Annotated in this window: 54 protein-coding genes, 1 pseudogene and 1 riboswitch (1 of these 56 only partly in view); of the genes and pseudogenes, 30 read left to right on the forward strand and 25 right to left on the reverse strand. The window is 57.3% G+C overall.

Translation table 11 applies throughout. The features are described from left to right. A pseudogene (locus CLV74_RS16895) lies at positions 1-82 on the forward strand (IS5/IS1182 family transposase); the annotation flags it as partial. 81 nt (positions 83-163) lie between these two features. Continuing rightward, entirely contained in the window at positions 164-559 is a 396-nt protein-coding gene (locus CLV74_RS16900; protein ID WP_106267113.1) for a hypothetical protein, read from the forward strand. Positions 560-734: 175 nt separating this feature from the next. Here CLV74_RS16900 and CLV74_RS16905 read toward each other — a convergent pair whose 3' ends face one another. The 5 genes from CLV74_RS16905 to CLV74_RS16925 all read right to left on the reverse strand — a co-directional run bounded on the left by CLV74_RS16905 (position 735) and on the right by CLV74_RS16925 (position 6,050). After that, positions 735-1,559 (reverse strand): helix-turn-helix domain-containing protein, encoded by an 825-nt coding sequence (locus CLV74_RS16905; RefSeq protein WP_106267115.1) that lies wholly within the window; start codon positions 1,557-1,559, stop codon positions 735-737. A 10-nt stretch (positions 1,560-1,569) separates the two neighbouring features. Continuing rightward, the gene (locus CLV74_RS16910; RefSeq protein WP_106267117.1) at positions 1,570-1,833 is read right to left on the reverse strand and encodes a hypothetical protein; all 264 of its coding nucleotides are present in this window, start codon (positions 1,831-1,833) and stop codon (positions 1,570-1,572) included. Further along, positions 1,830-2,132, reverse strand: a complete 303-nt coding sequence (locus CLV74_RS16915; protein ID WP_106267119.1) for a helix-turn-helix transcriptional regulator — start codon at positions 2,130-2,132, stop codon at positions 1,830-1,832. The genes CLV74_RS16910 and CLV74_RS16915 overlap by 4 nt, the downstream gene beginning before the upstream one ends. A gap of 281 nt (positions 2,133-2,413) precedes the next feature. Next, positions 2,414-3,643 (reverse strand): tyrosine-type recombinase/integrase, encoded by a 1,230-nt coding sequence (locus tag CLV74_RS16920; RefSeq protein WP_106267121.1) that lies wholly within the window; start codon positions 3,641-3,643, stop codon positions 2,414-2,416. A gap of 406 nt (positions 3,644-4,049) precedes the next feature. Then, a complete protein-coding gene (locus CLV74_RS16925; protein ID WP_170108088.1) occupies positions 4,050-6,050 on the reverse strand; it encodes a multicopper oxidase family protein in 2,001 nt (666 codons plus the stop codon). A 1,069-nt stretch (positions 6,051-7,119) separates the two neighbouring features. On the opposite strand from CLV74_RS16925, the gene CLV74_RS16930 reads away from it, so the two are divergent. The 13 genes from CLV74_RS16930 to CLV74_RS16990 all read left to right on the forward strand — a co-directional run bounded on the left by CLV74_RS16930 (position 7,120) and on the right by CLV74_RS16990 (position 21,517). Beyond that, positions 7,120-8,064 carry a sugar-binding transcriptional regulator gene (locus CLV74_RS16930; RefSeq protein ID WP_106267125.1) on the forward strand — a complete coding sequence of 315 codons (945 nt, stop codon included), beginning with the start codon at positions 7,120-7,122 and terminating at the stop codon, positions 8,062-8,064. A 140-nt stretch (positions 8,065-8,204) separates the two neighbouring features. Next, on the forward strand, positions 8,205-9,509 hold the full coding sequence (locus CLV74_RS16935) for an ABC transporter substrate-binding protein (RefSeq protein ID WP_106267127.1): 1,305 nt from the start codon (positions 8,205-8,207) through the stop codon (positions 9,507-9,509). Between the two features lie 116 nt (positions 9,510-9,625). Next, the gene (locus CLV74_RS16940; RefSeq protein WP_106267129.1) at positions 9,626-10,492 is read left to right on the forward strand and encodes a carbohydrate ABC transporter permease; all 867 of its coding nucleotides are present in this window, start codon (positions 9,626-9,628) and stop codon (positions 10,490-10,492) included. A 9-nt stretch (positions 10,493-10,501) separates the two neighbouring features. Further along, entirely contained in the window at positions 10,502-11,332 is an 831-nt protein-coding gene (locus tag CLV74_RS16945; protein WP_106267131.1) for a carbohydrate ABC transporter permease, read from the forward strand. 12 nt (positions 11,333-11,344) lie between these two features. After that, the gene (locus CLV74_RS16950; RefSeq protein ID WP_106267133.1) at positions 11,345-12,346 is read left to right on the forward strand and encodes an ABC transporter ATP-binding protein; all 1,002 of its coding nucleotides are present in this window, start codon (positions 11,345-11,347) and stop codon (positions 12,344-12,346) included. Then, positions 12,346-13,119, forward strand: a complete 774-nt coding sequence (locus tag CLV74_RS16955; protein WP_106267136.1) for an L-iditol 2-dehydrogenase — start codon at positions 12,346-12,348, stop codon at positions 13,117-13,119. Before CLV74_RS16950 ends, CLV74_RS16955 begins: the two co-directional genes overlap by 1 nt. 9 nt (positions 13,120-13,128) lie before the next feature. Next, positions 13,129-14,610: a mannitol dehydrogenase family protein gene (locus tag CLV74_RS16960; RefSeq protein WP_106267138.1), complete on the forward strand. Its 1,482-nt coding sequence runs from the start codon at positions 13,129-13,131 to the stop codon at positions 14,608-14,610. Beyond that, the gene (locus tag CLV74_RS16965; protein WP_245888582.1) at positions 14,607-15,287 is read left to right on the forward strand and encodes an HAD family hydrolase; all 681 of its coding nucleotides are present in this window, start codon (positions 14,607-14,609) and stop codon (positions 15,285-15,287) included. Before CLV74_RS16960 ends, CLV74_RS16965 begins: the two co-directional genes overlap by 4 nt. 18 nt (positions 15,288-15,305) lie before the next feature. Further along, a complete protein-coding gene (locus CLV74_RS16970; RefSeq protein ID WP_106267140.1) occupies positions 15,306-16,880 on the forward strand; it encodes an FGGY-family carbohydrate kinase in 1,575 nt (524 codons plus the stop codon). Between the two features lie 5 nt (positions 16,881-16,885). After that, a complete protein-coding gene (xylB, locus tag CLV74_RS16975; RefSeq protein WP_106267142.1) occupies positions 16,886-18,328 on the forward strand; it encodes a xylulokinase in 1,443 nt (480 codons plus the stop codon). 222 nt (positions 18,329-18,550) lie between these two features. Continuing rightward, a complete protein-coding gene (locus CLV74_RS16980; protein ID WP_106267144.1) occupies positions 18,551-19,045 on the forward strand; it encodes an antitoxin Xre/MbcA/ParS toxin-binding domain-containing protein in 495 nt (164 codons plus the stop codon). A 70-nt stretch (positions 19,046-19,115) separates the two neighbouring features. Then, a complete protein-coding gene (locus tag CLV74_RS16985; protein WP_106267146.1) occupies positions 19,116-20,174 on the forward strand; it encodes a glycosyltransferase family 2 protein in 1,059 nt (352 codons plus the stop codon). Between the two features lie 137 nt (positions 20,175-20,311). Further along, on the forward strand, positions 20,312-21,517 hold the full coding sequence (locus tag CLV74_RS16990; RefSeq protein ID WP_106267148.1) for a glycerate kinase type-2 family protein: 1,206 nt from the start codon (positions 20,312-20,314) through the stop codon (positions 21,515-21,517). Here CLV74_RS16990 and CLV74_RS16995 read toward each other — a convergent pair. From CLV74_RS16995 to CLV74_RS17080, 18 genes are all read right to left on the reverse strand, one after another. Then, a complete protein-coding gene (locus tag CLV74_RS16995; protein ID WP_106267150.1) occupies positions 21,514-22,689 on the reverse strand; it encodes an ammonium transporter in 1,176 nt (391 codons plus the stop codon). The two genes, CLV74_RS16990 and CLV74_RS16995, sit on opposite strands and share 4 nt — an antisense overlap. Positions 22,690-22,908: 219 nt before the next feature. Further along, positions 22,909-24,171 (reverse strand): cytochrome-c peroxidase, encoded by a 1,263-nt coding sequence (locus tag CLV74_RS17000; protein ID WP_106267299.1) that lies wholly within the window; start codon positions 24,169-24,171, stop codon positions 22,909-22,911. Positions 24,172-24,703: 532 nt separating this feature from the next. After that, positions 24,704-25,216, reverse strand: a complete 513-nt coding sequence (locus CLV74_RS17005) for a flavin reductase family protein (RefSeq protein ID WP_106267152.1) — start codon at positions 25,214-25,216, stop codon at positions 24,704-24,706. Continuing rightward, positions 25,216-26,109: an aldo/keto reductase gene (locus CLV74_RS17010; protein WP_106267154.1), complete on the reverse strand. Its 894-nt coding sequence runs from the start codon at positions 26,107-26,109 to the stop codon at positions 25,216-25,218. The genes CLV74_RS17005 and CLV74_RS17010 overlap by 1 nt, the downstream gene beginning before the upstream one ends. A 411-nt stretch (positions 26,110-26,520) precedes the next feature. Then, on the reverse strand, positions 26,521-27,714 hold the full coding sequence (locus CLV74_RS17015; RefSeq protein WP_106267156.1) for an amidohydrolase family protein: 1,194 nt from the start codon (positions 27,712-27,714) through the stop codon (positions 26,521-26,523). 80 nt (positions 27,715-27,794) lie between these two features. Then, positions 27,795-28,475: a DUF1045 domain-containing protein gene (locus CLV74_RS17020; RefSeq protein ID WP_106267158.1), complete on the reverse strand. Its 681-nt coding sequence runs from the start codon at positions 28,473-28,475 to the stop codon at positions 27,795-27,797. Positions 28,476-28,525: 50 nt separating this feature from the next. Next, on the reverse strand, positions 28,526-29,920 hold the full coding sequence (locus CLV74_RS17025; RefSeq protein WP_342753498.1) for a 3'-5' exonuclease: 1,395 nt from the start codon (positions 29,918-29,920) through the stop codon (positions 28,526-28,528). A gap of 29 nt (positions 29,921-29,949) precedes the next feature. Continuing rightward, entirely contained in the window at positions 29,950-30,480 is a 531-nt protein-coding gene (locus tag CLV74_RS17030; RefSeq protein ID WP_106267160.1) for a hypothetical protein, read from the reverse strand. 24 nt (positions 30,481-30,504) lie between these two features. Next, a complete protein-coding gene (locus tag CLV74_RS17035; protein WP_106267162.1) occupies positions 30,505-32,328 on the reverse strand; it encodes a DUF294 nucleotidyltransferase-like domain-containing protein in 1,824 nt (607 codons plus the stop codon). Between the two features lie 103 nt (positions 32,329-32,431). After that, positions 32,432-34,159, reverse strand: a complete 1,728-nt coding sequence (locus CLV74_RS17040; RefSeq protein WP_106267164.1) for a sodium:solute symporter family protein — start codon at positions 34,157-34,159, stop codon at positions 32,432-32,434. A gap of 19 nt (positions 34,160-34,178) precedes the next feature. Then, positions 34,179-34,439, reverse strand: a complete 261-nt coding sequence (locus tag CLV74_RS17045; RefSeq protein ID WP_106267166.1) for a DUF4212 domain-containing protein — start codon at positions 34,437-34,439, stop codon at positions 34,179-34,181. 87 nt (positions 34,440-34,526) lie between these two features. After that, on the reverse strand, positions 34,527-35,213 hold the full coding sequence (locus CLV74_RS17050; RefSeq protein ID WP_106267168.1) for an adenylate kinase: 687 nt from the start codon (positions 35,211-35,213) through the stop codon (positions 34,527-34,529). Between the two features lie 5 nt (positions 35,214-35,218). Then, the gene (acs, locus tag CLV74_RS17055; RefSeq protein ID WP_106267171.1) at positions 35,219-37,189 is read right to left on the reverse strand and encodes an acetate--CoA ligase; all 1,971 of its coding nucleotides are present in this window, start codon (positions 37,187-37,189) and stop codon (positions 35,219-35,221) included. Positions 37,190-37,564: 375 nt separating this feature from the next. After that, positions 37,565-37,846 (reverse strand): hypothetical protein, encoded by a 282-nt coding sequence (locus CLV74_RS17060; RefSeq protein ID WP_106267173.1) that lies wholly within the window; start codon positions 37,844-37,846, stop codon positions 37,565-37,567. 83 nt (positions 37,847-37,929) lie between these two features. Continuing rightward, positions 37,930-38,126, reverse strand: a riboswitch (cobalamin riboswitch). A 14-nt stretch (positions 38,127-38,140) separates the two neighbouring features. Then, on the reverse strand, positions 38,141-38,821 hold the full coding sequence (locus CLV74_RS17065) for a hypothetical protein (RefSeq protein WP_106267175.1): 681 nt from the start codon (positions 38,819-38,821) through the stop codon (positions 38,141-38,143). Continuing rightward, the gene (locus CLV74_RS17070) at positions 38,805-39,185 is read right to left on the reverse strand and encodes a glycine zipper family protein (RefSeq protein WP_106267177.1); all 381 of its coding nucleotides are present in this window, start codon (positions 39,183-39,185) and stop codon (positions 38,805-38,807) included. Before CLV74_RS17070 ends, CLV74_RS17065 begins: the two co-directional genes overlap by 17 nt. Before the next feature lie 284 nt (positions 39,186-39,469). After that, positions 39,470-40,384, reverse strand: a complete 915-nt coding sequence (locus CLV74_RS17075; protein ID WP_106267179.1) for an isopenicillin N synthase family dioxygenase — start codon at positions 40,382-40,384, stop codon at positions 39,470-39,472. Positions 40,385-40,420: 36 nt separating this feature from the next. After that, a complete protein-coding gene (locus CLV74_RS17080; protein ID WP_170108089.1) occupies positions 40,421-41,182 on the reverse strand; it encodes a helix-turn-helix domain-containing protein in 762 nt (253 codons plus the stop codon). Between the two features lie 143 nt (positions 41,183-41,325). On the opposite strand from CLV74_RS17080, the gene CLV74_RS17085 reads away from it, so the two are divergent. Next, positions 41,326-42,153 (forward strand): SMP-30/gluconolactonase/LRE family protein, encoded by an 828-nt coding sequence (locus CLV74_RS17085; RefSeq protein WP_106267183.1) that lies wholly within the window; start codon positions 41,326-41,328, stop codon positions 42,151-42,153. A 50-nt stretch (positions 42,154-42,203) separates the two neighbouring features. On the opposite strand, the gene aptA is transcribed toward CLV74_RS17085, so the two are convergent. Next, complete coding sequence (gene aptA / locus CLV74_RS17090) at positions 42,204-43,523, reverse strand: omega-aminotransferase AptA (RefSeq protein WP_106267185.1); 1,320 nt, start codon at positions 43,521-43,523, stop codon at positions 42,204-42,206. Positions 43,524-43,660: 137 nt separating this feature from the next. On the opposite strand from aptA, the gene CLV74_RS17095 reads away from it, so the two are divergent. The 14 genes from CLV74_RS17095 (at position 43,661) to CLV74_RS17160 (ending at position 56,696) form a co-directional block, all read left to right on the forward strand. Then, positions 43,661-44,230: a cupin domain-containing protein gene (locus tag CLV74_RS17095; RefSeq protein ID WP_106267187.1), complete on the forward strand. Its 570-nt coding sequence runs from the start codon at positions 43,661-43,663 to the stop codon at positions 44,228-44,230. 118 nt (positions 44,231-44,348) lie between these two features. Continuing rightward, the gene (locus tag CLV74_RS17100; protein ID WP_106267189.1) at positions 44,349-44,630 is read left to right on the forward strand and encodes an STAS domain-containing protein; all 282 of its coding nucleotides are present in this window, start codon (positions 44,349-44,351) and stop codon (positions 44,628-44,630) included. After that, on the forward strand, positions 44,627-45,007 hold the full coding sequence (locus CLV74_RS17105) for a response regulator (RefSeq protein WP_106267191.1): 381 nt from the start codon (positions 44,627-44,629) through the stop codon (positions 45,005-45,007). Before CLV74_RS17100 ends, CLV74_RS17105 begins: the two co-directional genes overlap by 4 nt. Then, positions 45,004-47,034 carry a chemotaxis protein CheA gene (locus tag CLV74_RS17110; protein WP_106267194.1) on the forward strand — a complete coding sequence of 677 codons (2,031 nt, stop codon included), beginning with the start codon at positions 45,004-45,006 and terminating at the stop codon, positions 47,032-47,034. The genes CLV74_RS17105 and CLV74_RS17110 overlap by 4 nt, the downstream gene beginning before the upstream one ends. Further along, the gene (locus CLV74_RS17115) at positions 47,031-47,498 is read left to right on the forward strand and encodes a chemotaxis protein CheW (RefSeq protein WP_106267196.1); all 468 of its coding nucleotides are present in this window, start codon (positions 47,031-47,033) and stop codon (positions 47,496-47,498) included. The genes CLV74_RS17110 and CLV74_RS17115 overlap by 4 nt, the downstream gene beginning before the upstream one ends. 5 nt (positions 47,499-47,503) lie before the next feature. After that, positions 47,504-48,331 (forward strand): CheR family methyltransferase, encoded by an 828-nt coding sequence (locus CLV74_RS17120; protein ID WP_170108090.1) that lies wholly within the window; start codon positions 47,504-47,506, stop codon positions 48,329-48,331. A 14-nt stretch (positions 48,332-48,345) separates the two neighbouring features. Next, positions 48,346-48,732 carry a response regulator gene (locus CLV74_RS17125; protein ID WP_106267202.1) on the forward strand — a complete coding sequence of 129 codons (387 nt, stop codon included), beginning with the start codon at positions 48,346-48,348 and terminating at the stop codon, positions 48,730-48,732. Position 48,733: 1 nt separating this feature from the next. Further along, on the forward strand, positions 48,734-49,039 hold the full coding sequence (locus CLV74_RS17130; protein WP_106267205.1) for a hypothetical protein: 306 nt from the start codon (positions 48,734-48,736) through the stop codon (positions 49,037-49,039). A gap of 57 nt (positions 49,040-49,096) precedes the next feature. Next, a complete protein-coding gene (locus CLV74_RS17135; protein ID WP_106267207.1) occupies positions 49,097-51,424 on the forward strand; it encodes a methyl-accepting chemotaxis protein in 2,328 nt (775 codons plus the stop codon). Between the two features lie 33 nt (positions 51,425-51,457). Continuing rightward, a complete protein-coding gene (locus tag CLV74_RS17140; RefSeq protein ID WP_106267209.1) occupies positions 51,458-52,438 on the forward strand; it encodes a CheB methylesterase domain-containing protein in 981 nt (326 codons plus the stop codon). Next, the gene (locus CLV74_RS17145; protein WP_146134975.1) at positions 52,435-52,956 is read left to right on the forward strand and encodes a chemotaxis protein CheD; all 522 of its coding nucleotides are present in this window, start codon (positions 52,435-52,437) and stop codon (positions 52,954-52,956) included. The genes CLV74_RS17140 and CLV74_RS17145 overlap by 4 nt, the downstream gene beginning before the upstream one ends. A 213-nt stretch (positions 52,957-53,169) precedes the next feature. Further along, positions 53,170-55,368 carry an NADP-dependent isocitrate dehydrogenase gene (locus CLV74_RS17150; protein ID WP_106267213.1) on the forward strand — a complete coding sequence of 733 codons (2,199 nt, stop codon included), beginning with the start codon at positions 53,170-53,172 and terminating at the stop codon, positions 55,366-55,368. Between the two features lie 432 nt (positions 55,369-55,800). Then, positions 55,801-56,451: a hypothetical protein gene (locus CLV74_RS17155; RefSeq protein ID WP_106267215.1), complete on the forward strand. Its 651-nt coding sequence runs from the start codon at positions 55,801-55,803 to the stop codon at positions 56,449-56,451. An 8-nt stretch (positions 56,452-56,459) separates the two neighbouring features. Further along, the gene (locus CLV74_RS17160) at positions 56,460-56,696 is read left to right on the forward strand and encodes a hypothetical protein (protein WP_146134976.1); all 237 of its coding nucleotides are present in this window, start codon (positions 56,460-56,462) and stop codon (positions 56,694-56,696) included. A gap of 75 nt (positions 56,697-56,771) precedes the next feature. Here CLV74_RS17160 and CLV74_RS17165 read toward each other — a convergent pair whose 3' ends face one another. After that, positions 56,772-57,039 carry the 3' portion of a hypothetical protein gene (locus CLV74_RS17165; protein WP_106267220.1) on the reverse strand. It continues 71 nt past the right edge of the window, so only the last 268 of its 339 coding nucleotides appear in the window; its start codon lies off the right edge, out of view; its stop codon occupies positions 56,772-56,774.

Here is a 57,039-nt window from a genome sequence, read left to right on the forward strand (position 1 = left end):
CGTGGCAACCCGCTATGACCGCTGTCCAAAGGTCTTTCTCTCAGCCATCGCGCTCGCAGCAACCGTCATCTACTGGTTATGAATCCTGACCCTAGAACGAGAGAGTTCATTCAATGACCGGATAGGAGCTGAAGGGAGGGCAAAGTTTGAGCGGCAAGCAATATTGATCCAAGCGTACTCAGTTGAGTTCTCTATTGTTTTAAAGCAGTTCGAGAGTATTTCGAAATTGAAGGTGTCGAATGATGAATTTTTGCCAACCTTGAAGGTGGATTTTACAATTCTGCCAAACGATTTGTTGGTGGAGGTCGGAATACTGCCAGAGAAAATTTCTACTGCAGTTCTCGAGGGGCTTGGTGCAATACGTCTATTCGAGCGCACTTTACTGAGCCTACCTTTGCGCCGCCAGAATGCTTCAGTGATTGTCTCTGGAGAATATGAAATGGTTGTACGTAAAGCGGCGGAATTAAATGCAAAATCGTTGAGCGACCAGTTATCTGTATTGAGGGAATGGCAATCTTCAGCCATTGCTGCCGACGAGGTAGCTGATGGTGGGAAGTAGTTTCGAGTCAGTTCCACATTCTCAGAATTTCTAAGGTTCGAGTTAGGGCATTCAGAGATTGCTGGACGATGGTTGAGGGCGCTGTGTTCTTCATTCTTCATGATTGGTCCCAATGGTCCCGTTTTGTTCTGGGGGAGGTGTCGCGGTGCGGGGTTATGCGTTCGCGCTGTGCCATTCAGGGCGAGGCTTTGCGAGAAGTCAGCGGCGCTGATTGACCTCGAGAAAAGGCGTAAAATTCCTCGTCCTGTTTTTTCTGTCTTTGCATTGATCTCAGCGCGTAAGCCAAAGTAGGGTCGAACTTTTCCGCTTTTTTCGCTGGCTTTGGATTGTCGTAGTTGCCTTCCATCAGCTTTGCGAAATTGGCCTTGGTCATGATCCAGTCAAAATTTGCTGGGGTAGTTCCGGTCTTCTTGCCAGAGAGGAAGTTGGACTTTTCAGCCTTCGTGATCTGAGCTTTCCAGCCCTGTAGCCCGCCAGCTTCCTTCATTCTCAGAAGCAAGGCCGCCTTTCTGGGGTTGGTCAGTTCTCTGGGGACAGGCCATTCGATCCGCGCAGCGACTGCTTTGAAGAACTCGAACGCTTCTTGGACTTCCCCCTTCTCATTTCCCTGTTTTGAGAAAGAAGGTTCTTTTCCAAGGTTATTTCTTACAAGGTTATTGATGCGCAGATTTTGCGTATCCCCATGCGCAGATTTTGCGGGAGGGATGCGCAGATTTTGCGCATGGGGGTCTTGTAGCGAGAGGGTGTAGGAATTTGAGGTTTTGCCGCCGCCATCTCTACGCATTTCCCGCCGTGAAATGAGGCCGCGGCTCTCAAGTTCGCTGAGGTGATTTTCGACTGAGCGCCTAGACATCTCGCACAACTCGGCAAGCCTATTGATGCTGGGGAAGCAACGGCCGTCGGTTTCGTTGTGGTGGTCGGCCAGCCAGTAGAGGACGATCTTCGTTGCGGGTTTCAATCCCGGCTGCATAATCGCAAGCGCTGTCATGTAATGGCTCATTGTGAAACCCTTAGTCGCTGATTTCGCTGACAGCGCGATCTAGCGCTTGTCTGAAGGCACTGAGTTTGTGTGTCAGTGCGTGGGCCAGAAGTTCCCCCATTTCTTCCATGGGGCGGCCATCTATGAGGATGTCTGCCACGCCAAGAAAACGGAGGTCCGCTGCAAGTGCAGTCGCTCCGCCTTCGCGAAACGCCCGTTCAAGCGCGTGTTCGATTAGCCGCAAGCGGGTATCGATCCGGCGCAACGTGTCTTGCTGGTCGTGGCTGAGTTTCATGCGCTGGCGCTCCGCGACTTGCGGCGCTGCTCGTTGATCCAAGCCCTGACTTCGACCTCGAACCAATAGCGATTCTTTGAAATGTGGACAGGAACCGGAAACCCAAGCTCTGGGTCTTGGAGCCACCGCCAAATGGACATGTCACTGACGCCGCCACACAGTTCGCGCACTGTTTCGGGCTTGATCAGTTTATCAGGATCGATGTTCCCAACGGATGATCCGCAATTGGAAGTCTCCAACTTGGGGGAAATCAATTCGTTTGGGCAGTTGAAAACTTTATCGGTTTCGATCTGCGGCATTGCCACCTCCTTTTTAGTTGCAGGGGGTGGCAAATAAAAAAGACGCCACCGGTTTTATTCGGTAGGCGTCCCTTTTCGGGCGTGGGCTTTGTTGCCCGCTAGCCAGTTCGGAGACGTTGCCACAAAGTCTATCATCTGGCAACATTTTTTTATTTAAATCAGATGGATATCGCAGATAGCGAATTTTTCACATTAATCTTGATGTGAGCTTTTTGTTACCGTCTTTTGATTTTCGTAAACATCTACAAGGTATTGCGTGCCGTTCTTGTTGGAGCTTTAAGTTATTTCGCATGTGTCTCGAATTGAACAACGTTTTTCATTGTTTCAGCATTTCGAAGACGAATGACGCGCTTCGACCATGCTTCAAGCGCCCGCCGCTTCTCTTGTTCGAAATCATGGTGGTTATAGCGGCGGTCCATCACGGGAATATCACTGAGGTGGTTTGTTGCTCTTGAGCGGATTTCAAGGCTTACCCCAAGGGCGGCCAAGCCAGTCTTCACCGTATGCCTGAGGTCGTGAGGACGCCAATGCGGGATAGTGATCGTTTCGCCTACTTCCTCTGTCGCGATCTCTTCCATTCGCGCTGCAAGTCGTGCGGTGGGCTTTGAAAGGGAAAGCGCCGGTGCTGTTCCATTGGTGGTGAAGACGTAGGGGCCCTTTACCGGCATGGCTTCGATTAACTCTCGTGCCTCTGGGGGCAAGGGCACGTCATGGCGTTCGCCGTTCTTGGTCGATGAAAGGCGCCAGACACCGGCGCTGTCGATATCGTCCCACTGCATCCGCGCCACTTCTCCGCGCCTCTGGCCGGTCAACAGAAGCATTTTGAAGAATGCCCCCCAAGGCTTTGGTTCATCGTCACATGCCCGCCAAAGCCAGCGGATTTCATCATCTGATAGGGGTCGGTCCCGTGCCTTCTCCCTTGCGGGCATTTTCAGGCCGATTGCCGGTGACTGTTCGATAACGCCGCGATCCTCGCACCAGCTGAGGAACTTGGAGAGGTAAGCCTTGACGCGGTTCGCCGTAGTCGCCCGTCCATCGTCTATGATCTCATCCAGTAGGTGAACGATATCGCGCCGCGTGATGTCCGATACTTCGCGATCCCCCCAGACCGGAAGGACGTTGAACCGAAGCGACTGCATGACCGCTTCGCCCGTCTTGATGGTGCTCAGGTGTCTTCTGTGGAAATTGTCCAGCTGCACTGACACCGTGTTCTTGCCAGAAATCCTTGCGGCCTTTTTGATCCGCTTTTCTGCCGCTGGATCGTGGCCTTGTTCTATGCCTTCCAGAGCCTGAGAGGCGGCGGCCCGTGCCGCTGCAACGCCCATGATAGGCCATTTGCCCAGCGTCAGTTTCTTAGGCTTGCCTGCTTGCCGGTATCGAATAGCCCAGCTTTTGGCACCAGAAGGCTGAACGATCAGGTAGAGGCCGGTAAGGCCCGGATCGGGTATTTCCCGCCGCTGATCTGAGGGTTTCGCGGCCTCGACGGCCTTTGTGGTGAGCGCCCTTGCCATAATCAGTTCTCCCTCCGGGGTAACACTGGGGTAACAGATTTGAGTGATAGATACTGTTACCCGTCGTTTTAAAACGAACTGAAACTATGTCAAACTTTCCTTTTAAAACAGGTGTTTTTGATCGATTTGGAGGATTGATTTTTCAAGGGGTTAGAACCCCCTAAAACTGATTTGTAATCAGTAGGTCCGCGGTTCGAGTCCGTGTGGGGGCACCACTTATTCCTCTAAATTACTGACGTGACTTTGTTTTCGACGGAAAGTCGCTGTCCGCTACTGTGCGGTACGCACACGCTTTTGATACGGCGTGTGCCTTGTGTTTGTCCCGACGGGAACAACGGTTACGTAGCAGGAAGGGGCGACGCGAAACGCCGCCCCTCTGAGGTAAGTCGATGCGCGAGCGGCTGGCTTAGACCAGCATGTCCTCGACCACGAACGAGCGCATCATGTCGTTGTCCTCGTGGCTCAGGATGTGGCAATGCCAGACGTACTCGCCCGGTTTGTCGTAGTAGGCCGCCACCCGCACCATTTCTTTAGGACCAACGGTCGTGGTGTCCTGCCAGCCTTCATCCTCGGCGCGGAAGGGGAGCTTTTCTTTGTCAAAGATCATGACGTCGTTGTTCACCCCAAGAACATCGCCTTTGCGCTGTGATCCATAGGTGATTTGACCGTCACCGTTGATGTCGTCGGGAATGCCGTCCCCATCATCATCCAGATAGTCGATCGCGTATTTCGCAACGTTCTGGAACTGGATCAAGTGGATATGGACCGGGTGTGCATCTTCGCTGAAGTTGAAGATGTCCCAATATTCATAGCTGTTCAGCTGCACTTTCTCGGTGATCGGCGCCATATAGCTCAGCGGACCAAAGGCACCGTCCGGCGTCATTTCGTTGCTGTGGAGAGCACCTTCTTCGGCGGTTCCAAGCAGAGGCTTGATCCGTCCCCATTCATCCGCACCTTCGAAAAGGCCCAGTTTACGAGTGTGATCAATGTCGCTGCCTTTGATCTTGTCGAAATCACGATTCAGCTTTTTGCCGTCTCTCAAACGCAGGTGCTCAGCCCGCAATGACCCATCCACATCGAACTGCATGATCGCGCCCACCGGGTCGTCAATGGTGGCCGCGGTGGCCACGTTCAATTCGCCGGTTTCGTAGTTCACGCCTTTGTAGGGCTCATAGGCGGGGCCTGTGTTTAGGAGCGTGACCTTGTCGTTGTCCTTCAGCTTGGAAAAGTCGAAGACGATGTCCAGACGTTCCGCGGGGGCCAGAATGATGAACTCATCCGCTTCCTGAATACCATCTCCGTCAAAGACCTCACGGGCGCGGGGCATTAGGCCGCCTTCCGAGCCGACGATGGTGGCCGAGACATAGGCGTTATCCAGCTCAAGCTTGTAGAACCGCGAATCCGAGCCGTTCAGCAAGGTGAACTGCACATCGCCACGGGCGACATCATGGGTCGGCCACGCCATCCCGTTTGCCAGGATTACGTCGCCAAAGTACTCGGGTAGGGCAGAGGCCGCATCCATTCCGTTGTGGTCAAAGAAATCATTGCCGACTTCGTCGAGCACTGTGCTGTCCGGATCGCCCGGCAGGACATCGCCCGAATGCCCCGGATAGTAGAGATTGCCGTCCTCATCGAAGGAATAGTCCTGAATGACAATATCCACTACATCGTCAAGATCGGGCAGGTAGTGCTTTTTTGCCAGCTTCTCGCGGGTGCCATCCTGCAAGAGATACATGCCCGCAAGTCCTGCATAGACGTTCAGGCGCGTGATCCCCAATGCATGGTCGTGATACCACAGCGGCGCGGATTCCTGACTGTTGTCATAGGTAAAGCTGGTGCCTACGAAATCGATGCCGGTACTGCCGGGCGCATCCGTGGGTGCGGGCGTCGGTTCTGGTGGCTGGTACTGATCCGGAAAATACTTGAGGATCAGGCTGTACAGACCCTTGGGGTTGTCCGAAAAGTTGTCGACCGCCTTGTCCCAGAGCTTTTCCCAGCGGTTTTCGAAGATTCCGAACCCCCACTTAAAGTGGATTACAGGAAACTCGGGCTCTGCGGGTGCCGAGGTGCCGCCGTTCGGCGTATACCACTGATCGGGGCTGCCGTCGTAGATTGCATCCGTGTGCCCGCCGTGAAGGTGAGTCACGATCGGTATAATGCCCTCATCTATCGTACCTTCGGTCGGCCTTGCCTGATGGATCGTGTCATCCACTGGCAAAAGATGTCCATCTACATCCAGTTCGTTGTTCCAAGTGATGGTCAGCGGTTTGTTTTCATAGGCGATGATGGTCGGCCCGTGAAAGCCGGCCGGAATGCCGGGGCCAGCATAGCCCCAGACCTCTGTTTTCAGCTTGTTCCCTTGCTCGTCATACATGCCCAGGAATTGATCAGTTTCCTGGATCTGCATGGTGAGATTGCTGGTTTTTCGTGTATCAATTCTAGGATTGATAGGTAAATCGTTCGTAAACGCGTGTTTACTGTAAACACGTTTCCCAATATCAGTCATTATAATCCCTCACTCACATAGTGCTGAATGCCGATCAGTGGGATGTTGCAGAATGCTCTGGATCGACATGCAGACAGATTTCAAGGGTAATGCTGAAGTAGAGGCGAGATCGGAAACTTGCTTATAATCAGCAATAAATCGCCATAAACTCGGCGGAATGGTGCCGATAATTCACCTTTAGGCGTAGGTGTCTTGACCGGGAATAATCCGAAAGTTGGGCGAGAATTGTATTGTGGGCTAACAAGGCTCAAATGCGCCAATTTTGCACCTTTGTTTCCGATTTTGTCGGGGATCATTTGGTTGGAGCGGACCACATTTCTGCAGGTCTTGAGGGACGGTCGCGTAAGTGAAAAGAGAAAGCGTTTTTTTGCAACGGGTTATGGGTCTTTTTCTGTGAATATGTTTTTTCGCCTTATGGGTGCATTGCAGAAACGTCGTGTGGCAGGGCTTGGTTTTTCCAACCCAAGATCACCTCGGATTTGATTTGAAGTATTCCGGCTTGGGTTTGGATTGTATTTTGTCCTGTAGTTCAAGGCCGTTTTAAATGTCCTTTTGCGGCAGTGATAAAAGATCAGGCGGTAGGGAATCCGCGATCCGCTTCCTCTGTGCATCTTCCACATGAGTTCGGGCTAGAATCAGTTTTTGAAGCGTTAGGAATTCATCGTTGGCTCCAATAATTCTGGTTGGACGCTGCTCTGGTAGGCAGCGCATCGCTGATCTAACTTGTTGTTAGTTTGGCGGCAGGGCTTAAGTCCAATTGGTTAACTGGTGCAACCGATCCTCATTTCATCTGCAAGTGACAGGATGAAGGCGCGGCATTGGGGAGCGCGACGGCGAAAGACGATTAGCCATTCCGCATCGTTCAGTGGGCTAGGGCGCAGGTACGGGTAGGGTGGCAATCTGCTCTGGTTCTTGATTGTTCGCGGGCGACTGTGCTTTAGCTATTTGCCAAGTGTCTGGAGAATGACCCATGAGCAATGAGAGCAAAGCCCAGAAGCGACAGGACGATATCGCCCGTGCGGCTTGGCTTTATTACATTGCGGGCAAGACGCAGGATGAGGTGGCCTCGGTGCTTGGGGTCTCGCGCCAGTCGGCACAGCGGATGGTCAGTCAGGCGATGGCGCTGGGTCTGGTTAAGGTCCGCATCGATCACCCGATCTCGAACTGTCTGGATCTGAGCAACGCCCTGCGCGACCGTTTCGGGCTAGAGTTCTGCGAGGTGGTGCCGGCGCTGTCGGACGCCAAGGCCTCAAGTCTGGCCACATCGTTTACGACTGGCGATGTGCTGGAAGAATGGCTGAACCGCGTTGAGCCGTTGATCATCGGTCTGGGTACAGGCCGGACATTGCGTGCCGCCGTTGAGCATTTGCCCAAGGTGGACTGTACACAGCACCGGATCGTTTCGTTGACAGGTAACATCGCACCAGATGGCTCGACCGCCTACTACAACGTGCTTTTCAACATCACCAGCAAGGTCTCGGCCACCACATATCCTTTGCCGCTGCCGGTTATCGCCGCCACGCAGGAAGAGCGGGATTTCATGCTGGGGCAAAAGACCATCAGCGCCACGCGGCAACTGGCGGCCCATGCGGATGTGAAATTTGTCGGTGTCGCCCCTGTAGGAGAGAACGCGCCGCTGGCACTGGACGGCTTTGTGACGCGCACCGAGGCTGTGGCCTTGGAAAAAGGCGGTGCAATTGGCGAAATCCTTGGCTGGGTCTTCGATCAGGATGGGGTCTTGATGGACACTGCGACGAATCGTCGGGTCTGCTCTGCGCCGCTTGAAGGGGGGCTAACGATTGCCTCGGCCTCGGGTCTAGAGAAGGCCGCGGCGATTCGGGCGGCGATTAAGGGCGGGCTGATCAACGGGCTCATCACCGACGAGGCAACAGCCGTCCAAATCATGAGGCTGTGACATCCTTTAGTATCACCCACTTACCGAAAAGCGGCGCTGCCAAAACAGCGCCGCTTTTTTATTTTCAGTTGACAGTCGTGATGTGTTTGGATGAGTATTTGCCCACTAACGGGGCTTTTGCCCAATTTGGGAGGAATACCATGAAACGCACTTACGGCGCCCTGCTTGGCGCTTGCGCAACCATTGCATTCGCATCTGTTGCCGCTGCCGAGACGATCACCATCGCCACCGTGAACAACGGCGACATGATCCGTATGCAGGGCCTGACCGATGACTTCACCGCGAAGACCGGCCACGAAGTAGAGTGGGTCACTCTGGAAGAGAACGTGCTGCGCCAGCGCGTCACCACCGACATCTCGACCAAGGGCGGTGCTTTCGATATCATGACCATCGGCATGTACGAAACCCCGATCTGGGGTGCGAACGGCTGGCTGGTTGCACTGGATGATCTGTCGCCCGAGTACGACGCTGCCGACATTCTGCCCGCAATGGCAGGCGGTCTGAGCCACGAAGGCACCCTCTATGCTGCACCGTTCTACGGTGAAAGCTCGATGATCATGTACCGCACCGACCTGATGGAAAAAGCAGGTCTGGAAATGCCCGAAGCTCCGACCTGGACCTTCATCCGCGAAGCAGCGGCAGCCATGACTGATCGCGCAAACGACGTGAACGGCATCTGTCTGCGCGGTAAAGCAGGTTGGGGTGAGGGCGGCGCGTTCATCACCGCTATGTCGAACTCGTTCGGCGCACGCTGGTTTGACATGGACTGGAATGCCCAGTTCGACACCCAGCCTTGGAAGGACACCCTTGAGTTCTTTGTCGGCATGATGAGCGAAAGCGGACCCGCAGGCTACGCGACCAACGGCTTCAACGAAAACCTGTCGCTGTTCCAGCAGGGCAAGTGCGGCATGTGGATCGACGCGACTGTTGCGGCATCTTTCGTGACCAACCCCAACGACTCGACCGTTGCTGACAGCGTCGGCTTTGCTCTGGCACCCGATAACGGTCTGGGCAAGCGTTCGAACTGGCTGTGGGCTTGGGCTCTGGCGATCCCCGCAGGTTCGCAGAAAGAAGCAGCCGCGAAGCAGTTCATCGAATGGGCAACCTCGAAAGACTACATCGAGCTGGTCGCAGCTAACGAAGGTTGGGCGAACGTTCCTCCGGGCGCACGTACCTCGCTGTACGAAAACCCGAACTACATGGAAGTTCCCTTCGCCAAGATGACTCTGGACTCGATCCTGTCGGCTGATCCGAACAACTCGACCGTCGAAGAAAGCCCCTACGTTGGCGTTCAATTCGCCGCGATCCCCGAGTTCGCAGGCATCGCAACCGAAGTCAGCCAGGAATTCTCGGCTGTCTACGCAGGTCAACAAACCGTTGATGAGGCACTGGCAAAAGCTCAGGCGATCACCAACGACGCAATGGAAGCAGCTGGCTACAAGTAAGCCTTCCTTGTGACCTTCGGAGGGCGGCCCAAGGGCTGCCCTCCCTTTTACCACGATCCCGACAGTTTACGTTCATGTGCATCGGCTATTTGCCGTGAACAGAGGAGGTGTGGCCGATGGCTACCCAACATTCAAGATCGGCAGCGCGCCTGATGATGGCACCGGCGGTGATGCTGCTTCTGGGGTGGATGCTCGTCCCCCTGATCATGACGCTCTATTTTTCGTTCAAGAAATATTTGCCCATGCGGGGCGGCGACCTTGGTTGGGTCGGATTTGAGAACTACGCGCGTTTTGTGACATCCAGCGCCTTCTGGCCTTCGGTTTACACCACACTGGTGATTGTGGGCGGTGTGCTGTTGATCACCGTTGTTCTTGGCGTTTTCCTAGCGGTGCTGCTGAACCAGCCCATGTGGGGGCAGGGTGTGGTCCGCATTCTTGTGATCGCACCGTTCTTTGTCATGCCCACCGTGTCGGCGCTGGTCTGGAAGAACATGTTCATGGACCCGAACTACGGGTTGCTGGCACACCTTTGGGAGTTCTTTGGCGCACAGCCGGTTGAATGGCTGAGCAAAGCCTCGATGACATCGATCATCACCATCGTATCTTGGCAGTGGCTGCCCTTTGCCACGCTGATCCTGCTGACCGCGATCCAGTCGCTGGACAGCGAACAGCTGGAAGCGGCGGAAATGGACGGGGCCTCGGCGCCCAAGCGTTTCGCCTATATCACCCTGCCGCATCTGGGCCGTGCGATCACCGTTGTGATCCTGATCCAGACCATCTTCCTGTTGTCGATCTTCGCCGAGATCTTCGTGACCACCGGCGGCGCTTTCGGCACCAAGACACTCAGCTATCTGATCTTCCAGCGTGTTCTGGAAAGCCAGAACGTGGGCCTAGGCTCGGCGGGCGGTGTCTACGCAATCATTCTGGCCAACATCGTTGCGATCTTCCTGATGCGCATCGTCGGCAAGAACCTGGACGCGTGAGGAGGGACCATGGCACGCGCAGTTACAACCCAACGCAAGATCATCAACACCGCCGCCGCTTGGGCTGTGGGTCTGGCGATCTTCTTCCCGATCCTCTGGACCATCCTCACAAGCTTCAAGACCGAGGCGCAAGCGATTGCAGATCCACCACTTTTCCTTGGATTTGACTGGACGCTCGAGAACTACTCGGTCGTGATGGAGCGCTCGGACTACGCCAAGTATCTGTGGAACTCGATCATCATCGCGGGTGGCTCGACCCTTCTGGGGATCATCATCGCGGTTCCCGCCGCATGGTCGATGGCCTTTGTTCCGTCCAAGCGGACCAAGGATATCCTGATGTGGATGCTGTCCACCAAGATGCTTCCGGCGGTTGGCGTTCTCTACCCGATCTACCTGCTGTTCATCAAACTGGGCATCCTTGATAGCAAGATCGGTCTGGTCATCGTGCTAATGCTGATCAACCTGCCGATCATCGTCTGGATGCTGTACACCTACTTCAAGGAAATCCCCGGTGAGATCCTTGAGGCGGCCCGTATGGACGGCGCAACCCTGAAGGAAGAGGTCATCTACATCCTCACCCCCATGGCCATTCCCGGCATCGCCTCGACGATCCTGCTGAATGTGATCCTTGCGTGGAACGAGGCTTTCTGGACCCTCAACCTGACAGCCGCAAAGGCGGCCCCGCTGACAGCGTTTATTGCCAGCTACTCGTCCCCCGAGGGCCTGTTCTACGCAAAGCTCAGCGCGGCATCGACCATGGCGATTGCGCCGATCCTCATCCTTGGCTGGTTCAGCCAGAAGCAACTTGTCAGCGGCCTGACGTTCGGCGCTGTGAAATAAGGAATAACCAGTATGGGACGTATTACGCTTGATAAGGTCACCAAAAGCTTTGGCGACGTGAATGTCATTCCGCCGCTGGACCTGACCATTAATGACGGTGAATTTGTTGTCTTCGTTGGCCCCTCGGGCTGCGGTAAATCCACACTACTGCGTCTGATCGCAGGGCTTGAGGACGTCAGCAGCGGCCAGATCCGGATCGACGGGGAAGACGCCACCAACCTGCCGCCCGCAAAGCGCAAACTGGCAATGGTGTTCCAGAGCTATGCTCTCTACCCCCACATGTCGGTGCGCAAGAACATCGCCTTCCCGATGAAGATGGCCGGTGTTCCCGAGGACGAGCAAAAGCGCCGCATTGAAGGCGCGGCAAAGGCTCTGAACCTGACCGACTATCTGGACCGCCGTCCGGGTCAGCTTTCGGGTGGTCAGCGCCAGCGTGTGGCCATCGGCCGTGCTATTGTGCGCGAACCTTCGGCCTTCCTCTTTGACGAGCCCCTGTCGAACCTTGACGCTGCTCTGCGCGTGAACATGCGTCTGGAAATCAGCGAGCTGCACAACCAGCTGAAAACCACCATGATCTACGTGACCCACGATCAGGTGGAAGCGATGACCATGGCCGATAAAATCGTGGTTCTGCGTGCAGGTCATATCGAACAGGTCGGCAGCCCGCTGGAGTTGTACCGCGAGCCGCGCAACAAATTCGTCGCGGGCTTTATCGGCAGCCCCAAGATGAATTTCATCGAAGGCCCTGTTGCCGCGCAGCAGGGCGCCCATACCATCGGCATCCGCCCCGAGCATATCACCGCCTCGGCGAGCGATGGCATGTGGTCGGGCATCGTTGGAGTGGCCGAGCATCTGGGCTCGGACACCTTCCTGCACATCCATGAAACCGGTCTGGCGGAAACCATGACTGTACGTGTGAACGGCGAGTTCAATCTGCGCCACGGGGACAAGGTTTTCCTGACGCCGGAAATGGACAAGCTGCACAAGTTTGACGCCAAGGGGCTGCGTATCTGATGGGGCGTCTTTCCGGTAAAACAGCAATGATTACAGGGGCCGCCCGTGGAATTGGGCGTGCTTTTGCGGAACGCTACGTGGCCGAAGGGGCACGGGTGGTCATCGCTGATATCAACCTTGCCGCGGCGCAAAAGACCGCCGCCGAGATCGGCGAGAAAGCCATCGCGCTGCCCATCGATGTGACCGATCAGGACAGCATCGACATGTGCGTGCGCCAGTCGGTGAAAGAGCTTGGCGGGATCGATATCCTGATCAACAACGCAGCTCTGTTTACCGCCGCGCCGATCGCCGAGATCGAACGCGCCGATTATGACCGTGTGTTCTCGATCAACGTGGCTGGCACCTTGTTCACCATGCAGGCGGTGGCCCGCCACATGATCGAGCGGGGGCAGGGTGGCAAGATCATCAACATGGCCTCGCAGGCGGGACGTAGGGGCGAAAGCCTTGTGGCGGTCTATTGCGCCAGCAAGGCCGCGGTGATCAGCCTGACCCAATCCGCGGGTCTGAACCTGATCCAGCACGGGATCAACGTGAACGCCATCGCCCCCGGCGTGGTGGATGGTGAACACTGGGACGGCGTCGACGCCTTCTTTGCGAAATATGAAAACAAGGCCCCCGGCCAGAAGAAAAAAGAGGTCGGCGAAGCCGTCCCCTTTGGCCGCATGGGCACCGCCGAAGACCTGACCGGAATGGCGGTCTTTCTGGCAAGCGATGATGCCGAATACGTTGTGGCGCAGACCTACAACGTGGACGGCGGCAACTGGATGAGCTGAGGCCGAGACATGGCGACACCCCTCTCTTTGAACACTCTGGACCAACTGGCCGAGACCATCGGCAAGCCGTCCTACGCCCGCGCTGATCTGAGCGCCGGTATCCTGCATTTCGGTGTAGGCAATTTCCACCGCGCCCATCAGGCGACCTACCTGCATCAGCTGTTCAATCAGGGCAAAGGCCATGATTGGGCGATTGTCGGGGCAGGGGTCATGGAGGGCGACAAGCGCGCCCGTGACGTGCTTGCGGCTCAAGACTGGCTGACCACTCTGGTCGAACAGGAAGCCGACCACAGCGGCGCACAGATCATCGGCTCGATGGTTGATTATGTGGAACCCGCGAATGCGGCGGCGATCATCGACAAGCTGGCCGATCCTGCGATCCGTATCGTGTCCACCACGATTACCGAGGGCGGCTATTTCCTAGATGCGACGGACACCTTCGATCCGGCCCATCCGGCGATTGCCTACGATGGCGCAAACCCCGACGCACCCAAGACCGTGTTCGGCATGATCGTCGCGGGCCTCAAGCGCCGTGTGGCAGAAGGTACCGCGCCTTTCACTGTCATGTGCTGTGATAACATCCCTCACAACGGCAAAGTCACCCGCAATGCCGTGGTCGGCACCGCCAAACTTTCGGACCCCGCGTTTGCCCAGTGGATCTATGAAAACGTGGCCTTCCCGAACAGCATGGTGGACCGGATTACGCCCGCGACCTCGGACCGCGAACGTCAGATCGCAGCTGATGAATATGGCATTCAGGACGGCTGGCCGGTCTTCTGCGAAGGCTTCATCCAGTGGGTGATGGAGGACAACTTCCCCCTTGGCCGCCCCGCATTGGAAGAGGTAGGGGTTGAGTTCGTCAACGACGTCGCCCCGTTTGAGTTGATGAAGCTGCGCATCCTGAACGGCGGTCACGCTGCTATCGCTTATCCCGGCGGTCTGTTGGACATTCACTTCGTCCATGAGGCGATGGAGCATCCGCTGATCCGCGCCTATCTGGCCAAGTTGACCGAGGAAGAGTTCATCCCCGGTGTGCCGCCCGTGCCGAACACTGACGTGAACGACTACGGCAAGCTGATCGAGCGTCGCTTCTCTAACCCGAAGATCGGCGATACGATCCGACGTCTGTGTCTGGATGGCTCGAACCGCCAGCCCAAGTTCATCGTGCCGCAGATCCGCGATGCGATTGCCCGTGGCGGCAGCATCAGGGGTCTGGCTCTGGAAAGCGCCCTGTGGTGCCGCTACTGCTATGGCACCAGTGAAAGCGGTGCCGAGATTGCGCCCAACGATCCCAACTGGGACATGCTGGTCGCGACCTCTCAGGCGGCAAAGGCCAATCCGCAGGCGTGGCTGGATGGACTGTCGAATGTCTACGGCGATCTGGCAGGGAATGAGGATTTCGCGACCGCTTTCTCGGTGGCGCTGAATGCCCTTTGGCAGGATGGCACAGCAGCTGTTCTGACCCGCTACGTGGAGGGCCAGCCCCTGTGACCCAAGCCTCTGGCCTGCCCGGACTGGTGATCTTTGACTGCGACGGCGTGCTTGTCGACAGTGAGCCGATCTCTTTGTCCGTCACGCTAGAGACTCTGGCCCAGATCGGCTGTCCTTTGACGGAACAAGAAGGATACGAGCGCCTGCTGGGGCGCTCGATCGGAACCATCTCCAAAGTGCTGGCGCAGGACTACGGGATTGCCCTGACCGCTGCACATCTGGATCAGCTGCGCACCCGTCTTTTTGACCGGTTCCGTAAGGAATTGCGTCCCATCGACGGGATTGGCGCGGCGGTGAAAGGGTTGGGGTGCCCCGTCTGTGTCGCCTCCTCAAGCGCACCCGACAGGATCGCGTTTTCGCTGACGCAGACGGGGCTATTGGACTTGTTCGGGCCCCATATTTTCTCGGCCACGATGGTCCAGCGCGGCAAACCCGCGCCGGACCTGTTCTTATATGCGGCCAAGCAGATGGGCGTTGCCCCCGAAGACTGCGTCGTGGTCGAGGATAGCCCCGCCGGGATCAAATCCGCGCAGGCGGCGGGCATGCGGGTGATCGCCTTTGTTGGCGGAGGCCACGCAGAGCCTGCGGGCTTGCTGGTGCAAGCAAAAGAGCTAAATCCCGATGGAATAGTTGCAAATATGTGCGAGTTGGACGCAACATTGCGGACGCTTTGCTAAACAGGATTGTCGGCCGGAATGGATGGATTTCTCTGTGCTGTGGATGTCGGCACAACCAGCGCTAGGGCGGCCATATTCTCGCCCTCTGGACAGATGCTGGCCAAACATATTCAGCCTATCGCCCTTTACCTGATGGATGAGGGGCAGGCCGAACATACCTCGGACAATATCTGGCAGTCCGTCTGTGCCGCTGTGCGTGCTGTCCTGACCGACATTGACCCCGATAAGGTCGTGGCTATCGGCTTTGATGCCACCTGTTCTCTGGTACTGCGGGACGGTGAGGACAATCCGTTACCTCTTGGTCCGGACGGGCGCGACACGATCCTGTGGTTTGATCACCGCGCTAAGGCCGAGGCTACGCTGATCTCGGCCACCGGTCATGATCTGCTGCAATATGCGGGCGAAACACTGTCGCCTGAGATGCAGCTGCCCAAGCTATTGTGGCTTAAACGCCAGCGCCCAGATCTGTGGGCGCAACTTGGCGCAGCCTATGATCTGTCCGATTACCTGACCTACCGCGCGACCGGTTCGAACGCGCGTTCCATCTGCACGCTGACGGCCAAGTGGAACTATTTGGCCCATGAAACGCGGTGGAGCCATGATTTCCACACCACCATCGGTCTTTCCGATCTGTATGAACGGGCAAACTTGCCTGAGGCGGCAACGCCTCTGTCCGCGCCAGCGGGCGTTATGACCGAACAAGCGGCGGCAGAGTTGGGTTTGCCTGCGGGCTGTGTGGTGGCTCACGGAATGATTGATGCCTTCGCCGGTTGCCTGGGCGCGATTGGCGCAAATGCTCATGCGGACGAAGGGCATGATCTGGCGCTGATCGCGGGGACATCCACCTGCGTGATGTCGATGACCTCGGCCCAGTGGAAGGCCAAAGGCGTCTGGGGGCCGTACCACAGCGTTCTGCTGCCTGACATGTGGGTGAACGAAGGCGGGCAATCCGCCACTGGAGCGCTTTTGGACTTCATCCTGCGCACCTTCAGTCCAAATCGCAGCGAGAGCCCAGAAAACCACGCAATGGTGGAAAAGCGCCTGAAGGTTCTTTTGGCGGAAAAGGGACCGCAACTGGCGTCCGAGATCAATATTCTGCCCGACGTGAACGGCAACCGCTCGCCTCTTGCCGATCCGGCGGCGCGGGGAGTGTTCTCGGGACTGACGTTGGACACCACCTTTGACGGAATGTGCAAGATTTACTGGCGCACGGCGGTCGCGCTGGCCATGGGCCTGCGCCAGATCGTGGAACATATGCGCGCCAACGGCCCCGCGATCGAGCGGCTGCACGTCACCGGTGGCCATGTGCGCAGCACGCTGTTGATGCAGCTTTACGCGGATGCCACGGGCTGTCCTGTCCATGTGGCCGCCGATGGCGATGCGGTGCTGCTGGGGACTGCCATTGTTGCGGCGACGGTTGGCGGGATGCATGTCGATCTGGCCTCGGCCGCGATGGCGATGCAACGCGACACGGTGATCTATGAACCTGATCCTGCCCGCCGTGCAGCTTACGATATTGATTACAAGGTGTTTCTTGCCATGCAAGAGCATCGCGATGCCCTACGCGCATTGCGCCAAACTTCCGGAGACTAAGCGATATGTATTTGGGGATTGATCTGGGAACCTCGGGCGTCAAGGTTCTGTTGATGGATGACGACCAGCGGGTGGTGGCCAGCGCAACGGCGCCGCTGAGGGTCTCAAATCCCCATGACATGTGGTCCGAGCAAGACCCTGCGGATTGGATCGCCGCCACAGATGCGGCGATGACCCAATTGAAGGCCGATGCCCCAAAGGCCGTGGGGGCAATCCGCGGGATTGGTCTGTCGGGTCAGATGCACGGCGCCACATTGCTGGACGCCGCCGATCAGGTGCTACGCCCTTGCATTCTTTGGAACGATACCCGCAGTCACGCCGAGGCAGCGACCTTGGACGCCGATCCTGCCTTCCGGCAGATTTCGGGTAATATCGTCTTTCCGGGGTTCACTGCGCCAAAGCTGGTTTGGGTGAAAAACAATGAACCTGATACTTTTGAAAAGGTCCATAAGGTGTTGCTGCCAAAGGATTACCTGCGCCTTTGGTTGACGGGCGGTCATGTGTCCGAGATGTCGGACGCGGCGGGTACCTCATGGCTGGATGTGGGTGGGCGTTGTTGGTCTGATCAGTTGTTAGAGGCTAGCGGCATGACGCGGGATCAGATGCCTGATCTTGTCGAAGGCAGCGCACCGTCGGGCGCATTGCGCGCCGAACTGGCCAACCGCTGGGGCCTGCCGTCCGGTGTGATCGTTGCAGGCGGCGCGGGCGACAATGCGGCCTCGGCCGTGGGTCTGGGAACGGTGGCTGCGGGGGACGGCTTTGTCTCGCTTGGGACATCAGGCGTGGTTTTTGCGGCAACCGACAGCTATTTGCCGAAACCTGAAAGCGCGGTTCATGCGTTCTGTCATGCATTGCCGGACACGTGGCACCAGATGGGCGTGATCTTGTCGGCGGCATCAGCCCTGTCTTGGTTCGCAGGGGTGGCTGGTCAAAGCCCTGCGGCGCTGACACAAGCGCTTGGGGACACAGTGAAGCCAGCGGGCGCAGTGACCTTCTTGCCGTATCTGTCGGGCGAGCGGACGCCCCACAACGACGCCAATCTGCGCGGTAGCTTCTTGGGGCTGAGCCATAGCACCGGCACGCCAGAGATGACCCGCGCCCTGTTGGAAGGGGTCACCTATGCTCTGCGCGACAATCTGGCTGCGCTGGAAAGCGCAGGCGGTCATGTTGATGCCCTGTTGGCCGTGGGCGGCGGTGCGCGGTCGCGGTACTGGCTGCAATTGATCGCCACGGTGCTTGGGGTGCCCGTGCAAATCGCCGCTGATGGAGACTACGGTGCAGCCTTCGGCGCGGCGCGTCTGGGGCTTTTGGCGGCCACTGGGGCTGCGCCTGCGGATATCTGCACGCGCCCCACGCTTGAGGCGACGCTGGATCCCGATTTGTCCCAGAAAGACAGCTTTGATGCGGGCTACCAGCGGTTCCGATCTTTGCGAATCGCAATGGGGTGACTTGCATTCTTCGCAGGTCGCAATAGGTGTTCATCCTATTGTTGATTGGTCGGTTTTCGCGTTCTCCTTAGCCATGCAAGCGCGGCGGGCCGTTTTCCGAGATAGCGGAAATGTGTGTATCTTTGGTGTGGTGCCGCAAGGTTAACCCTTGGGCATATACCCATTCGGTATATATCCTAGGGTGATGATCCACTCTCCCAACGGATATGTCCGGAGCGCAAGTTGAACGTAGATTGCTTTTCCAGTGCCGAAGGTCGCGCCCTAGTTTCGCCGTCCGCCTATCGTGTGTTTGTTCAGGATGCGGCGTGGCTGCGTCTGGATGATTTCATGTGCCGCAGTGTTCTGGGCGACATCTCTGCCGAAGAGCTTGCCGGTTGGGATGCCGGTGAGAAGGTGGTTTTTACCCGCGATCAGTTGGACCGCGTTGTTCTGATCCACTCGATCCGCGTGGGGCTTGAGCATCTGTTCGGCTGCGCCAACGGCGCCAGTGAGTGGCTGACGATGGCCCATGCTGCCGAAGATCCGGTGTTTGCAGGGCGCACGCCGTCACAGCATATCGTATGCGAGGGGATGATCGGCCTTTATCAAGTGCTGAAGCGGATCGATGCTCTTGCCAAAGATATCACTTCGGCTCTTGGCGATTTCGATAACGACGATAGCTACAGCAGCCCCTCAAGCGACAGTGCTTGGGCGAACGCACCGCGCCTGTTGCACTAAGGCGCGTAGACCTCTGGTGTAACCGGATTGGGGCCGTTAGGCTCTAACTACGGTGAACCACAGGTTTTTTATGCGGATACTTTGCGTCAGCACCCAGAAGAACGAAGGCCCATTCCTGCTGGAATGGATCGCCCATTTGCTTGGGGCAGGTGTCGATGATCTGCTGATCTACTCGAACGATTGCGAAGACGGCAGCGACCGCATGCTGGACCTTTTGGCCGATGCGGGTGTTCTGACCCATGTGCGCCATAGCGCCGTGGCGGGGGACAGCGTTCAGTGGCAGGCGCTGAAAGCGGCGTGGAAACACCCCTTGCGCAAAAGGGCCGATTGGGCACTGGTCTGTGATGTGGATGAATTTCCCGTCGTGAAGGTGGGCGATCATAGTCTGAGGGCTTTGATGGATGCCATGCCCGTTGGGACGGATGCGATCACCTTACCATGGCGGCTGTTCGGCGCGAACGGCGTTATGCGTCTGCAAGATGCGCCCGTGACCCAGCAATTCAACCATGCCAATCCACCCCAAGCGATCTGGCCGGCGGCGGCGACATTCTTCAAAACCCTGTTTCGGCTGGACGGCCCCTTCAACCAGTTCGGCGTCCATCGCCCTAAGCAAAAGGCCGAGGAAAAGGCGGGGCTGCCAAGTTGGGTCAATGGCTCGGGGCAGGCGCTGCCCGAAGAGTTTGTGCGCAATGGTCAAAGGCTGTCGCTGTTCGGGATGCCCCCTGCGCGGGAACTGGTTGAGATGAACCATTATTCCCTGCGCTCGGCTGAAAGCTTTCTGGTCAAGCAGGATCGGGGACTACCCAACCGCTCGGACAAGGCGCTGGATTTGACCTATTGGGTCGAGCGGAACTTTAACGAGGTTCCCGCGCCAGAGGTTCAGACGATGGCCCCCAGAACCGCGGAGAAACTGGCGATATTGCGAGCAGTGCCTGGTGTGCCAGTGGCCCATGAACACGCGCTGGCATGGCACCGTCAGAGGTTCTCGGACCTGTTATTGACCGAAGATGGACACCGCCTGTTCGGCCAGTTGCTGGTGTCCCGTAGCAGTACGACACCCCCGTCCGAGGCGGCGATGCAGATGGCGCGTTGGTATCAGCGCATCCATCAGCGGGCTGTGGACGAGTAGGCGCCAATAACCGATCCGGCCTTAAAAGTTTTCCGCCAAATTGGGAACGGTCTGTTCGCGCTAAACGTCAAGAGTTGCGCACTGGACCGGACTAACCCAACATGAGTCCCGTAGATAAGATTCTGAAGGCAGGGTGTATGAAACCGAAGTTGCGTGCGATCTGGGATGCGGGGGTGGCCGCCGCCGATCCTGTGGGTGCTGTAGAACGGGCCTTGCCCTCGGTCGATCTGGGAGATCCTTCAAAACTGACTGTGGTCGCGGTTGGCAAAGCCGCGCCCAATATGATCGCGCCGGTTCTGGCGCAACTGACGCCGCGCAAGGCGCTGGTGGTGACCCATCGGGAAAATCAGGTGGGTGACATCAAGGCCGATGTGATGCGCGCCGGTCATCCGGTGCCCGATCCCGAAGGCGAAGCGGCGGCAAATGCCATCTGCGATCTGGCCGAGGCGATGGGACGCGATGAGCACCTGCTGATCCTGATCTCGGGTGGGGCATCGGCCATGCTGCCCGCGCCGCGCAAGGGCATCACGCTACAAGACAAAATCCGCGTGACAGAGGCGCTGCTGGCCAGCGGTGCCCCGATTGAGGTCATGAATATCGTCCGCCAGCAGCTGTCCCGTATCAAGGGCGGTGGTCTAGCGCGATTGGCCTCGCCTGCGAAGGTGACGGCTTTGGTGTTGTCCGACGTGATCGGGGACGACCTGCGGGCCGTGGCCTCGGGTCCAACGCTGCCGCCGCTTGGTACCCCCAAGGACGCGATCGAGGCGCTGCGCAGCTATTTCTGCTGGGGCAAGGTCGGGCAGGACGTACGCAACTTGCTACACGAAAATCAGGATTTGGGACCAGTTCCGAAGACCGATACGCGGATCATCAGTTCGAACTCTAAATCCGTTGAAGTTATGGCCGAGGCCGCGAAGGAAGGTAAAATCCTGAACCCGCCGCTACTTGGGGATGTGACAGACGCGTCCGAACGTCTGGCGGCGCTGCCTTCGGGGCTATGGTTGATCGGCGGCGAATGTACCGTGCAGATCAAGGGCAAAGGCAAGGGCGGTCGCAATCAGGAACTGGCCCTGCGCATGGCATTGATCGCCGAGCGGGAAGGCTGGCCAGCGGGCTGGACCTATCTGCAAGGGGGCAGTGACGGGCGCGACGGTCCCACCGATGCGGCCGGCGCGATTGTGAACAGCCAGACCCTGAAAAAGATGCGCGCCGCAGGGGTCGATCCCGTTGCGGCGCTGAAAGATAACGACAGTTATCATGCTTTGAAGGCTGCCGGCGACTTGCTGGTGACCGAAGCCACCGGAACCAATGTCGCCGACTTGGGCGTGCTCTATAAGCCTTAGTCGTGGTTATAGGCGCGTTCGCCGTGCACTGCGATGTCGAGGCCTTCATACTCGGTCTCGGCATCCACGCGCAGGGGCAGGAACATGCCGACCACTTTCGCGATGATGTAGCTTACGACCAGCGTGTAAACACCAACCACTGCCAGCGCACCAAGCTGCGCGGTCCAGCTGCCTGCACCGAAGACGGCGATCATGATGGTGCCGAAGATGCCGCCAACACCGTGGACAGCGAAGACGTCCAGCGTGTCGTCGATCTTCAGCTTGTTGCGGATCAGGTTCACAGCTTCCTGACACAGGATACCTGCGATCAGACCGATGATCAGGGCTTCAATGGGGCCGATAAAGCCCGATGCGGGGGTGATCGAGGCCAGACCCGCGATGGTGCCGGTGACCGCGCCGATCAGCGACGAGCGACCGAACTTGATGCGTTCCCACAGGGCCCAAGTCAGGGTCGCAGCCGCGGCCGAGATGTGGGTCACAGTGATCGCCATTGCCGCGCCACCGTCAGCTGCCAGCTGCGAGCCGCCGTTAAAGCCGAACCAACCGACCCACAGCATACCTGCGCCAGCGGCAACCATACCGGGGTTGTGCGGGGGCTTGCCTGCGTCCTTGCGGCGACCCAGCATGATCGCCAGCAATAGTGCGGCCAGACCTGCGGTTTCGTGAACCACGATGCCGCCGGCAAAGTCCTTGGTGCCCACTTCGCCCCAGATACCGCCGTCAGCCATCATGCCGCCGCCCCAGATCCAGTGAGTCACAGGTGCATAAACCAGCAGCATCCACAGAGCCGAGAATGCCAGTACAAAGCCAAAGCCAATGCGTTCCACATAGGCACCAACGATCAGCGCGGGGGTAATGACAGCGAAGGTCATCTGGAAGGCAAAGAACAGAACCTCGGGCAGGGTGCCCGACAGGCTGTCAGCGTCAACGCCGTTCAGGAAGGCTTTGCCCAAACCGCCCCAGAAAGAATTGCCCTCACCGAACGCGATCGAGTAGCCGGCAACCAGCCACAGAATGCTCATAAGGGCGGCGATCATGAACACGTGCATGAACACCGACAGAACGTTGCGGGCGCGGACCAGACCACCATAGAACATGGCTAGGCCGGGCAGGGACATAAACAGCACAAGCGCGGTCGCGGTCATGATCCACGCTGTATCGGCTCCATTCATCTTTTGCTCCTCCAGATCGGATAGGGATTTTGGAAGAGCACAAAGCGTTTATAGGATGAATAATAAAGGGTCACGTGGACCTGTGACCGCATATAATATGGTCAAAAATAAAACTGATTAAAAAATAGGCACGATGAACTGCTGCGTGATTATTTTAAGTGCAGTTGTTAAATTTGAATACAGCGCAATCTATGGGCGGATTGCGCTGTATTTGCCTTTTTATTGATCGACCGGAAGGCCGCTTGGGACGCGCTTGGGTACGCCCATGGGGCGGGTGCGGCTGTCTGTCAGGCTTTCCAGAAAGGCCACAATCGCTTCGATTTCATTGTCTTCCAAGGGACGATCAAGGATGTCTACATGGCGGCGCTGGCGGGCGGTTTCGATCTTGTCCTGCAAGGTGACAAAGTCGGCCTTGGCCAGCCAAGGAACCTCGGGCAGGCCAGCTTGTTCAGTGGTCCAAGAGGCAAGAGATTTGTCCGGATCGCAGTGATGGCGGATCATCGCCTCAAGGGTCGGGAAGGCACCGTTATGGCCGTAGGGCCCGGTCACAGCCACGTTGCGCAACGGGGGGGTGCGAAAGCGGTAGGCGTCCTCGATCCGGCGGGTCTGCTCCATCCGGCCGTTGTCCCGAGCCACACGATCATTGGGTAGCGGGCGGCCCGGACCGATGGGCGGGATGGCCAGCGCGTGAAACTCGTCATCGGTGAAAAGCTGGCCCGTGTGGCAGTCATTGCAGCGGGCTTTGCCGTAAAATAGCTGCATGCCTTTCTGGGCCTCGGTGCTCATGGCGGCTGCATCACCGGCCAGATAGCGGTCAAAGTCACTGGTTCCGCTGCGCCATTCCGCGTTCATAAAGGCGCTAAGGGCCTCGGCAACATGCACAATGGTGATGTCTTCGGGGGCATCCACATCGCTGAAGGCGGCGCTGAACATCTGCGCGTAGGTCTCATTCTGGGCGACGCGGGCGGTCAAGATGGGCCAGCCTTTATCGATGCGGTCATGGACGGCGGCGGCGACCTCGTTCTCATCGGGGGTGCCGGCCATTTCCGCGTCCGAAGTCATCGGGAACAAGGCCTGCGCGGCAAGAACGCTGCTCAGGCCTTGGGGGAGGTGTTTCTTAGCTGGCGATTTGTATCCGTTTCCGTAAACGGGATTGTTAGAGATGCGTCCGTCGTGGAACAGCACGCGCACAGATTTATGGCCCAGATTCCACAGGCCGGGGGCGTTGCGGGGGACGCGCTGTTTAATCCGATCATCGCCTGTTCCTGCGGTGCGATCCGGGCCAACGCCTTTGCCGCCTTCGCCAATGCCAAGGCTAAGCCCGTCGGCGCTGCCAAATCGGTGATGGTGGCAGGTGCCACAGCTGATGTTGCGGTTGCCCGACAGGATTTTGTCGTAGAACAGCAGCTGTCCCAGTTCGGCCTGCGCGGGATCTGCCGCATGGTATTGCGAGGGCTTCAGCGGGTCTGGCAATGCGCGCATCCCTGCCTCGGCGGCGCAGGGGAATGCGGCCGCCAGAACAGCAAGGGGAAGAAGGTTTTTCAAGTTAAAACGGAGGCTTGTCGGCCCGAGTTTGTGCGGCTTGAGGGCAATCGGTCGGGTCTTGGCCTGCAGGGAAATTGGGTTTTGTAAAGTCATCAGTAAGCCTAAAAGCAAACGGTGCCGGACAGGCCTGTGCGGCGCTGCGGGCAAGGGGAACGCGTCGGCTGTTTACCTGAACGCAGTGTGGCTTTGATGTGGCTGGACCGGCGCGCGGGGATGCAGCAAAATGACTGCGCGGCGCGGGTCGTGACTGCCTGTCATCGGGGCCGGAAATGGAAATCTAAAATTGTGACGCTAAGTGAAATCAGCCATGTTCACAATTTAGAGAGGTTTTTGTCAGGATGACAGTACCCTTTTAGGTGAAATCGCGGCTGCGGTCCCAGTATGGTAACAGTTTGCACGGCCCTGCGGACCGTGCAGCCTTCGGCGAAGGTATTTTAACCAAGATGAAATCAGCGGAGCTGCTTATGCCTTACGCGGTGGGTTTGAAATGCCCGTATTGGCCTTGGACAAAGAGCAGCGGGCGGCCTTTGCGGGCGTGGGCCCGTTGGACGTGGCCTACGGCGATCGCGTGGTCGCCAGCGGTGTGCAGATCATGGGCGCGGCATTCGAAGCGGGCCAAGGTGCCATGGATCACCGGCGCACCCCATTCATTGTTATCCCACTGGCAATGGGCAAAGCTTTGACCGTTCTTGGCGAAGGCTATGCCGAGGTCATATTGGTCTTCGGCCAGAACATGGATGGTGTAGTGCTTGGCTTTAGCGAAGGTCTCAAAACGTGATGAACTGTGGGCAGGACACCAGAGCACCAGCGGCGGATCAAGGGAAACCGCCGAGAAGCTGTTGGCGGTGATCCCGAGGGGGCCTTGGGGGCCGGTGCAAGTCACGACAGTGATGCCTGTGCCAAAGCAGCCAAGCACATTGCGGAAAGCGCGCGAGGTGTCTGTGGTCGGTGTGAAACCTTCGAAGGTCTCGGTCTTGTGCATCAGGCGACCTCCTGCCCGCGGGCAGCCTCATAGAGGGCGAACCAGGTTTGCCGGTCCATTTCGACCGAGGTGGCCTGTCCGAGGGTCTGGATACGGTCAATGGAATTGGTGCCCATGATCGGCAGGATTTGGGCCGGATGGGCCAAGAGCCAAGCGATGGCGATGGCAGAAGGGGTAACGTCGTGGTCCGCCGCCAGTTCGGCCATCAGATCGTAGAGTGCTTTGTTGTTGGTAGACAGCAGTGCGCCGCCGGCCAGCGGGGACCATGCCATCGCGGGGGCGCCCTTTTGTTGCAAGTCCGCCAGATCGCCGTTGGTGAAGGGCGCGTTGTGGAGCAGGCTAAGCTCGATCTGGTTTGTCGCAAGCGGGGTGGTCATGGCCGATTGCAGCAGCGCCCAATCCCACGGGCGGAAGTTCGAGACACCGACAGCGCGGACCTTGCCGCTGGCGATGATGGAATCCAGTGCCTCGCCGGTCTCGAAATGGTTCATCATCGGGTCAGGGCGGTGGATCAGCAGCATGTCGATGTATTCGACGTTGAGGCTGCTAAGCGAGGCATCGACGCTGGCGTGAATATGGGCGGCGGATGTGTCGTAATGTTTGACGCGGGCATCTGCGTATTTGCCGGTCGGGGCGATGATCCCGCATTTGGTGACGATTTGCAGCTGGTCGCGCAGGTGCGGCGCAGCGGCGAGTGTGGCGCCCAGAAGGGCCTCGGCGGTGTAGCCACCGTAAATATCCGCCTGATCCATGGTCGTGATGCCTTGTTCAAGGCACGCTTCAATCTTGGCTTGGATGTGGGCGGGACTGGTGTCTTGATCTTCGGCCAGACGCCACATGCCATAAACGATGCGACTAAAGTCCAGTCCGTCGGCCATCTGGATGCGTTCCATGGTCTAAGATCTCCTGCCGTCTTGGCCCGTGGTCGGGGCGCTGGTTGCTATCAAAGGGCCCGAAATCGCAAAGGCGGCCCATCTGGATGTTATCGATATGGCCATCCCACGGGAAGATAAAGAGAAACGTCGTGCCGGTTCGTGTGTTGGTCCGAGAGATAATGCGCGGTTTCGGCTTGGCCAGAGGCATTCAGGGCCAATGAAACTTTTTAATGGGGCCTTGATGTTGGAACGCAAAAAGGGTGGCACGAGGCCACCCTTTTCGTAAAAGACATTGGTCATATAAAACTGATTGAACGTGTGCTTTTGATACGGCTTTTACGCCTTAGAGGCGAGTGGATTGTTGTGAAGTTTTTGTAACAAGGTGTTGGAAAGACGCGTTTTTGCGGAAAATATGGGCATCTTGCCCCGTTATTGGGCAGCATATGGAATGGCAGCGCTATGATTGGTCAAATTGGCCGAGATAAAGCGGTAGGCCGCATCGCCCGCGACAAAGGAAAGACAGCCGTCGGATATTGTCGCCTCGATCCGGCGGCTTTCCTTGTTGATGAAGACCAGATCGGCGCGGCGACCGGGGGCGATGTTGCCGCGATCAGGCATACGCATGATTTCGGCGGGTTTGGCCGAGATCAGCGCCCATGCTTTTGCGAAGTTCATGTCCGACCAATCGACCAGATGCCAGAACGCATGGATCAGGGCGTGGCTGTAGCCGCCTGACACAAGGGCATCGCACAGGTCGTGGGACAGAAGTTGTGCAGTTGACATGGCGCGCGCATCGGAGGGGCGCAACAGCAGGTCGCTGGCGCTGGCGACCACGGGATCGCTCATGGCGCGGGCGGCACCGGCGGCGCGGCGCGAGGCAGGGCTCTCGCATATCTTCGCACCGATCATGGCGTAGTGTTCGCGCACTTCTCCGCTGGCATCCAGATAGCTTCCGTAAAGGACACCATGCCGGTCAAAATCTTCGGCCAGTTGGCACAAGGTGCGCGGCACGTCGCGAGCGCGTTCAAAGGTTTGACGGATCACCGCGCGATGTTCGTCGGGTGTGCGACCAACGGCCCGCGCCTCGGCGTTCAGCAGTTGCGGAGTTGCGCGTAGACGCTCAATCGCGTCTTCGATCCGGTTGCTGAAGACCACATAATTCGCTTTCGGATGGCGGGTCAGGGCCATCAGACGCGGGGCCTCATCAATCAAATGGGTCTCGGCCCGCAGTTGCATCCGCAAATCCAAGAGGCGGCCACTGTCCATGCGGTCTAGGCGTGCCAGCAGGGATTCTGCGAACTCGGGGCTGCGCGCGCCGCCTTCCCAAGACCAATGCTGGGTGAGCCATGCGGTCGTCGCGCCCGTGGCGGCGATCTCTTGTTCGGCGGCCCGTAAAGCCTGTCCGACTGTCGCGCCCTTCGGCTGCGCTGTCAGGTGGTTTTGCAGGGCATGGCTTTGCATATCCACAATGCCGGGTAGGATGTAATAGCCGGAAAAATCGATCTCGGCCAGCGGCCCGCGCGTGATCAGCCCGTTCGCAATGGCGACCGAGCGGTCTTGCAATTCTCCGTCACGAAGGACTTCGGCGCCTGTGAAGCGTAAGGGGGGAAGACGATAGGGCATGGGACTGCTGCGACTTTGATTTGACGCCCGTTCTAGTCAGCCCTTGTATCGTTGGTATGACATCCTGAAATTTTTGCAATTTAGGGTGTCAGGTCGTACCGGTGCAGCAGGTGAAAGCATCCGTTGTCAGCCTCACCGAACAGGCAAAGCGACCGGATCACGAAGGGGCGCGGCAGAATTCCGGTCAGATGCCTTTCCAGTTCCGCTTCGGTCTGCGCGGCCAGATCGGGGTCCAGCCGGCCCGAGAGGGTCAGGTGGAAGCGGAACTCATCCAACACGTAGGGATAGCCGAACTGGTCCAGCATCTGGCGTTGGTTTTCGGTCAGCCGGTCTGGGCGACGCTTGGCAATCTCGGCCTCGGTCAGGGGCGCGCGAAACGGGTCTAAGGCTTTGACAATATTGCCAGCCATGGCGCTAAGGGCGCTGGCGTCCCCGTCGGGAACCAAAGCCAGAAAGCCGCCGATACGGGCAAGGCGCAGTCCGTCCAGCCGGATCGGTTTGATCCCAGCGACCAATGCGCGGGTGGTGGCGTGAAGGGCACCGATATCGATGCCCTGCGCCAGACGGAATGGAGGTTTGATGGTTCCGTGCAGGCCGTATTTACGCGGCGTGCGAGTGATCTGGTCTAAGGGCAAGTCAGAGGGCAGATGGGGCAGGTCGTTGCCAGCCTCAGGGTTCCAACCCAGCCAACGGGCGCCGAACTCGGCCAGAGGGCCGGGCTCGGGGGCGTAATAGATGGCGTAGCGTTTGAAACCCTGCATGCGCGTCCTGTTCATCCGTTGATTCAGAGCCCTCGCCCTGTCATCGCAGGTTAAGCGGGAACATTCAGGTCCTGCAACAGTCTGCCGTGCTTTCGGGTCTCTGCCACCAAATCGCCGAAGGTGCGGATGCCTTTGGCTTCGCACATGGGGATCATGGCACATAGCACCTCTGCCGTTGCGACAGCATCACCCATAGCGGTGTGGCGCAGCTCGGCGGGAATGGTGATGGCCAGACGATCGCATATCGCATCTAGCGTGTGTTTGGCCGATGGGCCGAACAGGACCGCCGACAGCAGTACCGTATCAAGGATGGGGTTATCGAAGGTGACGCCCATTTTCTTGCTGTCCCGATGCAAGAACGCCATGTCGAAGGGCGCGTTGTGCGCCACGATCACCGAGCCTGCGCTGAACTGGTGGAACTTTTTCCCGACCGAGATAAAGTCCGGCGCGTTCTGCACCATCCGGTCGTTGATCCCGTGCACTTTGGTCGAGGCAGCAGGGATCGGGCGACCGGGGTTCACCAGCGTGTCGATGGCCTCATGGGGGATCATGCGGCCACGCAACACGCGCAGGGCGCCCAGTTGGACGACACTATCTTTGTGGGGCAAAAGACCGGTGGTTTCGGTGTCAAAGACCACATAGCTCAGATCGCGCAAAGTCGTTTCGAAACAGGCCTTTGCGGCGGGCTGCTCAAGCAACGTAAAGTCGTAAGTCAAGGGGCGGCTGGCGCTGGGGTCAATCAGGGCCTCAACATCCTCAAGCACGATCATATAGCCCGGTGCGTTGCCCAAGGGGCGCAGGCGGGCGTCAAACTGCTGTTGGCCACGGGCGTCGGGGATTTGGACCGCGACCTCTTTCCCGCTGCGGATCATCTTGTCATAGGCCGCTTTCAGGCTGTCCTGACTGAGGTAATCCGAGACATCAGCTCCCATGCGCGGTGGCGCGACCGAGGCCAGCGCCTCGGCGGCTTGGCCATCATACAGCACGATCTGGTGCTGGGGGTTCACAAGGATCATCGCCACCGGAATCTCGGTCAGAAGGGCAGTCAGACGGTCCCGCTCGGCGGACAGTTGGGCGGTGGCCTGCGCCACGGCCTCGGCTTGGTCCATGGTCGAGGACCCCAGCTTTTTGCTGATCGCATGGGCCGCAGGAGCCAGATCGCCAAGATATTTGGTGGCATCCGCGTCCAGTTCAACCCGCGCGCCTGCGTGGGCGTGGGTGCGCAAATGGGCGGCCAGATAGTCGATGGGCTTTGCCACATTCTCATCGAACAGCAGCCACAGGCCGGCGCTGATCCCAAGAATGCCGAAGGCGGCAAAAAGGGCGGCGGTGATAAATCCACCTGTCATGTCACCACTGTCTAGCGCCCGCGAATAGCTGTAGAACAACGCACCGCAGACGATCCCGATGGTTGCCGCTGCAAACCCGGCGAAAATCAGGAACATGCGCAATCTTAAACCAAGGTGGCTGAACATCACGAGACCCCCCATGCATTGCATGCGGTATTTACGATGTCCGCATCGCTGCCGGTGGTGTTCCAGACCGGCGCGGTGACATTGCCGTTCGCGTCCCGCTCGGTGTCGGGCAGGACGGCCATGCTTTGCTTGCCCGCGCAGTCGAACAGCACCTCAAGACGGCTGGTGCCGCGGGTGCGGTCGAACAACCAGACGTTGGCGCGGATCTGTTCTTGGATGGCGTTGTTGGTGCGGACGGTCTGCATATCCACGGCGATGAACCGCTCGGTCATCGGGAACAGGTAGGTCCACGGTCGATAGAATGACGTGCCTTGCACCGTGCTGGCCACGATTACATCATCGGCCAGATTGGCGCGGGTGCGGTCATACCAGCCGTATTCCATGGATATGGTCGCAGCCAGCATGGCTCCCCCGGCAAACGCCGGGATCAACCATTTGGGCGCGCGGCCCTTGCTCATGTGGCGCAGGGCAAAGGCCAGAAGCCCGCCCGCGACACCCGCCGTAATTGCGGCGATAAATTGCATCAACATCGCTTTCCTCCCCCAAAAGCTTTGTTAGCCTAATGCACCTTTGCCATGTCCGACGGCCGCCTGCATCCCCTTGACGACCACAAAGGCGTCCCGCAGGTGGCTACGCTCTAGGTCCGACAGAGCAGATGGTGCCATGAAGTTATCCGGAGCCTCTCCGATCTTCACCAGCGCGGCCTGATGTTGCAGGCGCGTTTCGGCGATCAGATCATAGGCGTCCAGCAGTTCCCGTGCCCCCGAAGGCGAGATCAGCCCTTGTCCCGCTGCAGCTTCGATCCGTGCGCGGGTGTTTACTTGGGTCAGCTGCCCTTGCAGGGCATAGATGCGTCCCAGATCGACGATTGGAACCACACCGTTGTGCTTCAGATCCAGCCGGTTCTTATGCTCGCCCGAGCGGATGGTGGCAAAGCCGCGGATCAGACCCAGTGGCGGGTGATGCTTCAGCGCATTGCTGATCATATGCGCCACGAAGATCGAGTTTCCGGCCGCAGCCTTCAGCGTATCCTGCTGCAACTGGTCAAACAGCGCCGTGGTGCCGCCGATGGGCCGCAGATCGAACATGACGCTGGCCAGCATCTGCGCCTCGGTACTGGGTTTCTCGATCCAGTTGCGGAAGTAGCTGCGCCAGACATGCATCGGCTGGCACCAACGGTCGGCGGTCGCCATCATGTCACCGGGGCAGTAGACGTAGCCGCAGGTGTTCAGGCCATCGCTGACGAACTGCGCCAGTTGCTGGAAATAGGGCATCTGTTCGGGCGTGACCGCGTCGTCGATGATCAAGCAGTTGTCTTGATCCGAAACGCCGGTCTGTTCTTGCCGTCCTTGGCTACCACACGCGGCCCAAAGGTAGGGCACTGGCGCGGGGCCAAAGGTTTCCTCGGCCAAGGCCAGCAGGCGGCGGGTGACAGTATCGGCCACGTCGGTGATCAGGCGGGTCACCACTTCATGCCGGTTGCCAGCGCCGACCAGTTGCACCAGCAGCTTGGGAATGCGGGCGGTAACCGTTGCCATTTCCTCGGCGGTTTTCGAGGCAGCAACCTCGGCCACCAGTTCAGCCGAGCTGACGGCCTGAAAACGGGTCAGATCGGTTTGGGTGACCACGCCCACCAAGGTCTGGCCGACAGCAATCGGGATATGACCGATGCGCCGCTCCATCATGGCGTGCAGCACGTCCGAGCCGATGGCGGTGGGCTCTAGGGTGATCGGGTTCCTGGTCATGATCGCCGACACAGAGGTCGAAACTGGCAGCCCTTCGGCCAAAGCCTTTTCGGTCAAGTCGCGCTGGGTGATCAGGCCGACCAGTGCGTCATTTTCCAGCACGCAGAGGCAAGAGATGTGGTGGTCACGCATTTCACGCGCAGCGTTCTGGATCGTGGTGCCGGGGGCGCAGAATTTCGGATCCCGGGCCATAAAGGTCTCGACCCGGCTGGTGGCCAGATCGCTGCCACGGGCCGAGGGCGCACGTGACCGGTCGAAAAAGCGTCGCGCGACTTTGTGGTCGTGGACCATCTCGGCGAACTGCTCTTTGGGGACCATCAGCAGGATGGTGTCTTCAGAGGCTGTGGCAGTCGTGACCGCCAGACCGTCACGCAGAAGACCGCGCTCGGCGAAAGAGTTGCGGGGGCCAAGGATCGAAACAGGGATGCCGTTTGCATCAAGCACTTCGACCGCGCCGGAATAAACGATGTAGATGCCCTCAAGCGGTGCGCCGTGGGCGTAGACGGTCTGACCTGCCGGAACCTCGCGGACCTGAATGGCCTCGGCGATGGCGGTCCGCTCGGGGGTAGGGATCCCGTCATAGGGATGCAGCCCTGTCAGAAAGCCGGAAATGTCGGTCAGCGAAAGTGTCATGGGTCAAACCCTTTAAGTAAAATGTCCCGCCCAGATGAAACCGGACGGGACCAATGTTCAAGCCGGGTTTGTGAGGGGCGACAATGCGCCCCGCACGGGTCCCTTAGTGATCGATTGCTGCGTTCGAACCGCGGGGGATGCGGACGCTTTCGACCAGATCCTTGATCTCCTGCGGAGTGTCTTCGGTGGCGTTCGATACGAAGTAGGCCACGATGAAGTTCACCAGAGCACCGATCGAACCGAACGAGGTCGATTTGATCGACAGCAGCAGGGGATCGCTGTCGCTGAAGCTTGCGGTATCAGCGATGAAGAACCAGCCCTTGTGCAGGAAGATGTAGACGATGGTCACGACCAGACCTGACAGCATACCAGCAACCGCGCCCTTGTCGTTGATGCGCTTCGAGAAGATGCCCATCATCAGTGCGGGGAAGATCGATGCTGCGGCCAGACCGAAGGCCAGAGCCACGGTTTGTGCTGCGAAGCCCGGAGGGTTCAGACCCAGGTAGGTGGCAACTGCGATGGCAACAGCCATTGCAACACGCGCCGACAGCAGTTCGCCTTTTTCCGAGATCTCGGGGTTGATCTGCGACTTGATCAGGTCGTGCGATACCGCCGACGAGATTGCCATCAGAAGACCCGCAGCGGTCGACAGAGCAGCCGCCAGACCACCGGCAGCAACCAGCGCGATCACCCAGCCGGGAAGCTGTGCAATTTCGGGGTTCGCCAGCGTGATGATGTCACGGTTTACGTCGAACTCGTTGGTGTCTTTGCTGGAGGTGTAGTCGATCAGGCCGTCGCCGTCTTTGTCGGTGAAGGTCAGCAGACCGGTCTGTTCCCACTTCTGGACCCACTCGGGGCGCTGGTCATAGGCCAGGGGCGCTTCGGTGGTGCCATTGGGGTACACGGTGTTGATCAGGTTCAGACGGGCCATTGCGCCAACCGCAGGAGCGGTCAGGTACAGCAGCGCGATGAACACCAGTGCCCAACCAGCCGACGAACGTGCGTCGCGAACGGTGGGAACGGTGAAGAAGCGAACGATCACGTGGGGCAGACCTGCGGTACCGATCATCAGCGATACGGTGAACAGGAACAGGTTCAGCGTGGTGTCGTTCTGCTGGGTGTAGCTGCTGAAGCCCAGATCAGCCAGCAGGCCGTTCAGGGTGGTCAGCAGAGGCTCGCCCGACGAGGTTGCGTCCGCGAACAGGCCCAGAGCAGGGATCGGGTTGCCGGTCAGCTGCAGCGAGATGAAGATCGCGGGGATGGTGTATGCGATGATCAGAACGACATACTGGGCAACCTGCGTGTAGGTGATGCCTTTCATGCCGCCAAGAACAGCGTAGCAGAAAACGATGGCTGCGCCGATGTACAGACCGGTTGCGTTGTCAACTTCCAGGAAGCGCGAGAACGCAACGCCCACACCGGTCATCTGGCCGATCACATAGGTGATCGATGCGATGATCAAGCAGGCAACCGCAACGGTACGTGCGGTCTGGCTGTAGAAACGGTCGCCGATGAACTCAGGCACGGTGAACTTGCCGAACTTGCGCAGGTAGGGCGCAAGCAGCATTGCCAGCAGAACATAGCCTCCGGTCCAGCCCATCAGGTAGGCCGAGGTGTCGTAGCCACCGAACGCGATGATACCAGCCATCGAGATGAACGATGCTGCCGACATCCAGTCAGCGCCGGTTGCCATGCCGTTTACAACGGGGTGAACGCCACGGCCAGCTGCGTAGAATTCCGAGGTCGAGCCAGCGCGGGCCCAGATAGCAATACCGATGTAGAGAGCGAACGTCGCGCCCACCACGATCAGGTTAAGGGTAAATTGATCCATGAATTCCGATCCTTACGGCTTATTCTTCATCAACGCCGTATTCGGCATCGAGCTTGTTCATGCGCCAGGCATAGAAGAAAATGAGAATAAGGAAGACGATGATGCTTCCCTGTTGCGCGAACCAGAAACCCAGGTCCGTACCGCCGACACCGATGCCCGAAAGCAGCGGACGCAGCAGGATCGCCATGCCGAACGATGCGACGAACCAGACGATCAGGCACCCCTTAATGATACTAATGTTTTTCGACCAGTAGGCCGAGCTGTCCTGTTGGCTTGCCATAGGCAATCCTCCCCTTGTTCCAAAAAGCTTTGGTCTTCGTAGGTGCCGGGGCGATTCCTCCGTCGCCCCAGCCGAAGTGGCTTCCCCTTAGCCGATTGCCGTCTCGACCAGAGCAGTCATCTTCGCGGTGATCGCGTCGATTTCGCCCATGGCGTCCACACGGCTAAGTTGCCCCTTTTCATCGTAAAAAGCGATCAGCGGGGCGGTCTGTGCGTGGTACGCCTCGAGGCGGGCTCCCACAGTTTCTGCGTTGTCGTCGGCACGACGGTTGAAGTCCGTGCCGCCGCAGTTGTCACATACACCTTCAGCAGCGGGCTGCTTGAAGCTGTCATGATATCCTTCGCCGCAACCGGCGCAGGTGTAACGGCCAGAAATACGCTCGACCATTGCGGCATCGTCGACTTCCATCGAGATGGCCGCATTGACCGACTGACCGTTTTCAGCCAGCAGCCCGTCAAGGGCTTCGGCCTGAACAGTGGTGCGCGGGAAGCCGTCAAGGATGGCGCCTTTGGCGACATCGTCTTCTTTCAGGCGATCGCGCAGAATGTTGATGACGATCTCGTCGCTGACCAGCTCGCCTGCGTCCATCACGGCCTTGGCCGCTTTGCCCGCATTGGTTCCAGCCGCAACAGCTGCACGCAGCATGTCACCGGTCGACAGTTGTACCAGGCCGAACTTCTCTTCGAGACGACGGGCCTGAGTGCCTTTGCCGGCCCCAGGGGGGCCAAGCAGGATCAGAACTGCGGGTGTGGTCATGGTTGTTGCTCCGTCCATTACCCTTAGCCCCGGTTCATCCGGTTTTCGATCAGCTCATCAACGCAGCCGGGTTCGGCCAGGGTCGAGGTGTCACCCAGTGCGCCAAAGTCGTTCTCGGCGATCTTGCGCAGGATGCGGCGCATGATCTTGCCCGAACGGGTCTTGGGCAGGTTGGGCGCCCACTGGATCAGGTCGGGCTTCGCGATCGGACCGATCTCGGTGCGGACCCATTTCTCCAGCTCTTTGCGCAGCTCCTCGGTGGGCTCGACGCCGTTCATCAGAGTGACATAGGCGTAGATGCCCTGACCCTTGATCTCGTGCGGGTAGCCAACCACTGCGGCCTCGGCGACTTTGGCGTGTGCCACCAGTGCGCTTTCGACTTCGGCGGTGCCCATGCGGTGACCCGATACGTTGATCACGTCATCCACGCGGCCGGTGATCCAGTAGTAGCCATCTTCATCGCGACGGCAGCCGTCACCGGTGAAGTAGTAGCCTTTGTACTGCTGGAAGTAGGTTTCCTGGAAACGCTCGTGGTCGCCCCAGACGGTACGCATCTGGCCGGGCCAGCTGTCACCGATGCACAGAACGCCTTCGGTCGCGCCGGTCAGTTCTTCGCCCGAGGTGGGGTCCAGAACAACGGGCTTCACACCAAAGAAGGGCGTGGTGGCCGAGCCGGGCTTCAGCGCGGTTGCGCCAGGCAGCGGGGTCAGCAGATGACCGCCGGTTTCGGTCTGCCACCAGGTGTCAACGATGGGCGCTTTGCCTTTGCCGACAACGTCGTTGTACCAGTTCCAAGCTTCGGGGTTGATGGGCTCGCCCACGGTACCCAGAACCTTGATCGACGACAGGTCGTACTTTTCGACGAACTCGGTGCCTTTGCCCATCAGAGCGCGGATTGCGGTGGGGGCAGTGTAGAACTGGTTTACCTTGTGCTTTTCGCACACGGCCCAGAAACGGCCAGCATCGGGGTAGGTGGGAACGCCTTCGAACATCACCGAGGTCGCGCCGTTCGCCAGCGGGCCGTAGACGATGTAGCTGTGGCCGGTGACCCAACCCACGTCAGCGGTACACCAGTAGATGTCACCTTCGTGGTAGTCGAACACCAGTTCCTGGGTCATCGCGGCATACACCAGATAACCACCCGAGCAGTGGACAACGCCCTTGGGCTTGCCGGTCGAACCCGAGGTGTAAAGGATGAACAGCGGATCTTCGGCGTTCACTTCCTCAACGGGGCACTCGGGGGCTGCGTGTTCCATCATTGCGTTGACGTCGATATCGCGACCGTCAACCCAAGTGGTCTGACCGCCGGTGTGCTTGACAACAAGGCAGCGCACCTTGTCCGAGCAGTGCAGCAGGGCCGCATCGGCGTTCGACTTCAGCGGGGTGATACGGCCACCGCGAGGAGCCTCGTCCGCGGTGATGATCACTTTGGCGCCGCAGTCGTTGACGCGGTTTGCCAGCGCATCGGGAGAGAAGCCGGCGAATACGATCGAGTGGATGGCACCGATGCGCGCACATGCCAGCATGGCATAGGCAGCTTCGGGGATCATCGGCAGATAGATGATGACACGGTCACCTTTGGTCACGCCCTGGCTGCGCAGAACGTTGGCCATGCGGCAGACTTTGTCGTGCAGCATGTTGTAGGTGATGTGCTGCGCTTCATCTTCCGGATTATCGGGTTCAAAGATGATCGCGGTCTGATCGCCACGGGTGGCGAGGTGACGGTCAATACAGTTGTAGGCGACGTTCAGGGTGCCGTCGTGGAACCATTTAATGCTGACTTCGCCAAAGTTGTAGTTCACGTCCTTGACTTGAGTGAACGGCTTGATCCAGTCGATGCGCTTGCCATGCTCGGCCCAGAAAGCTTCCGGATCGTTCATCGAGGCGGCGTACATCTCTTGGTACTTTGCACTATCAATATGTGCAGTTTTGGCGAAATCCGCAGGGACCGGATAAATCGGGGTCGCTGCTTCGGTTGGCGCTTGAGTAGACATAAGGCTCCTCCCTCTGTCGAAGTGTTTATCCCCCGGAACCCCGGGGGCGAATGGCTGCCACAGAATATGCTGCCATCTCTCCCTGTGCGAGAGAATAGCAGAGTTAGAAAACAAAGAAATAAGCCCCTATGCCAGAACAATAATTTTGTAAATTTGTTTATTGGCTAACGATTTTGTGGTAAATTTTTATGGGGAAAACTGTAAATTTATGAATAAAATCATTATGATGCATGTGAATAGACTTTTGCGTTAGCGGTGGCTCCATAGGACTAATGTTCAACCCCAATGCGACGCGTGGTCGCAACTTTTGAAAAGTTTGGGGCCGAATTTTGTGACTAAATGTCTCGGCCAGAGTCACCTTTGACCCTTTGTTGCTTAGTGCAAACGGGCCCTATGGCGGGATCTGGCGCGTCTGCGCGGGGTCATGGTGATAGGTGTTGCCGCTTGTTGCAAATACCCCTCAAACGCCCGCGACGCCGGAGTCGAGCCGATCTGACTCTCGATCCAAGCGATGGCCAGCCGCGCTTCTGAGCGCACATCTGAATCGTCAGGTAGGGACAGACTCCACCGTAAAAAGCCGGCCCGTGCCGCCGCATGGGCGGCCTCGCCAGCCAATTGGCTGACCCGCAGGTTCAGGAAAATTCTGTTCAGTTCCATATCGCGCCCTCCGCGCACTAAAGGGCAGGGGCATTGCGTATGAGATCGCTTGCGCTGGTCATACCCCGTTGGCACCCCGCCCGGGTTTCCGTCAAGCGCTGGCAGGTCTCCTGACTTGCGGGTCAACGTGGTCTCCGGCCCTTCCCGATCCCTAAGGATCAGTGGTTTTGCCGGGATACTCGCCGCTTACAGTTGCGGGGGCAGTCGCGGAATTTCACCGCGTTCCCTTTTCATGCCGCGGGCCTTTCGGCCCATGGCAACCAGTGCTGGGGTCAGAGTGCGCGGACGGGCGGTTCAGGTCAAGCACGGAACCGGTGTTCGGTTGCGCAAAAGCGTCACGCTACAGGCCGCGAACCACAAGATCGCGCCGAGGCCAAAGGTCATACCCGCAAAATCTTGTGTGAAGGGCACCAGTGTCATCAGCCCGCAGACCCCGACGCTGAGGCCAAATGCGCGGAACAAGACACCGCCAAATGGCAGGGTAATCGCCATGCCGGAAATCCAGACTGCGCCCATAATCTCGTTCCCGCCACCAATGGCGTTTTCCATCAGTTGGGTGGTGACCCACAGATCGGCGGCTCGTTCTATGGCATCATGAGAGATGGCCAACTGTGCCGATTGCAGGCCGACATTCGCGATGGCACCGGCAGCGATTACAAAGGCAGCCCAGATCAGCCCGTATGCGCCCAGAACGCTGGTTCCGAGCGTGCGCGGGGACAGGCCGCGAAGGCTGACGACCAAAGCCGCCAATGCAAGTCCATTGACCATGTAGATCACCAGATACCACAGGCGCAGAAGGCCTGCGTTTTGAGTGATCATTGCCAAGGTTTCTTTCGGATCGCTGCCCGATTGGGACAGGGGCGCATCCGCCAGAGGCCCAAGCAGCATCGCGATCCCAAAGATATATGTGGCGCCGCAAAGGGCCGCCGAAGCGGCGGCCACAGAGCGGGCGTGGGTTTTATCCGACGACCGCATGACCGCGTCCTTTCATGCAGTTCTGGATGATCTCTTCGCGTTTTTCGCCGTGTTCGTTCATCGCGGCAAAGCCTCCTGCCGCCGCGCCCACCAGTGCGCCGCCCACGACGTCACCAGCGTCGCTGTCCTCTTCGACAGACCCAAGCAGCGCACCTGCGCCAGCGCCCAGAGCGGTCATTGCGCGGCCCTCGTGTTGCAACTGCTTCTGGCTGGCGGCCAGATGTTGGCAGGCGCTCAGATCGCTTTGAAAGTTGATGTTTCGGGGGCCGTCGATGATCGGCTCATAATCGGCACCGGGGGTCGAGCAGGCCGAGATCAAGGGCGCAGCAACGGCGAAGCAGAGGGGAAGAAGTAGGTGTTTCATAACAGTCCTCATTGGGTCAAATCGATGAGGCGGTTCTGAATGTTTCTGCCGGCTTCGCCCATGACGTCAGGTATCAATGACTTGGCAGTAGGTTGCATTCTGGGCGAAATGGGATGTGAAAAGGCCGGGGGGCCACTTCTTTAGCTCATCGTCACCGTGGGCGTTTTGGGTGGAGCGCTCCTTCGCATCCGTCAAAGCGTCGGTATATTATGCGCAGCGCTTCAGGGGCGGTCCTATGATAGAGCGCTGGGTTGAGATGCGAAACTCTTCAATGAAGCAGTGGGTTAGGCTGGCTTCTTGAGATGAACGTAGGTCTCATTGTAACGCTTGGATAGGTGCTCACCGGCCAACTGCACCTCGTCCGATCCCAGAGGCGCAACATTGGTGTCGAAGGCCGGATTGAAGAACAGCGGAACTGAGATGCGCTTCTCTTGCGATCCGATGACCCGATGCAACGTGGCGCGGATCGCGCCGTTGGTCCAAGTTTCAAGCATCTCGCCAAAGTTAATGACAAAGCTTCCGGGTTTGGCGTCCACGGTGATCCATTTGCCGTCCCGCGCCAGAACCTCTAGGCCCGAAACGCCGTCAGTCGCCAGCAACGTGATGCAGCCGTAATCCGTGTGTGGCGCGATCCCGAAATCCTTCGCACCCGCATTGGCGGGCCGACTGGGATAATAGTTCCCGCGGAGCAGCGCCATAGGCTTGGCAAAACTCTGGTCGAACTGATGCGGGTCTTGTCCGATCGCAGCCAAAATCCCTTGCAGGGTCTCCAGCGCGACCTGCATCGCGGATGTGGCGTAATCTTCGATCAACGCGCGGAAATCAGCCGGAGCCTCGGGCCAGATGTTCGGCGCGTAAAAGGGATGGGCGGCCAGCGGGTCGTTCGCGGGCAGCTCGAACCCGCAGTCGAACACCTGCTTGTAGTCGGGGTTCGCATCAGGATCGACATGCTCGGAAAAGGGCGCGCCCCAGCCGCGGTTTGACCCGGTCCGTGCCATGTCTACACGGGCTCTATCGGCCTCGGGCAGGTGAAAGAACCGGCGGTATGCGTCAATCACGCGCAAGACCTTTTCGGCGGGAATAGCGCTGTTTTCCAAGGTCATAAACCCCACATCCTGCGCAGCGATCCGCAGTTGCGCCAGCGTTTCGGGATCGCGAGCACGTAGTTTGGCTGCATCGATATGGGGAATGGTCGTCATCTGGTGTACCTTCGTCGGCCCGATTGCAGCGCCTTCCTATCGGGTCAGAGACAGGGTTTCCAGCGCGGGTTTCTCCGGCTCGGGACGGGGAAACAGCGCGGCAAAGTCCACAGCCGCCCAAGTTCCTGAGACCTTGTAGGTCTGCAAATCTTCTTCTTGTGTCATCAACTGGTCCTGCCGGGCCAGTTCGGCGATCTTGCGGGTCAGTTCTTCGATGTCTTTACGGATCAGCTTGGCGGTTTCGGGGCGCATCCGGCGGGAGACCGTGAAGAAAAGGTTGGTGTCATCCGGTGGTGCGCTAAGGGAATGGGCAATGAAGCGCAGGTTTACCTGCTTGAGCAGCGGCATCAGCGGTCCATCGTGGCGAAACTGCACGGGCGCATGACTGAGTAACTGAATGCGCCCGCCGGATTCGACCTGCGCTAATCCAAGACGTTCTAGCGCCATGCCGATGCGGAACACTTGATCGTCTGTTAGGCCGAAGATGCGGGCGATATAGTCCTGCGCCCGCAAGTCGCGCAGCAGGATGTAGAAATAGAACAGAGTGGGGTCACTGGCCAAGCCAGCCTCTGTCGCAGTGGGCAGGCGGGTGGCGGTGGGGCGTTCACGGCCGGCAGCGTCGGTTACATCGGCCAAAGGCACGCCCAGAACGTCGCAGATCTGGATCAAACGGCTGAGCTTCACGTCACGCGTGGCAAAGATGCGTTTGATCGTCGGTTCAGACAGATCCATTGCTGCACCAAGATCGGCATAGGTCATTCCGCGCGCCCGCAGAGCGTCTTGGAGAATCTTGAACATGTCGCCGCGCATGGGGGTTCCTTTGCGTGATGATCCTTGGAACAGGAGTTTGGTATCGAAAATTGATACCTAAATCAGGAAATTTGCCAAGATAGTATCATAAACCTCACAAGAGGTCATCCAATTTACAGGAGACTTCAACGATGCTTCGTTTCTTTCTTATGACCGCTGTCGCTGCCCTTCCATCTGTTGCAGCTGCGGACCCGAGTGCCAGTGGATTTGATCGGCCCGAGTCGGTCGTGTTTGACAGCGCCCGCGACCGGATGATCGTCAGCAGCCTGAATGGGGAGTTCAATGCCAAGGACGGCAACGGGTATCTGTCGCTGCTCGACGGGCAAGGGCAATTGCAGCAGAAATCATGGATCACGGGATTGGATGCGCCCAAGGGGATGGCGATCTCGGGCGATCTTTTGTTCGTCGCGGATGTGGATGCGCTGAAGGTGATCGATCTTAGCGCTGGCAGCTTGGTGCAAAGCTACCCGGGCGATGGGGCGGTATTTCTGAACGACGTCACCGTTGTAGGCGATGCGGTCTATGTGACGGACCTGCTAGAGAACGCGATCTGGCGGCTTGATGGCGGTGTCTTTGCGCCGTGGCTGAAATCAGATGATCTGAGCAATCCCAATGGCATCGCCTTCGACGGTCAGCAGTTGTTGGTCGGGTCTTGGGGCAAGGGATTGCAGGCTGATTTCACGACCAAAGCGCCCGGCGATCTGTTGGCTGTAGATTTGGACAGCAAGAAGATCACCGTTGTGGCTGAAGCCGTCGGAAACATCGACGGCATCGCTTTGGCGCAGGATAGCATCTTTGTCAGCGACTGGGTCAAAGGGACGGTGATCCGCATTACGTCGGAGGGGCCAGAGGTCGTGGCAGAATTTCCAGCCGGAGTGGCCGATATCGGCACGGATGGAGAGAACCTGCTGCTGCCCCACATGATGCAAGGCTCGGTCGAGGTTCTGCCCCTGCCTTAATCGAAGAAAAACCCCCGCAAGTCTGACTTGCGGGGGCGGTTTTTATCGTATCAGACGGTGGATTTGATCGCGTCGCCCAGAATGCCGATCAGGGTGTCGATGTTCTCTTTCTCAAAGATCAGCGGCGGCGACATAGCGATGGTTTCACCGGTGTAGCGGACCATTGCACCAGCCTTAAAGCACTTGAGGAAAACCTCATAAGCCCTTGTTCCAAATTCACCTTCGCGGCTTTCAAGTTCGACGCCACCGATCAGGCCAAGGTTGCGGATGTCCTTGATGTTGGGCATCTCGCGCAGGCTGTGGACCTTTTCTTCCCAGTAAGGCGCAAGCTCTGCGGCGCGGGTCAGCAAGCCGCCGGATTCGTAAATATCCAGCGTCGCCAGACCTGCGGCGCAAGCAACCGGGTGGCCCGAGTAGGTGTAGCCGTGGAACAGCTCGATCATGCCTTCGGGGCCGGTCATGAAGGCGTCATGGATGAAGTCCTGTGCGAAGACTGCGCCCATGGGCAGGGTGCCGTTGGTGATGCCCTTGGCGGTGGTGAACATATCGGGTTCTACGCCAAAGAACTGCGAGGCAAAGGGCGCGCCGAGGCGGCCGAAGCCGGTGATCACTTCGTCGAAGATCAGGATGATGCCGTGCTTCTTGGTAATCTCGCGCAGGCGCTGCAGGTAGCCCTTCGGCGGGATCAGAACGCCGGTCGATCCGGCGACAGGCTCGACGATGACGGCGGCGATTGTCTCCGCACCGTGCAGGGCGATCAGACGTTCCAGATCATCGGCCAGATAGGCGCCATGTTCGGGCTGACCCTTGCTGAAGGCGTTCTCGGGCAGGTGGGTATGGGGCAGGTGGTCCACACCGGTCAGCATGGTGCCAAAGTTCTTGCGGTTGTTCAGGATACCGCCCACCGAGATGCCGCCAAAGCCCACCCCGTGATAGCCACGCTCGCGGCCGATCAGACGGGTACGCTGCCCTTCGCCACGGGCACGGTGATAGGCCAGCGCGATCTTTAGCGCGGTATCAACCGATTCAGACCCCGAGCCGGTGAAGAACACGTGTTTGAACGCGTCAGGCGCCAAATTGCGCAGACGATCGGCGAATTCGAACGCGATCGGATGACCCATCTGGAAAGCGGGCGCGTAGTCCATCTCCATCAGTTGGTTGTAGGCGGCTTTGGCGATCTGCTCATAGCCGTGGCCAGCGTTGCAGCACCAAAGGCCAGCGGTGCCGTCCAGAATGTCACGCCCGTCATCGCTGGTGTAGTGAACGCCCTTTGCGGCCACCAGCATACGCGGGTCGGATTTGAACTGCCGGTTGGCGGTGAATGGCATCCAGAAGGCATCCAGAGGGATGTTCCGCGCAGCTTTGTTCATCGGTCGGGTCCTTTGACGGGAAATACTCTATTGAGAATTACCTTATCTGTTTCTATCGCGGCAGATAGTCTGTTTTTGCAATCCATTAAGTCTCTGATATTTATGGTCGTAGGATGGCTTTGTTGCGGATCATGAACATGGACAACACTTACGACGACCCAGAGAACGAAGTTGGCACCAAATTGCGGGCACTTCGGCTGTCACACGGGCTGTCCCAGCGCGCGCTGGCGCGGGCGGCTGGAGTCACGAACTCGACCATTTCTCTGATTGAATCGGGGCAGATGAATCCGTCTGTGGGGGCATTGAAGCGTGTTCTGAAGGGGTTTCCCATAGGAATGGCCGAGTTTTTTGCCTTTGATGCCACGCCAGAAGAACAGGTGTTTTTCGCCGCTGAAGAACTGCGCGAGATCGGCAAAGGCGGGATATCTTACCGGCAGGTTGGTGCACGAGCTCCGGGGCGTAAGTTACAGATTTTGCATGAAACTTACAGGCCAGGGGCGACGACGGGATCAGTCCCGTTAAGCCATGAAGGCGAAGAGGGCGGGATTGTCTTGCAAGGCCGGTTAGAGGTGACCGTGGACGACCAACGCAAGATCTTAGGGCCGGGGGATGCGTATCTCTTTGACAGCCGCCGACCGCACCGGTTCCGCGGTATCGGAAAAGAGGATTGCGTGGTCATTAGCGCCTGTACGCCGCCAACTTTCTGAACCGCTGGTTAAAGGACTATATCGGATTTTAGCGGCTTTTCTGTTGGCCTTCACCGGATGTTAGGACCCCGCCCGTTAGCCCTGTTTCTGGACGCAACGACAGAAATAGGGGGACGCCTTGGCCGAAACAACGCATGTCATTCCGCTCCATCCAGAGGAATGGAGTGATGATCCAAACGCCGCGATTGCCCAATTGCGTGGTGCCGATTTTGCGCAAATCGTTGTGGATTGTTCTGAGGTTAGATTCATTCCTGCGCTGGTCGCGCAAATCCTTTTGTCTGCCATCCGAACTGCAGCCGAAGAAGGTAAGAAGCTGCGCCTGACGGGGATCAGCCCCGATGCGCAAAGCAGTCTGGAAGAGATCGGCCTTTGGCCTCTGGATGCGGAGGTCAGTGCATGAGCAAGCTTTGTGTTCTGGCGATTGATGACTCCCTCACCATTCGCCGTCTTGTCAGCCATACACTGAACGACGCGGGGATTGAGGTTGTGACCGCCTGTGATGGGGTTGAGGGTTTGGAAAAGTTCCCCACGCGCCGGTTTGATACCGTGATCACCGACATCAATATGCCGAACCTCGACGGTTTTGGAGTGATTGAAGGGATCCGCACCGCGAAGCAAAACCGACGGGTTCCGGTACTGGTACTGACCACGGAAAGCTCGGGTGCTTTCAGGGATCGCGCCAGATCGTTGGGCGCAACGGGCTGGATTGTGAAGCCCTTTGATGAGGCGGCGCTGGTTGACACCGTGCGCATGGTCGCGGGGCGCCGTCGGTCATGAGTATGGAAAGCTTGTTGGAGACATTCTTTGCAGAATGCGAAGAACTGATTGAGGCACTAAGTGACGGCCTTGGCCGCTTGGCCGCGGGGGAAAGCGGCGATGATCTGGTGAACGCAATTTTTCGCGCGGTGCATTCGATCAAAGGGGCGGGCGGCGCTTTCGGATTTGAAGATTTGGTGTCCTTTGCCCATGTCTATGAAACGGTTCTGGATCGGATCAGAGGTTGCCTGCTAGCGATTGACGCAGAGGTGCTGCGGGTGATTACACGTGCTGCGGATGTGCTGGCTGAACTGGTTGAAAACGCGCAAAACGAAGGTTCTGGAACGCCGTCCGCGTTGGCGCAAGTGCGGTCTGCGCTTGAAGGGTATGCCGGAGTTGCTCCTGCAGCGCCTTTGCACGAACCCTCCCTTGATTTTGCCCCGATGGCGTTTGAGCCCATCTCTTTTGATCTAGATACGCCAGAATCGGGTGGGCGATGGAGATTTGTGCCTGATGCCACCTTTTATCGGAATGGTCATGAGCCACTGCATATTTTCTCGCATCTCCGTGCAGTGGGTGATCTTAAGGTATCTTGCGATTTTGCAGAGGTTCCGTCGCTGGACGGATTAGACCCCGATGGATCGTACTTGGTTTGGGAGATTGAAAGCTCTGATCTGACGGAAGACGTTATCCAACAAACATTGCAGTTTTTGGCAGGCCTGTACGAGCTGTCGCTTGTTGAAGACACCGTAGTCATTCCCGATGTCGAAGATCAGCCATCGCGGCCTGTCTCAGCTGATACCCCTGCACCTGCGAAAACGGCCAACGCAACACCAGCCTCACCTCGTGCGACGTTGCGGGTTGATCCTGAGCGCGTGGACCGGCTGATTAATACCGTAGGCGAGTTGATCATCAACCAATCCGTGATCGGCCAAAAAGTCGGTGGTCTTGGCCTAGAGCAGAACTCTGAACTTCTTTCTGCCCTTGAGGATTATCGCTATCTGGCGCGCGAAATTCAGGAAGCCGTGATGTCAATCCGCGCACAGCCAGTCAAGCCACTGTTTCAGCGCATGGCGCGGGTCGTTCGTGAGGCTGCTGAGGCCACCGGTAAGGACGTTGAGTTCGTCGTGACTGGCGAAGGCACGGAAATCGACAAGACCCTAGTCGAGCGCCTCGCGGATCCGCTCACACATATGCTCAGAAACTCTGTTGATCATGGGATCGAGACTGTTGCTGGTCGTGCAGAAAGCGGCAAGACGCCGGTTGGTACCGTAAGACTAAGCGCCTTTCATCGCTCCGGCCACGTGGTGATCGAGATTTCCGATGATGGCAAAGGACTAGATCGCGAAAAGATCCTGGCAAGTGCAATCGGGAAGGGACTGGTTCCAGAAGATGCACGCCTGTCAGAGCAGGAAATCGACAATTTGCTCTTCATGCCCGGGTTTTCGACTGCCGCGGAAGTTACCAACCTTTCGGGACGAGGCGTTGGCATGGACGTGGTGAAAACAGCGATAACCTCTATGGGTGGGCGGGTCACGATCGCCACGGAATTCGGCCGTGGGACAACATTCTCGATCATTCTGCCGCTGACGTTGGCCGTTCTGGATGGAATGGTGGTATCGGTCGCAGAACAGACCATGGTTCTTCCGATTTCGGGCATCGTCGAAACGATCCGCCCTGCGCGAAAAGACGTGAAGTCAGTCGGCCCTCAAGAGGATGTTATCCTTGTCAGGGGCAGCTTTGTGCCGGTTGTCGCGCTGGGAAAGGCACTTGGTTTCGCGTCGCCGCACCAGAGTGACCCGACCTATATTTTGGTAGAAACTGAAAGTAGCGGAATTTTGGCGCTGTCCGTTGATGGCATCTGGGATCAACGGCAAGTCGTGATCAAAAGCCTTGAGGGTAACTACGGCAACATCCCGGGAGTTTCGGCAGCCACAATTCTGGGCGATGGAAAGATTGCCTTGATCGTGGATATCGAAGCCATCGCTCAGCTTGCTGCCTCGACCGGATCGGGCCCCTGTCTCAGTGAACAAGGAATAGTCGCATGAGCAATGCAACGGCTTGGGCCGACGACGACGTTGTGGAATTTGTGTCGCTGACATCAGGTGGGCAGGCATTCTGCGTAGAAATCGCTCATGTCAGAGAGATTAGGCGTTGGAGCGAGGTTACTTCGCTTCCCCACGCATCTCCCTCTGTGCTTGGGGTGATCAACCTACGCGGTGCGGTGATCCCGATTGTAGATTTATCGCTGTGCCTCGGTCTAGGCCCATCCCCAAGTCATGCGCGGAATGTTGTGATTGTTGCGTCTGTGAATAGCCGAATTTTCGGTATTCTGGTTGGTTCCGTTTCCGAAATTCTCAGTATTCGAAGAGATGAGGTTCGAAAAAATCCGACACAAATGAAAGAGAATGAACCCAACTACATTACGGGTCTTCTTACAGTCGGTGATGGTGAGATGTTACGTATATTGGATCTCACGGAACTGGTAATTCAAGGGCCGGAACGCGGATGAGACTCTTGAATTCCAAAAACACATCCGAAGTTGGGAATTTTGACGACTTCGATTTGATTTCAAAACTCGCCCATAAAAATTGGGGGCTGAAATTAGATCGAAGCAAGTCTAGCTCTATCTTGCCACGTGTCGAAAAGAGAAAGCAGGTTCTTGGAATAACTAGCCTTCGTGAGTATTGCGATAGGGTTTCACAAGACTCCGAAGAGGCGCAAAGCTTCATCAATGCATTAACGACTAATGTCACGCACTTCTACAGAGAGGCGCATCATTTCGAAGACCTGGAAAAAAGAGTCTTAGGTCCGCGAAGTGGGAATGTTGCGTCTGGAAGTCGACTTCGTATTTGGTCGGCTGGATGTTCATCTGGGCAAGAGCCATATTCAATTGCCGGCAGTATCATGGCCGTCATTCCAAATGCTGCGGCAACAGACGTGAAGATACTCGCCACAGACATAGATACGAATGTTTTGCAGGTTGCGGCATTGGGAAAATATCACCCGTCTGAGTGCTCATTTCCATCTGATGATCTGAAATTGAGACTCTTTCCCAAGAGTGAGGGAGATTTCGTGATTTCAAAGAAATTACGAGAAATGGTTGCTTTTCGACATTTAAACCTTGTTAAGTCATGGCCTTTTCGAGGCCCCTTTGATGCAATCTTCTGTCGAAATGTGGCAATTTACTTTGATCGAGAGACACAAGAAAAACTCTGGAGTGCATTTTCTAGTGTGATGAGCGATGGCGCGACTTTGTATATCGGTCATTCTGAAAGGATAAACGCTCCAGAGAGATACGGACTGCGCTCTGACGGTATTACAACGTATCGAAAATTATTCTAATTTATGAGGGCAACATGTCTCTAAAGGAAAAGTTGAAGGTTATGATCGTAGACGATATGTCGGTCAGTCGAGGGCTTTTATTTCAGGCTTTGGAGGAAATAGGAATGAAGAATATACTCTCTTCTAAGTCGGGTGAAGAGGCGTTTGGGTTACTTACCCGTTCACCAGCGCATTTGGTGATCAGCGATTACAATATGCCAGGGATGAGCGGTCTAGATTTGCTTGAGAAACTGCGTCGAAATTCGGGAACGGCAAAAATGGGTTTTATGTTGGTGACTGGAACTCCAACGCCGGAAGTTTTGGAACGTGGGCGAAAATTGGGTCTGAATAACTTGGTTCGCAAACCGTTCACATCAGACAGCTTAAAGACTTCTATCGAAGCAGTTGTCGGTCGTGTGTAGAATGAAAAATCTAGAGCCGAAAGTTGCGCGATGCCATCTCGAACTACTGGAAATAATTGACGTACTTCGTGCGATTGAGATTTCGACAGAGAGTGATCAACGCAGTTCGCTGCCACAGACATTTGATTTCGCCATTCAGCGGATGGAAGGGTTGGCAACATTTGTCGATTTCATCTGTAAGAGCTGCACCAATGAGAAGAATTCTCTGACGGAAGGACAGATTTTTCTTCCGCTGGAAATCAGCCGGAAAAACCTCCTGTTAATTGAAATGGATGAAGCTTGTCAAAATGATGTCCAAATTTTCTGAGCGCTGAACGCTCAGAAATGAACGCCTAACCAGAAATCAGTGTTATAGAGATTGTCCATGTTGAAAAAAATGACGACACTTCGTTTGTCTTTGCGCCTTCCGTTAATGATCGTGGGAGTTCTTGTATTAACTCTGGCGATCGCGAGTGAAGCTTACTATCTGCAGGCTAAGCGCGAAATCGGGCTCTCTGCGGAAGAGATGACCCGAACAATTACGCGAGAGGCTGCGACATCAATCAGACGCTGGTCGGAAACGATTGAAAAGCAACTTGATGTCTTGGCAGTAGCGCCAAGTACACATCGGGCATTGCAACGTCTTTCAATGGCGTTTCCAATCGATCAAGGGTGGGAGCGTGACGAAATCAGATCGCAATACACTGCTCAAAACCCATATCCGGCAGGAAGCCGAGATGAGCTTATTTCAGTGGAAAGCAATGCGCCGTATCATGAGGCGCACCGTGCTGCCCATCCATTCTTCAAAGAAGCAAATGAGGGATTTGGGTTTTACGATCTGTTTCTGATCCGTGAGAATGGTGATCTTGTCTACACAGTTTTCAAAGAAGATGATTTTGGCCAGAGTCTCGTAAAAGGTGCTTTGGCGGGATCTGGGTTGGCAAAAGTCTTCCAAGAGGCTTCTCAAGCTAGTGGTGAGTTGGTTTTTTCCGACTTTTCTGCCTATGCGCCTAGTGGTGGCCAGCCTGCAGCTTTTGTCGCCAAAGCCGTATTTGAGCCTGCGGGAAAATTCGTTGGCGTGATTGCTGCTCAGCTTCCCACTGATGGCTTGCAGGAAATACTTCTGAATACGAGCGGCCTTGGAGAGCATGACCACTTATACATAGTTGGTGATGACTCAAAGAGTAGGTCGTTCTTGGAAGGGCATTTTTCTTTCCTTGACCTAATTAAGACTTCATTTGACCTAGGTGACGCTACAGAAAACAAGGTCCTGCTGCATATGGATGTGGAGGGTGTTGAAGGGACACGCGTTGTCAAAGGACTAGAGGCGACCGAGGTTTTCGGAATTGAATGGTTCGTTGTATCTGAGATTGATCGAGACCATCTATTGTCAGGTCTGGTTCGTTTTCGCTGGATGGCAGTTGCTTTCATGATTCTGGGTGGGTTGGTCGCTGTTGCTGTGGGGTGGTTGATTGCACGCTCGATTGTAAAGCCTCTAAATCAATATGTTTCCGATATGCGCTCGGTGGCAGATGGTGATTTCTCTCACGAGATTGCAAACACCGCACGAGGAGATGAGCTTGGGGGAATTTCGCGACTACTTTCAGACTTCCAAACCGAACTTAAAGCCAATGCAGACGAACAAGCGCAGAAAGCAAAACTCCAAGATGAGCAGCAGCGTGTCGTCCAGGAACTAAGTGAAGGTCTTCGTCGGTTGTCTGAAGGCGATCTGGGTCAAGACCTGAGCGAACCATTTTTGCCGGAGTATGAACAGCTTAGATCAGACTTCAATGCGACGGTCGGCAATCTGCACAAGATCATGCATTCTGTGATTGAGAATGCGGATGAAATTAGAACCCGTGCGGATGAAATCAGCGGATCATCGGATGATCTTTCCAGGCGAACTGAAAACCAAGCTGCGACCCTTGAAGAAACGGCGGCAGCTTTGGATGAACTGACTGCCAGTGTGCGTGCCGCCGCGGATGGTGCTGCAGAGGTTGAGCGGGTGGTTAAGGATGCGCGGTCTGACGCAGAGCAAAGCGGGCAAGTGGTACGCGATGCGGTGGCCGCGATGTCTGAGATTAAAAAATCGTCGGATGAGATTTCGCAGATTATTGGTGTGATCGATGACATCGCTTTCCAGACAAATCTTCTCGCTTTGAATGCTGGCGTGGAGGCAGCCCGAGCGGGTGAAGCTGGACGAGGGTTCGCTGTGGTCGCATCTGAAGTCCGCGCTTTGGCTCAACGCTCTTCTGATGCGGCGAAGCAAATCAAGACATTGATCGGTGGATCGTCTGATCAGGTCGAGCGTGGAGTCGGCCTTGTGGGACGCGCTGGCGATGCGCTGAATTCTATCGTCGCGCGTGTTGGTGATATTGCGCAACATGTCAGCGGAATTGCAAACGGTGCGCGCGAACAGTCGGCGGGTTTGGGTGAAATCAATGTTGGCGTAACCCAGTTGGACCAAGTGACCCAACAGAACGCTGCTATGGTTGAAGAAGCTACCGCCGCTTCAATGACTTTGAAAACCGAAGCTGCATCGCTCAGTGAAATTGTTGCTCAGTTCAAATTGCGCGAAACACAAATTTCGAAAGCTCCTGCTCTTGAATTTCGACGTAGCGGTCGGATGGAAACAGGTTTGCCCAAAAACGAGCCGCAGTTCGTAAATTTCACAAATACTACGGACCATGCAGATATGTGGCGCGATTTTTGAGCTGAACGGGACCGAGTTCCAGAGGGTATTTGGATGAAGCTGATGATTGCCGACAATGACAGGTACCGACGTCGCTACCTGGAGCGGTTTGCGATTTCAGATCCGCGCTTTGCGCTGTCAGGTTTGTACGCAGATCTGACCGCACTCTACCACGCTGTCGAGCATCGGCCGCCAGACGTTGCATTGGTCGGGTTTGGGTTGGCGGTGCAGCCAGAGTTTGAAGTCATGCAGGTTCTATTTCGACAATTGTCCGTCAAGTGGCTGATTGTAGCCCATGCGGAAGAGCGACAGGTGATGCACTCTGGCGGTATGGGGAAGGGCTGGCCAGTATTTACTGCCGAAGCGGTTCCTGAATTCTTAGCACGTGCCCTTGAACGTCAGAATGGCGCGTCTCGCGCTCCTGAAATGCCGCGATCAAATGCGAAGGCGGAGGCTGCTAGTGTATCTCGACGCCTGTTTCTGATCGGGTCCTCAACAGGTGGCGTTGACGCATTGCTAACGCTTTTGGGGGACTTTGGGGCAGATTGCCCACCGACACTTATTGTCCAGCATACTGGCAGCGGTTTTTCGGCCGGACTCGCTAAGCTGTTGGATAAAAATGTTGCGCCCAAGGTACTTGAAGCAACGCAGGGTATGGAAATGGAGCGCGGTAAAATCGTGGTCGCTCCGTCAGGCGAGTTTCATATGGGCCTCGATATTAGTCGGGGGATGAAATGTCGTCTAAGTCCAGGGCTACCCATTAGCGGACATCGCCCGTCGGTGGACCATTTGTTTCATTCGGCAATGCCATTAGCGCGCCGAGTGACTGCTTGTATCCTCACTGGGATGGGCCGCGATGGGGCTGACCAGCTTTTGCGACTTCGGCAAAGCGGTGCGCGTACATTCGGTCAGGATGAGGATACAAGTCTGGTGTACGGGATGCCAAAGGCCGCATTTGAACTTGGTGCGGTAGAGCATCAATTGCCCCTGAAGCAAATCGCTCCTGCGATGCTTGCAACGGCCAAAGCATCTTGAAACAACGCCGCGAAAGCGTCACCCATGTCGCGCAAGGCACCTTCGCGCATACAGCAAATGAAGCTGACTGGTTTTCGACCGTTCTCGGTTCATGCGTATCGGTTTGCCTTTTTGATCTAAAAAAAGGCGTTGGCGGTATGAACCACTTTCTATTGGAGGGCAGTGGTGGGTCAGTGGATCTGCGGTACGGGGCCTTCGCGATCGAGGTGTTATTGAATAAATTGCTTCGATCCGGTGTGGAAAAGCAGGACGTCCGGGCCAAGGCCTTTGGCGGTGCGCGGATGTTCGACTACGGCGTCAATATTGGCGCGAACAATGTCCGCTTTACGACAGCCTTCTTGAAAAATGAGGGGATACCAATCGTGTCAAGTGACTTTGGAGGAACCCAAGCGCGCCGAATTTTGTTTCACCCTGTCACAGGCACCGCGCGGGTGTCGCTGGTTCCCCGTGAAGCTATGGGCGCTGCCCAGGTTCAGCCGGTGCGAACGAAGATCGGAACCATCACGTTGTTCGAATGACCTTTTACGGAAGGTCTGGAAATTGGGAATTTTTGTAGAAAGACGCGGCAAAAGGGCGCGAACCCCCATTGTATACAATGGCACACATTGACTTGAGGGCAACGCAAGTCTAATCGGTGGGGCAAGCAGGATGGGTGCGGTTCGCTCTGGACGATTCATCCTCGAATCCCGGGCGCATGCGCGCACCGGACCATATTTCGGAGAAACGGATACATGGCAAATAGCGATACCCCCGACATCATCTACACCATCGTCGACGAAGCCCCCGAACTGGCCAGCGCATCGCTGCTGCCGATCATCCGCTCGTTCGCGGGGGCGGCGGACATCAGCGTGGCCACGCGTGATATCTCGCTTGCGGGCCGTATCCTTGCGACCTTCCCCGAGAACCTGACTGATGAACAGCGCATCAGCGACGATCTGGCGGCGTTGGGTGATCTGGTGAAAACCCCCGACGCGAACGTAATCAAACTGCCGAACATTTCGGCGTCGGTTCCCCAGCTGAACGCAGCGATCAAGGAACTTCAGGGGCAGGGCTATAACATTCCTGACTACCCCACCGAGGCAAATACCGACGAAGAAAAGGCCATTCAGGCCCGATATGATGCCATCAAAGGTTCGGCCGTGAACCCTGTGCTTCGCGAAGGCAACTCGGACCGTCGCTCGGCTAAAGCCGTTAAGGAATATGCCAAGCAGAACCCCCATTCGATGGGTGAGTGGTCCGCAGATAGCAAAACCTGTGTCGCCTCGATGCCCGGCAACGATTTCTTCGCGAATGAAAAGTCGGCCACCATCAACGCGGCGCAGGCTGGCGGCGCAAAGATCGTGTTTCTCGCAGAAGATGGCGCTGAAACCGTTCTGAAAGACGGTCTGAAATACGAAGAAGGCACCGTTGTTGACGCGACTTTCCTGTCGGCGAAAACCCTGCGTGAATTCATCAAGGCAGAAGTGGCCAGCATGGAGCCTGGCGTTTTGTTCTCGGTTCACTTGAAGGCGACTATGATGAAGGTTTCGGACCCGATCATCTTCGGTCACTTCGTGTCGGTCTATCTGGAAGACTTCCTGGCCAAGCATGGCGATAAGGTTAAGGCTCTGGGCTTCAACCCCAACGGCGGCATCGGCGATCTGGAAGCCAAGATCAAAGGCGACGCAGAGCTGGAAGCTGACCTTAAGGCGGCGCTGGACGCGAAGCCCCCGATGTACATGGTGAACTCGGATAAGGGCATCACCAACCTGCACGTTCCTTCGGACGTGATCATTGACGCCTCGATGCCCGCAGTGATCCGCGCTGGCGGCATCGGCTGGGGTCCTGACGGCAAGGCGGCTGACACCAAATGCTGCATCCCTGACAACAGCTATGCTGGCGTCTACAATGAGACCATCAATTTCTTCAAAGAAAACGGCAAGCTGGACGTGACCACTGCCGGTGCTGTGTCAAACGTTGGTCTGATGGCGCAGAAAGCCGAAGAATACGGTAGCCACCCGACCACTTTTGAGATGGCGGCCAATGGTAAGGTTCAGATCGTTCTGGCCAACGGCGATGTGCTGCATGAGCATTCGGTTGAGGCGGGCGACATCTGGCGTTCGGCGACTGCGAAGAAAGCTCCGATCCTTGACTGGATCAAACTGGGGATCAATCGCACTAAGGCAACCGGTCTGGCGGCTTTCTGGCTGGACGCAAACCGCGCTCACGATGCAGAGCTGATCAAATATGTCGAGCCTGCGTTGAAAGAAGCTGGCATCGAAATCCCGATCATGGCGCCCGAAGCGGCCACCCGCTTTTCGCTTGAGAACATGGTTCAGGGCAAAGATGTTGTCACCATCACCGGCAACGTGCTGCGCGACTACCTGACCGACCTGTTCCCCATTCTGGAACTGGGTACTTCGGCCAAGATGCTGTCGATCGTCTCGCTGATGCAGGGCGGTGGTCTGTTCGAAACCGGTGCAGGCGGCTCGGCCCCCAAGCACGTCCAACAGCTGGTCGAAGAAAACCACCTGCGTTGGGACAGCTTGGGTGAGTTCTGCGCATTGGGTGAAAGCTTCAAATTCCTTGCGGACAAGGGCAACGCGAAAGCGGCAGTCTTTGGTGCAGCGGTTGAAGATGCGACCCAGAAGGTTCTGCTGAACAACAACAGCCCCGAGCGCAAAGTCGGTCAGAACGACAACCGCACCAGCCATTACTTCTTTGCCCGCTACTGGGCCGAGGCGCTGGCAGCACAGTCGGACGATGCAGACCTTGCGGCGCATTTCGCCCCGATCGCGAAAGATCTGGCCGAAAAAGAACGCGCGATTCTAGCAGAAATCCAAGCAGCTGAAGGCAAGCCCGCCGATCTGGGTGGTTACTACCACACCGATCCGGTCAAAACCGCGGCTGTTATGCGTCCCTCGGCGACCATGAACGCGATTATCGGCTAATCAGCCTAACGTGTTGAAAATTAAGAGAGCGGGCCAAATCGGCCCGCTCTTTTTATGCGAAAAGACCATATTGATTGCATTTTGCAATCTTGGTTACCGCTTTTGGCTTGCGTCATTTTAATTAATTTTGCTGCGATTGCGAAATAAAATATAATTAGATTATACCCACTTGGGCGTAGTCTGAGTTGATGATTTCTCGTTGCTGGAATTGATTATTTACATCAATCAATTTTAGGTTGAGTAATGAATATCACTGTGCGACGCTAAAGGCGCGTCAGCTAGGTCTATTCCCATTTAATGCGAAGCGTATTGGAGGATCATTAATGAAAAAATTTCCCTTTTTGAAACTTGACCTTGACCTGCCTCATGAGGAGGAACACGAGGTTCAGCATGAGTTGAAGGCCTTCTTCAAATCTCTTCTAGGCGACGATCGTGACGGTGGCCGTGGCGGTGGCCGTGGCGGTGATCGCGGCGACGATCGTGACGGCGGCCGTGGCGGTGATCGCGGCGACGATCGTGACGGTGGCCGTGGTGGTGATCGCGGCGACGATCGTGACGGTGGCCGTGGCGGTGATCGCGGCGACGATCGTGACGGTGGCCGTGGCGGTGATCGCGGCGACGATCGTGACGGTGGCCGTGGCGGTGATCGCGGCGACGATCGTGACGGTGGCCGTGGCGGTGATCGCGGCGACGATCGTGACGGTGGCCGTGGCGGTGATCGCGGCGACGATCGTGACGGTGGCCGTGGCGGTGATCGCGGCGACGATCGTGACGGTGGCCGTGGTGGTGATCGCGGCGATGATCGTGATGGTGGCCGTGGTGGTGATCGCGGCGACGATCGTGACGGTGGCCGTGGTGGTGATCGCGGTGACGATCGTGATGGTGGCCGTGGTGATGATCGCGACGGTGGCCGTGGTGGTGACCGCGATGACGAAGGTGATCGTGGCCGTGGCGGAGATCGCGATGACGACGGTGGACGTGGTCGTGGCGGAGACCGTGACGACGATGGTGGTCATGGCCGTGGTGGGCACGAATTGCCAGAGTATGAAGGGGATGCAGAACCTTCGGCTCGTGAAGTCGTGAAATATGTCATGCACATGATCCGTCACGACGCCAAAGGCGAAGGTGAAGGTGACGGTCCGCACCACGACAGCGATCGCTTTGTGTTTGAGCCTGACAGGGGTGAAGGCCCGGGTCACGCGCCGGCTGAAATGGTTCCTGGTCCGCGGGGAGCCGCTCCGATGCCGGAGTTCGCGGGTGACGAGATCGATTTCAGCGAACTTCTAGCCGAAGCCTTCGGCGGAATGTACGACGGCGATGCGTACTAAGATCATTGGAGGTGCCGGGATAACCGGCACCTCTTTTCATTCAAATATCCTGTCCTGCGCCTGAAAACGGTTGCCTCAGGCCCAGAGCGAGTCGCTTTCCCGGAAATCTGTTGCGATCCCTACGATCTTGTCGATGGTTTCGGCGGCGCGCCCCTCGGTCGTGATGTTCAGGTCGACGAATTCGCCCCCATTCTGACCGATTGAAAGTGACGCTTCGGCGTCCAGTAGGTTGCCCCCAAGCGCGATCCCCGTTTCGATGAAGGGGAAGTTATCGGTGACAGGGGTGTCTTCCTGACCGGCATCAAAGTTCAGGTCAATGCCAGTCCCTTCTGCCGCCGAAGCG

Source organism: Donghicola tyrosinivorans, from assembly GCF_003003355.1.
In the GTDB taxonomy this organism is placed as follows: domain Bacteria; phylum Pseudomonadota; class Alphaproteobacteria; order Rhodobacterales; family Rhodobacteraceae; genus Donghicola; species Donghicola tyrosinivorans.

What these genes read in the sequence shown, in the direction of transcription:
- CLV74_RS16905 (WP_106267115.1), bottom strand. Translation starts at nt 1,559, where the DNA reads ATGAGCCATTACATGACAGCGCTTGCGATTATGCAGCCGGGATTGAAA.
- CLV74_RS16910 (WP_106267117.1), bottom strand. Translation starts at nt 1,833, where the DNA reads ATGAAACTCAGCCACGACCAGCAAGACACGTTGCGCCGGATCGATACC.
- CLV74_RS16915 (WP_106267119.1), bottom strand. Translation starts at nt 2,132, where the DNA reads ATGCCGCAGATCGAAACCGATAAAGTTTTCAACTGCCCAAACGAATTG.
- CLV74_RS16920 (WP_106267121.1), bottom strand. Translation starts at nt 3,643, where the DNA reads ATGGCAAGGGCGCTCACCACAAAGGCCGTCGAGGCCGCGAAACCCTCA.
- CLV74_RS16925 (WP_170108088.1), bottom strand. Translation starts at nt 6,050, where the DNA reads ATGCAGATCCAGGAAACTGATCAATTCCTGGGCATGTATGACGAGCAA.
- CLV74_RS16930 (WP_106267125.1), top strand. Translation starts at nt 7,120, where the DNA reads ATGAGCAATGAGAGCAAAGCCCAGAAGCGACAGGACGATATCGCCCGT.
- CLV74_RS16935 (WP_106267127.1), top strand. Translation starts at nt 8,205, where the DNA reads ATGAAACGCACTTACGGCGCCCTGCTTGGCGCTTGCGCAACCATTGCA.
- CLV74_RS16940 (WP_106267129.1), top strand. Translation starts at nt 9,626, where the DNA reads ATGGCTACCCAACATTCAAGATCGGCAGCGCGCCTGATGATGGCACCG.
- CLV74_RS16945 (WP_106267131.1), top strand. Translation starts at nt 10,502, where the DNA reads ATGGCACGCGCAGTTACAACCCAACGCAAGATCATCAACACCGCCGCC.
- CLV74_RS16950 (WP_106267133.1), top strand. Translation starts at nt 11,345, where the DNA reads ATGGGACGTATTACGCTTGATAAGGTCACCAAAAGCTTTGGCGACGTG.
- CLV74_RS16955 (WP_106267136.1), top strand. Translation starts at nt 12,346, where the DNA reads ATGGGGCGTCTTTCCGGTAAAACAGCAATGATTACAGGGGCCGCCCGT.
- CLV74_RS16960 (WP_106267138.1), top strand. Translation starts at nt 13,129, where the DNA reads ATGGCGACACCCCTCTCTTTGAACACTCTGGACCAACTGGCCGAGACC.
- CLV74_RS16970 (WP_106267140.1), top strand. Translation starts at nt 15,306, where the DNA reads ATGGATGGATTTCTCTGTGCTGTGGATGTCGGCACAACCAGCGCTAGG.
- xylB (WP_106267142.1), top strand. Translation starts at nt 16,886, where the DNA reads ATGTATTTGGGGATTGATCTGGGAACCTCGGGCGTCAAGGTTCTGTTG.
- CLV74_RS16985 (WP_106267146.1), top strand. Translation starts at nt 19,116, where the DNA reads ATGCGGATACTTTGCGTCAGCACCCAGAAGAACGAAGGCCCATTCCTG.
- CLV74_RS16990 (WP_106267148.1), top strand. Translation starts at nt 20,312, where the DNA reads ATGAAACCGAAGTTGCGTGCGATCTGGGATGCGGGGGTGGCCGCCGCC.
- CLV74_RS16995 (WP_106267150.1), bottom strand. Translation starts at nt 22,689, where the DNA reads ATGAATGGAGCCGATACAGCGTGGATCATGACCGCGACCGCGCTTGTG.
- CLV74_RS17000 (WP_106267299.1), bottom strand. Translation starts at nt 24,171, where the DNA reads ATGCGCGCATTGCCAGACCCGCTGAAGCCCTCGCAATACCATGCGGCA.
- CLV74_RS17005 (WP_106267152.1), bottom strand. Translation starts at nt 25,216, where the DNA reads ATGCACAAGACCGAGACCTTCGAAGGTTTCACACCGACCACAGACACC.
- CLV74_RS17010 (WP_106267154.1), bottom strand. Translation starts at nt 26,109, where the DNA reads ATGGAACGCATCCAGATGGCCGACGGACTGGACTTTAGTCGCATCGTT.
- CLV74_RS17015 (WP_106267156.1), bottom strand. Translation starts at nt 27,714, where the DNA reads ATGCCCTATCGTCTTCCCCCCTTACGCTTCACAGGCGCCGAAGTCCTT.
- CLV74_RS17020 (WP_106267158.1), bottom strand. Translation starts at nt 28,475, where the DNA reads ATGCAGGGTTTCAAACGCTACGCCATCTATTACGCCCCCGAGCCCGGC.
- CLV74_RS17025 (WP_342753498.1), bottom strand. Translation starts at nt 29,920, where the DNA reads ATGTTCCTGATTTTCGCCGGGTTTGCAGCGGCAACCATCGGGATCGTC.
- CLV74_RS17030 (WP_106267160.1), bottom strand. Translation starts at nt 30,480, where the DNA reads ATGTTGATGCAATTTATCGCCGCAATTACGGCGGGTGTCGCGGGCGGG.
- CLV74_RS17035 (WP_106267162.1), bottom strand. Translation starts at nt 32,328, where the DNA reads ATGACACTTTCGCTGACCGACATTTCCGGCTTTCTGACAGGGCTGCAT.
- CLV74_RS17040 (WP_106267164.1), bottom strand. Translation starts at nt 34,159, where the DNA reads ATGGATCAATTTACCCTTAACCTGATCGTGGTGGGCGCGACGTTCGCT.
- CLV74_RS17045 (WP_106267166.1), bottom strand. Translation starts at nt 34,439, where the DNA reads ATGGCAAGCCAACAGGACAGCTCGGCCTACTGGTCGAAAAACATTAGT.
- CLV74_RS17050 (WP_106267168.1), bottom strand. Translation starts at nt 35,213, where the DNA reads ATGGACGGAGCAACAACCATGACCACACCCGCAGTTCTGATCCTGCTT.
- acs (WP_106267171.1), bottom strand. Translation starts at nt 37,189, where the DNA reads ATGTCTACTCAAGCGCCAACCGAAGCAGCGACCCCGATTTATCCGGTC.
- CLV74_RS17060 (WP_106267173.1), bottom strand. Translation starts at nt 37,846, where the DNA reads ATGGAACTGAACAGAATTTTCCTGAACCTGCGGGTCAGCCAATTGGCT.
- CLV74_RS17065 (WP_106267175.1), bottom strand. Translation starts at nt 38,821, where the DNA reads ATGCGGTCGTCGGATAAAACCCACGCCCGCTCTGTGGCCGCCGCTTCG.
- CLV74_RS17070 (WP_106267177.1), bottom strand. Translation starts at nt 39,185, where the DNA reads ATGAAACACCTACTTCTTCCCCTCTGCTTCGCCGTTGCTGCGCCCTTG.
- CLV74_RS17075 (WP_106267179.1), bottom strand. Translation starts at nt 40,384, where the DNA reads ATGACGACCATTCCCCATATCGATGCAGCCAAACTACGTGCTCGCGAT.
- CLV74_RS17080 (WP_170108089.1), bottom strand. Translation starts at nt 41,182, where the DNA reads ATGTTCAAGATTCTCCAAGACGCTCTGCGGGCGCGCGGAATGACCTAT.
- CLV74_RS17085 (WP_106267183.1), top strand. Translation starts at nt 41,326, where the DNA reads ATGCTTCGTTTCTTTCTTATGACCGCTGTCGCTGCCCTTCCATCTGTT.
- aptA (WP_106267185.1), bottom strand. Translation starts at nt 43,523, where the DNA reads ATGAACAAAGCTGCGCGGAACATCCCTCTGGATGCCTTCTGGATGCCA.
- CLV74_RS17095 (WP_106267187.1), top strand. Translation starts at nt 43,661, where the DNA reads ATGGACAACACTTACGACGACCCAGAGAACGAAGTTGGCACCAAATTG.
- CLV74_RS17105 (WP_106267191.1), top strand. Translation starts at nt 44,627, where the DNA reads ATGAGCAAGCTTTGTGTTCTGGCGATTGATGACTCCCTCACCATTCGC.
- CLV74_RS17110 (WP_106267194.1), top strand. Translation starts at nt 45,004, where the DNA reads ATGAGTATGGAAAGCTTGTTGGAGACATTCTTTGCAGAATGCGAAGAA.
- CLV74_RS17115 (WP_106267196.1), top strand. Translation starts at nt 47,031, where the DNA reads ATGAGCAATGCAACGGCTTGGGCCGACGACGACGTTGTGGAATTTGTG.
- CLV74_RS17125 (WP_106267202.1), top strand. Translation starts at nt 48,346, where the DNA reads ATGTCTCTAAAGGAAAAGTTGAAGGTTATGATCGTAGACGATATGTCG.
- CLV74_RS17130 (WP_106267205.1), top strand. Translation starts at nt 48,734, where the DNA reads ATGAAAAATCTAGAGCCGAAAGTTGCGCGATGCCATCTCGAACTACTG.
- CLV74_RS17135 (WP_106267207.1), top strand. Translation starts at nt 49,097, where the DNA reads ATGTTGAAAAAAATGACGACACTTCGTTTGTCTTTGCGCCTTCCGTTA.
- CLV74_RS17140 (WP_106267209.1), top strand. Translation starts at nt 51,458, where the DNA reads ATGAAGCTGATGATTGCCGACAATGACAGGTACCGACGTCGCTACCTG.
- CLV74_RS17150 (WP_106267213.1), top strand. Translation starts at nt 53,170, where the DNA reads ATGGCAAATAGCGATACCCCCGACATCATCTACACCATCGTCGACGAA.
- CLV74_RS17160 (WP_146134976.1), top strand. Translation starts at nt 56,460, where the DNA reads ATGCACATGATCCGTCACGACGCCAAAGGCGAAGGTGAAGGTGACGGT.